Below are 54,568 nucleotides of genomic sequence, written 5' to 3' on the forward strand. Positions count from 1 at the left end.
GGCCGCCGAAGCCAGTACGTGCTCACAATTATCCAGCACCACCAGGGTCCGCGGCGTCTGCCCCGCCTCATCGGCGCAGGTCAATTTATCGACCAGTTCATCCCACGTCGGCCGCACGGCGGGATCGGCATCCAGAACCGACCGAGCGACCTCCATTTCTACCGCCCCTGCATCCGCGCCTACGGGCAGTCGCGCCAACCGCACCCAATACACCGAGGTGTGCGCGTCTTCATCGCACCGCCGGGCGATTTCGGCTGCCAATCGCGTCTTTCCGATCCCACCCGGACCGGTCAAGGTGACCAACCGTGCCGAACCCAACAGCAAGGTGGTGATCTTCTTGATTTCCAACTCACGGCCGATGAACATGTCCGAAGCCGCCGGCCGTGTACCGGCCCGTACCCGATACATACCCATGAGCCTAACCTGGCCCTGGCAACCACGCAGCTTCCCGTATCGAGCCGGAGGGGCCGATCTGCCGGGCCGGCTGCGGCGAAGCGAACAGACCCGTGGTCAGGGCACTGTTCTGGTTGTGGTGCCCGGGTAGATTGTTCACCCCATTGTCGGGCGGTTCGAGTCGACTATCCGGAACCGGACTCTTACAGCCCTCGGACCGACCAGCGGGGGTGGGGTCATGCGCATTACCCGCAGCGGTGAGGCGTGCGACCTGGGAGATCTGCTCCGCGCAGCGGCTCGACTCGGTGACTCGTCTGTGGTGGTTGCGCCACCGCAGGATCTCGGGATCTGCACCGCTTGCCCCTGGATCAGGCAGTGCGGCACGGTTGATGATCGACACACGTCAGATATCGTGTCGCTTCCTACCGAGGCCCGCGCTTCACCATGGATCAGTCGTCGGCGTGACAGGCTTCCGGATCGCCTCACCTGGGAAAACAGACTTTAGGTAGGTAGTGCTCGGGGAAAAAGATGTTTTTACCGATTCGGACCCCTATACCAGACGTCAAGAATTGAAGGTGTCGGCGGTTGGAGCCGCCGGTACCGTTCCGAAGAATTACTCGATCGCGCGGCCGAACACGCAGAGGACGAGCACGGAGCCTTCGGCGCACAACGAAGTGAAGCCGAGATCGAGCAGCGTAGCTCGGAGGTTGTACACGTTTCCGGGGCCGGCAGCCGTGCGACCGGTCACTCAGCACACGTTTCCGGCGTCGACTCGATGGCCGCCCGGAAGCACAAGATCCGCGTCCGAGAAAAGGACACCTGAGGATTCGACGGTCGGACTCGACGTCTGCCGAGCCGCGGCGAACAGGTGCACCATGTTGCCCTGCGATGACCTTTCCATCCGGCTGCCAGGGGTTTCGCCTCCGTGTGGCCACACCATCGAGAACTGGCTCAACCGATGACTACACTACCGATGACTACACTGTTGCCTCTCGCCTATGGCTATCTCCGCGATGACCTACTTCATGACAGCGATGCCGATACGAGTGAAAGCAGGCTCCGAGCCGCTGCCAGCTCCCTCGGATACGAGCTGGGTGCCGTATTCCACGAGCCCGCACCACAGAGCGGAATGCTTCCCCCGGCGTTCGTGGATCTCGTCCAGGAATGCCGTCGAGCCGCAGCTTGCGCGGTGATTACCCTGCCTGGGCACATGTCGAATATGTCTGTGTCCCGAATGGTCCTGCTCGCCGTTCTCGACGTGCGGGCCGATGCCGCGGTGCACGAAGTCGCAGCTTGACCGTTCCGTGGCACTGCCCGGCGTCAACGAAAAGGTGGGTGGGATGCCGGCGTGGCGGGATGCCGTGTGCGGGTCCACGGTGCGGATCCGAGGAGTTCGCCGTCGATGACAGGGAACAGGGCGGTTCTGGTGATCCCAGTGTGCCGGGTCGCCGGATAGTGCCGCCACCGGGGTCATCCAGCCCATAACGGTGAGTGCCGTGGCGGGATCGCTGTCGGCGCTGCGGGCGGGTTCCCGGAAGAACATGCCGAACGGTGGTCTGCTAATTCCGCCGGTGCCCAGGACACCGCGGTCAGCCAGTCGGCGTAGGAGTGCCGTGGGGCCGGCGAATACCGCGCCGGGTACGGCCACCTCGAGCATGCCGCGCCCGACGAATCCGGCGTGTAGGGGTTCGTGGCCGGATCCGCCGCCGGAGACGAGGCCGACCTTGTCCCGCGCCGGGGTGGCCCGGGGGACGATGCCACGCGCGCGGTCGTAGCGGACAAGTGTCGGATTGGTGAGCGCGAGCCCCTCGAATGCCTCCTCGGGTGCGGTCCCGGGCTGGTGAGAATCTGTCGGCGCAGTGGCACGGGGCAGGTGACATCGCGCCGCGCGTCTGCACCGGAGTGGCTCAGCGAGTCGGCGGGAACAGCGGTGGGGGAGTGCCGAGGGGGATGATCCGGGTGCCGGACCAGGGGCACCGGGTGCGGTTGTCACGCGAATGATCGACTATTCGTTCGTCGTCGACCGGTACCAGGGTCCCCGGGCACAGGCCCGGGCAGCCGACGGCGGTGACGGGCCCGACGAGGTTCTCGCGCAGGGCGATTCGTAGTAGCCGGAGGTTGATCCACGGTCCGCGCCCGCACTCGCAGGTCGGTGTGTCGACGACGGTGAGTCCCACCCAGGGACATTCGCCCGGAACGTTGCGCCAGTGGCTCGCTATCCGGCCGTTCGCGACCCGGGTGCCATGAAGGCAGTGCGACTTCTCCGGGCAGTAGTAGAGCCCGGCCGCGGATTTCGGTACGAGCATTCCGGTGTGGATCCAGGGCGCGATGCGGCATCCGCACACCGGTTCGCCGTGCTGTGGCATGTCTTTCTTTCTGCGCTGGTGGTGGTCAGGCGTCGATATCGTCCGGGTACCGCCGGATCGGGTGCCGCGCGATCGCGCCGGGGTGTGGTTCGGTCGGAAGGGCGTCCGGGGCGTGCCCGTCTCGGGGGCACGTGTCATCGAGTCCACGTAGCCCGGTGACGACTCGTTCGAGAACGGCCGGGTCGGCGCATCGAGTGGTCTGCCAGAGCCTCAGCGTCGCGGCCATGGCGCGGTTGGTGGTCCGGATGGGCAGCGGCGGGCGCTGTTCGGGCATCGTCTGACCTCGCAGGTTCGCTGGATTGAACAGGGACGTCTATCTCGGGCCGGAAAGCGGGATATGGTGCACGACCATGGGTTTATCCCCCATAAACCAGACCGGCGTGCGAGCCCGGAATGGTTGAGGGGGTGTAAACATGACCATACGGCCGCTGCGGGTCCGCCGTCAAGACTCTCTAAACTCGGAAGTGTGGATGGCGCCAACGAGTTCGACGAGGTCCGTAGCGATCCGGACCCGGTGCGCCGTGGTCAGCGGGCCACCGAACTGATCACCCTCTATCAGCAGCGAGCCACCGAGCTGGCGAGACTTCGCCGGGAAGCGATCGAAGAAGCTCATCGGTCCGGCCTGAGTTTCACCGAGATCGCGGAACTCCTCGGCGTGACGAAGGGCCGGATCAGTCAGATCCGGACGAACGCTCCGCCGGCCGAACGCGCGTTCTTCGGCGTCGGCCCGGTGGCGGTCGGGATTCCCCGGCCGGCCGAAACCGACGGCGAGCGCGAACATGCGCACTTCGACGTGAGTTTCCAGGCGACCCGGCAGCGAGTGGAAGTCGACCTGGCTCGCCTGTCGATGGCATCCACGCGCTTCGAGGTCGAGCCCGGCGCCGAGGACGTCCCGCCCGGTGACGCCGTGGTGATCTGCGCGCCCGAGGCGGCCCCGGTGGCGCGGCGTCTTCTCGACGCCGACGAAGTGCTGAGTTTCGAGCACATCGACGGCACCTGGTATCTCGTCGACAACTCCTCCGGGCGCCGGTACAGCTCGCCGTTCCGTGCCGACACCGCGAACCGAATCGATATCGGCTACCTCGCCCGGCAGGTGGCCGACGGGCGTGTCATCGTCCATATCGTCGGTGTGACGGGTGTCGGGTCGCTGGGCATCGCGCACTGGCTGGCCGATCACGTTTCCGAGATCTACGAGCGGTCGGCCCGGTTCACCAGCGCGGTGATCGAATGCGACTTCGATGCCGAACTGTCGATCACCGGGAGCCGGATCGTGGCGGGGCCCTTCACCTCCCGGGAATGAGCCGAGGAGCCCCGCCGAGTGGGCCGGACCTCCGCGGGTGGTCAGGACTCGTCCGGCGCGGCGGGTAGGCGGAATACTCGTCGTGCGGTGCCCGCGAGGAAGTCGGCGCGCAACTCCGCGTCCCAGTCCAGGCCCTCCAGGCCGTGCAGGGCCCGGACCGGATCGATCATCGGCCAGTTCGTGCCGAACATGACGCGGCGGCGGCCCAGGGTCCGGGCGTAGTCGAGGAACGCCGCGGGTAGCCGGTCGATCGCGTAGGCGGAGGTGTCGACGTAGAAGTTCGGGAATTTGACCGTGAGCGTCACGACTTCGTCGAGCCACGGGAATCCGACATGGCCACCCACCACCACCAGATCCGGAAAATCGAGCAGGACCCGCTCCAGGTAGGGGATGAGCCGGCCGGTCTCGGAGCTCTTCAACGGTCCGGTGTGCCCGATCTGGGTGCACAGCGGTATGCCCGCTTCGACGCAGGCGGTGTAGACGGGGTAATAGAGCCGATGGTCCGGCGGCAGCTCCCACAGCCAGGGCACGACCCGCACGCCCACGAAGACGTCGCCGGCCAGTTCGCGGATGGTTCGAGCGGCGCCCACCGGATCGCGGAGATCGACGCCGAGCAGGCCGCGGAATCTCGCGGGTGCGTGCTCGACGGCGGCCCGCACCTCGTCATTGGTGATCAGCGGTCCACCGGGCCCGTACCAGGCCGACAGCAGCGCGAGATCCACTCCCGCCGCGTCCATTCGCCCGAGCGTCCGGTCGATACCGGGGGCCATGTCCGCGGCGTCCTTCCCGGTCCAGCGCAACAGGCTGGCCAGCCAGGGCTCGCGGGCCATCCGCGGACCCACCTGCTGGGCCCAGACATCGATCGCACCCATGGGCGGCTCCTTCCGGCGCATATACTTCACTATCAAAGTATTGGGAGGTGGGCAGGATGGGGCTCGGCGAACCCGCCGTGGTCGCCGCGACAGCGCGCCTGCGCGGCGCCGGTCTCGTCGAGCGGCGAGTGAGCGATCAGGATCCCCGAGCCGTCGCCCTGTTCCTCACTGCCCGCGGGACCGAGACGGTCGGCCGGGCGCAGGAGACCTACCGTGTGCTCAACGGTCTCGTGCTCGACGCGCTCGGTATCGACGGCCGGGCGCGGTTCGCCGAACTGCTCGACGCCCTCGATTCGGCTGTCGCGTCGCTGCCGGACCGCCCGGATGCGGAATCACCCGGCCGGGGGTGAGGTCGCCGGTCGCGTCGGCCGGTCCGAAGCCGGTTCGGCGCGCCCGGAACGGGCGAACAGGAAGGTGGCGAGAGCGGCCGGAATGTTCATGAGGAATCCGTACACCGCACCGGGAACCGCCATGGTCTCGTCGCCCAGGACGGTCACCGCGATGGTGATGGCCAGGGCCGCGTTGTGCACGCCGATCTCCATTCCGGCGGCGATGGCATCCGCCCGCTCCACCCCGAACGCGCGCGGGACCGCGTAACCGATGAGCAGGCTGCACACGCACAGCAGCAGGGCGATCGCGCCCAGCTGTCCGACATGCTCGGTGAAGGCGTCGAACTCCGAGACCAGAGCCGTGACGACCACCAGCGCCAGCACCACCGCCGCGGCGATCTTCACTGTGGCGTGCATCCGCAGCGCCCAGTCGGCGAACAGGCGGCGCACCGTAATCCCGAGCACCACCGGCACCAGGACCAGGGCGAAAACCTGGAGAAACTTGTCGGGCCGGAGGCCGATGCCGGTGCCGTCGTCCAGGAACACCGAGTAGGACAGGCCCACCACGATCGGCAGCGTGAAGACGGCGAGCACGGAATTCACCGCGGTCAGTGTGATGTTCAGCGCGACATTGCCGCCGGCGATATGGCTGAACAGATTCGCCGACGTCCCGCCGGGCGAGGCGGCCAGCAGCATCATGCCCACCGCCAGCGCGCCGTCGAGACCGAACAGTCGCACCAGACCGAAGCAGAGGGCGGGCAGCACGATCAGCTGACAGATCAGCGCGATCAGCGCCGCCTTGGGAAAGCGTGCCACCCGGGCGAAGTCGTCGACCGTGAGGGTCAGCCCCAGGCCGAACATGACGATTCCCAGTGCCAGCGGCAAGGCGACCGCGAACACCATCGACCCCATACGTCATCCTTCCGACGGCCGAGTGTCGCCCGGCCTCTGCTGGCCCGTCAAGCGGACCGGAGCCGGCCGGCGCGCGTCCTCAGTGGTGTACCGGGGTCGGCTGTTCCAGTTCGCTCGGGAATACGAAACGCCGGAAGGCCCAGAACCGGAACGCCATCGCGAGCAGCACACCGAGAATCTGGCCGCTGAGGAAATTCGCGGCCGCCTGCACCGCAGGACTCACCTCCGGAACGCGGATGCCCAGGACATACAGCGAGATCGCCTGCGGCACCCGAGTCACGCCGATACCCAGTGCACTGATCCCGAAGAAGAGAGCGGCTTCGTGCCGGCGCTGGCGCCCGCCGCGGGTGCGGAAGGACCACTCGCGGCTGAGGATATAGGACACGATCGTGGCGAAGAGCACTCCGATCGCGCGCGCGGTCAGCGGTTTGTCGCTCAGCACGGTGAACTTCAGCGCGTATACGATTCCGGTGTCGATGAACCAGGTGATCGCGCCGACCACGGCGAACTTCAGCAGTTCACGGTTGCGGACGAGGTGGGAGCGATACGGTTCGGGGACCCGGTCGAGCGTCGTTCGGACTAGGGACACTTCGCCCAATATAGGCGGGGCCGACCGGGATCGGTACGACCGAGGTGATGTGAGCGGGCACGATCACCGCCCGTCACGCCGCGAGGGTGTCTCGTCGTGCGCGGGGTCGCCGGTGGCCTCCGCGACCGCGGCCTCGTAGGCCAGCAGGGTGTCGACGACCACGCGGCGCTGCGCGGAAGTCAAGGGACCCAGGGCCGTGCGCCACGCGTGTGCGCCGGGGGAGAGCCACTGGGAGATGGCGGGTCTGCTCGCGGTGGCGATATCGATGATGCGCCGCCGGCGATCGGCGTCGTCCTCATGGCGGACCAGTACCCCTTTGCGGCTCAGGTCGCTCACGATGAGGCTCACCGTCGTGGCGGCGACGCCGAGCCGGTCGGCCAGTTGCGAGACGGTCTGCGGGCCGTCGAGCAGTAGCAGCGACAGCAGCGAGAGGTGCCTCGGAGCGAGGTCGAAGGACTGTAGTTCCGGCGGCGGGCGCATCCGTTTCGCGCGGCCGACCAGGCGCGGCATCAGCAGCAGCAGTTCCCGGACGGTGTCGTCCGGGGAGTCGGGTGTTGACACCTGACAACCTCCGATTTACCTTTGTTTACAAATATTTTTTGTCTTCTGATTCATCCTAAGGGGCTCCGATGCCGCATCTGACCGTGCATGTCCTGGAACGTGACCTCGCCGGCCGGGAGGCCGGGCTGATCGAAGGGTTGACCGACGCGGTCGTCGAGGTCTACGGCGACTGGGCCCGCGATATCGTGGACGTCCGGTTGATCGGTCTGCCCGTGGGCCGCTGGGCGATCGGCGGTGTGCCGGTGACGAAGTCGTCGCCGAGCGTGACCTTCGGTATCAGGGAAGCCGCGTTCGAGCGGGCGGACGGGCCGGAGATCGTGTCCCGCCTCGTATCCGGAGTGACCGACGCGATCGTGTCGGTGTTCGGTGCCGAGGTCCGGTCCGGGGTGATTGTCGAATTCGTGGGCACGCCGGCCGGTCGTACCGGGGTCGGCGGTGTCCTCGCGGCGCATTAGCCGCGGCCGCGTCGCGGTTCGGTGGATCCCGGCGGCACGGGAATTCGACCGGCCGTCGACGCCGCGCTCCCGTCTTCGCGAAGGTCGGCGGATCAGCTCTGTCCGCCGAGGACCTCGCCGATCGGCATCGGCGGTAGCGCGCGGACCAGGGTTATCACCGTGTTGCAGTAGGCGGTGCGCAGCGGCTCCCACTGGTTGGTGTTGCAGACGTAGCCGCCCGTCTTGTCGTAGTGCGAGGAGTGCCCCTTGTACGACCAGGTGAGGCCGTCCTCGGAGGGGCTCCACGGGCACTGGTTCGGCTGCAGGCCGGTGCACGGGCCCTCTACTCCCCATGGTCCGACCGGATAGGCCATGGCCTGCGGGGCGCCGGCGAAGGTGAGGGCCGCGACCGCTGCCGCGCCGGTGAACAGGTATCGGACGGTCGATTTCACAGCGCTCTCCTCCGGTATGCGGGCTCGGAAGCCATTGCCTTCCCTATCGCCGTGCGCGCGTTCGCGTTAGCCCGCTACGCGAAAGTGTGTACCCTCGGCCGTCTTTCGGGCCTGTGGTGACGGTTCTCCGTATCGGCGGGCGCCGGCCGGGTGGGCCGGCCGGATCGACCGCTTCCACCGGGTTTCGGCCGTGCGTGTGTAGCGCTGGCGAATTGATAAACATGTGCCTATTGTAGGCGCATGTTTATTTATAACGCGTTCGTGCACCCGGGCACCGTGCGAGCCGGCTCATGACCGCCACGCCGCCGTTCTCCGAGGGCACAGTGCTCATGCCGTGGAAACCGGGCCCCAGCGTGGACCCCGCGGGGACGGTGTTCGTCAGCGTGACCGATTTCCTGGCGACCTCGGAGAAGGATGTCCAGCAGATCTACCGGGAGGGGCTCGAATTGGGCGAGACCTGGCCGGTGCTGCAGGGCGCGGTCGGGGTGTGGCTGTGGGGCCGGCCGGCGCAGCTGCGCGGCGGTTCCATCTCGGTATGGGACAGCGAGCGGGATATGCGGCGTTTCGTGCGGTGGCCGGTCCACGCCCGGATCATGCGGGCCTGGCGTGGCCGGGTCCGGGTCGTCACCGACTCGTGGCAGGCCGGCCGTTTCGATATCGAGGGCGTCTGGGCGCGCGCCGGGCGGACCATCGACGGCCCGCACCGCCGCGCCCGGCGCGGGGACGCGTCCGCGTCACCCGGCGAAGATCGGCGGTGACGGCGGGAATTTCACCGGTAGCGCGGTGAGTGACCGGTGAAAGGGACCCGGGCGCCAGGCGGGCCCCTCGGGTGCGTCCAGTTCGAGTTCGGGAAGCGCGTCCAGCAGCAGGTCGATGGCGTCCTGGGCCACCAGGTAGGCCGGGGTCTGCGCGGGGCAGGTCCGTTGTCCGAGGCCCCAGGAGAGGTGGGAGCGGTTGCCGCGGTGGTCGTCGGCGCGGATGGAGGGGTCGTGGTTGCAGGCGGCGATGCTGATGACGACGGGTTGGTGGGCGGGCAGCCAGACGTCGTCGATGAGGATCGGCTGGCGTGGGTAGGTGATGAGGAAGTTGGCCATGGGCGGGTTGTCGAACAGTGCTTCGTCGAGCGCGTCGCGGGTGCAGAGGCTGCCGCCCAGCACATTTCCGCCGAAACGTTCCTCGGTGAGGATGAGCAGCAGGGCGTTCGCCACAAGGTTCTGCTGCAGTTCGATCACCGCGCCGTACAGGCCCGCCAGCTGATGGACCATTTCGTCCTCGGTCAGCTCGGCCGGGTGCTGCAGTAGTCGCGTGGTGACATCGTCACCGGGTTCGGTGCGTTTGAGTGCGACCAGTTCGGCCAGTGCCGCATTGATCATCTGGTTGCCGGCCCCGGCGTCGATTCCTTCGAACATGGCGGCCATACCGGCGGCGACCTGCTGTCCGATCTCGGGTGGGCAGCCGAGCAGCGTATTGCAGACCCCGAAGGCCAGCGGGAAGGTGTACTGCATCAGCAGGTCGGCCCGGCCGGTCTGGCAGAAGGAGTTGATCAGGGGGGTCGCGATCTGCTCTACCGACGCACGGAGTCCGTGCAGATCCACCTCGGCCAGCGCGGCCACATTCGCCGAGCGGTAACGCTGCTGATCGATTCCGGTGCTCCGGGCCGGGACCGGCCGCCATTCCATGATCGGCAGTACGGGGCAGTCGGCGGGCATGCTCTGCTGCCAGGTCCGGGGGTCGGCGGGGAAGTGTTCGTGGTCGTTGAGAATGTCTACGGCGGTGCGATGGTCGATGACCAGCGTCGCGGGGACATCGGGCGCGAGATCCACCGGCACCATCGAGCGGTGTTCGCGGCGCATCTGCTGGAACACTCGGTGGGGATTCTCGGCGAATTCGGTCGAGTAGAGGGGAATGCGCGGGCCACCGTCGGCGAAGGGAGAGCCGTGAACGGTGCGGGGTTGGGTATCGGGCTGTGAGGTGCTCAAAGTGACTCCGTAGTTCTCGCAGTGGTAGACGACAGGCCCGGGCGCGATCCTGTCGTTCCGGCCCGCGGGCACGATACGTGACCGGACCACCGAATATGTTGCGGTCGATTCTGTTTGCGCATGTGCGACGTCGCGCCGTGCGGTGCTGCCCGCGGGGTTACCGGGCCGCGCCCGGTCGTACCGATTCCGCGCGGTCGATGCCGGCGGGGGCTCGCCGGTTCGCTCGCTCGGCCGGCGCGGACATCAGCGGAATGTGAACGGCGGCGACGGCGGGAATTTCACCGGAAGTGACGTCAGGGAACGGTGGAACGGGCCGGGCCGCCAGGCGGGACCCTCGGGTGGCAGGTCGATCTCGAGTTCCGGGAGCGCGTCCAGCAGCTGGTCGATGGCGTCCTGGGCCACCAGGTAGGCCAGTGTCTGTGCCGGGCAGGTCCGTTGTCCGAGGCCCCAGGAGAGGTGGGAACGGTTGCCGCGGTGGTCGTCGGCGCGGATGGAGGGGTCGTGGTTGCAGGCGGCGATGCTGATGACGACGGGTTGGTGGGCGGGCAGCCAGACGTCGTCGATGAGGATCGGCTGGCGTGGGTAGGTGATGAGGAAGTTGGCCATGGGCGGGTTGTCGAACAGCACCTCGTCCAGGGCGTCGCGGGTGGAGAGGCTGCCGCCGAGCACGTTGCCGCCGAAGCGTTCGTCGGTGAGGATGAGCAGCAAAGTATTCGCGATGAGGTTCTGCTGTAGTTCGATGCCCCCGCCGTAATGGCTTGTCACCTGGTGGATCACCTCCACCTCGTCCAATTCGGCGGGATGGCCGAGCAGCAGCGAGGTGACATCGTTGCCCGGCTCGGCGCGTTTGAGTGCCACCAGTTCGGCCAGGGCCGCGCCGATGATCCGGTTGCCCTCGTCGGCGTCCACACCCTCGAACATCGCGGCCATACCGGCCGCGACTCGCCGGCCGATCTCGGGCGGGCAGCCGAGCAGCGTGTTGCAGACCTCGAAGGCCAGCGGGAAGGCGTACTGCATCAGCAGATCGGCCCGTCCGGTCTGGCAGAAGGCGCTGATCAGCGGTACCGCGATCTCCTCGACCGCGGCGCGGATGGCGTGCAGATCGATCTCGGCCAACGCCGTGACATTCGCCTCCCGGTAACGCTGCTGATCGATACCGGTGCTGCGCGCCGCGATCGGCCGCCATTCCATGATCGGCAGTACGGGGCAGTCGGCGGGCATGCGCTGCTGCCAGGCGCGCGGGTCGGCGGGGAAGTGCTCGTGGTCGTTGAGGATGCGGACCGCGCTCTGGTGATCGATCACCAGGGTCGCGGGGACATCGGGAGCCAGATCCACCGGCACCATCGCCCGATGTTCCCGGCGCATCTGCCGGAACACCCGGTGGGGGTCCTCGGCGAATTCGGGTGCGTAGAGCGGGACGCGGGGTCCGCCGTCGGCGAAGGGTGAGCCGTGGGCGGCGCGGGGTGGGGTACGGGTATCGGGCGGTGGCGTGCTCAAGGGTGACTCCAGACTGATCGCGATATGCCGAGACCCTCCGAGCGGTCGGCCCGTCCTCTCGGCACGATGTAGCACCCTACTGGAGGCGAACACCAATTACTCTGCGACGCATTGTGTTTGATGACCGCTGCGGCAGGGTGACGCGGGCTGCCGGGGGATGGCCCGGAGCGCGCGTGGCGCTGATTGCGGCCTGGGCGTGTATGCGTCGACCGGTGGTCCCGGAGAACTGTACGGTCGTTGTCCCTTGTCCGCCATGCGAGCACGCGGCCGCGCTGTGGACGGAGTCCTCCGGGCCTTACGGGCGCAGCCCGCCGAGCACTATGGTCAGGAGTCTGCGCCAGTCACCGGCCCCCGTGCGGATGGTCGCCGACAGGGCGCCCACGATCATGTAGACGTCGGCCACGGTGCAGTCGGCGCGCACGACGCCGGCGGCCCGGTCCAGTGCGATGATCTCACCGAGCACGGCTTCCAGACCGGCGCGGGCCTCGCCCCGGGGCTCGCTGCCCGCCGAACGCCGAGTGGATTCGACGGCGGCGGACAGGCCGCGGTCGGCCGCCAGGATCTCCCCGACGTGATGCAGATAACGGGCCAGCGCGCTGCCCGGTGTCGCGTCGGACAGGCAGTCGCGGGCGAAACTCTCGATCTCGGCGAACCGTTGTGCGGCAGCCGCTTCGACCAGAGCGCCGTGGGTGGGGAAGTGGCGGTAGACGGTGCCGATGCCGACGCCGGCCGCACGCGCGATTTCGGGAAGCTGGACGCCGCCTCCGTGTTCGGCGAACAGGGTGCGTGCGGTGGCGAGTATGCGATCCCGGTTGCGTGCGGCATCGGCGCGCGGGGTCCGCCGGGTGGGTCTTGACAACCTGGTTCCTCTCGTGCAGAACTTAAACGGAATCTGAATCCGGTTCCGATTATAGCTCGTCGAGAGGTGGGAGTCCATGTCGGAGGAACGTTTTCGAGTGCTGGGGCCGGGCGAGGTGCGCCCGGGCCGGGTGCCGCTGCCGCCGGCTTTCGCGGTGAAAGCGCTGACCGGTGATACCGAAGGAAGGTTCTCGCTGCTCGAGGTGACCCTCGCGCGCGATATCCCCCGGCACACCCATCACGTCGCCGACGAATGTCTCTACGTGCTGGACGGGGAACTCGGCGTCGACTTCGCCGACCGATCGCTCACCGTGACCGCGGGCATGTTCGTCCTGCTACCGCACGGGGTCCCGCACGCGTTGCGCGCGGCCTCCGTCCCGCCGCCCCGATTGCTGCAGATCTCCTCGCCCGGCGGCTGGGAGTGCTATCTGGAGGATCTCTTCGAAGCGGGACCCGCGGTGCTCACCGACGGTGCGCTGGACCCCGTGAAGATCAATCCGATCGCGGCCCGCTACGACATCCGGTACGAGGAATCCGCCTAGGCCGTGGGTTTCGGCAGTGGGCGTCACGGTTCGGTGCGTGGTGGGCGGGGCACCCGACCGGTCAGGCGCCATTGCCGCCCGGCGCGGTTCACACGCAGCCGCTCGATCGCGTGTGTCGCGATGTCCGGGGCCGGCCGCGTCGGGCGCGGGGCCGCTCGGCCGGTTCCGGGATCGCTGCGCGGTGGATCGGGGAACCGGGGTTTGCGGCGCACGGCCGCCGGGGCAGACAATAGGACGAGCTCGGCATGTGGCCGAGTCGGCGAAATGACTGATGGGCGGCCGCGAAGTTGTCCCGGAGGGCGCGACCTGCCGTGAGCGGTTCCAGGTTCCGATCGACCCCGAGGAGCAGACGATGACGCAGTTCGCGCCCGACCTCAAAGGCAAGCACAGAGCGATGTGGGCCTCCGGCGACTACCCCCGGGTGGCCGCCGATGTGATTCCGGGACTCGGCAGGAGGCTGGTCGCCGCCTGCGGTATCGGGCCCGGGCAGCGGGTACTGGATATCGCCGCCGGCGCCGGGAACGCCGCGATACCGGCGGCCGCGGCGGGCGCCGAGGTCGTCGCCAGCGACCTCACTCCCGAACTCTTCGAGGCCGGCCGCCGCAATGCCGCCGCCGCGGGAGTCGAGCTCACCTGGGAGCAGGCCGATGCCGAAGCCCTGCCCTACGAGTCCGGAGCCTTCGACGCCGTGCTCTCCTGTGTCGGGGTGATGTTCGCGCCGTCCCATCGGACCGCCGCCGACGAACTGGTCCGGGTCACCCGGACGCGCGGGAACATCGGCCTGATCAACTGGACGCCGGAAGGGTTCATCGGCCGGATGTTCGCCGTCATGAAGCCGTACGCCCCCACCCCGCCACCCGGGGCGCAGCCGCCGCCGCTGTGGGGCGACGAAGCGCATGTCACGGAACTGCTCGGGGACCGGGTGACCGATCTCCGGCTGCGCCGGGAAAACGCTGTCGTCGACTGTTTCGCCGACGGCACCGCCTTCCGTGACTTCTTCAAGGTCAACTACGGCCCCCTGGTCACCGTGTACAGATCGCTCGCCGACGAGCCGGACCGGGCCGCGCGACTGGACCGGGAACTGGCCGAACTCGGCGCCGCGCACGATCTGGGCAACGGCCGGATGGAGTGGGAGTATCTGCTGGTGACCGCGCATCGGGCCTGACCACGTGCCGGTCGGCTGAGGAACGGGACTTTCCGGACCCTGCCCCGGGTTGTAACCGGGGCAGGAAAACAGGACTGAGGAGGAAGCGTGACCGAAACGCGCAAGGCGATCCTGGCCGGCGGGTGCTTCTGGGGAATGCAGGAGCTCATCCGCAAGCAGCCGGGGGTCGTATCGACGCGCGTCGGCTACACCGGCGGGCGCAACGATCACCCCACATACCGCAACCATCCGGGTCACGCGGAGGCCGTGGAGATCGTCTACGACCCGGACCGGACCGACTACCGGGCGTTGCTGGAGTTCTTCTTCCAGATCCACGATCCGACCACCAGGGATCGTCAGGGCAACGATATCGGCAGCAGCTATCGCTCCGAGATCTTCTACGTCGACGACGAGCAGAAGCGGGAGGCGCTGGCCACCATCGCCGATGTCGAGGATTCGGGACTGTGGCCGGGCAAGGTCGTCACCGAGGTGTCGCCCGCCCCGGAATTCTGGGAGGCCGAACCCGAGCACCAGGACTATCTGCAGCACTTCCCGAACGGCTACACCTGCCACTTCCCGCGGCCCGGCTGGAAGCTGCCGCGTCGGCAGAGCACCGCGTAGTAGATACCGGCCGCCGGAGCGGCCGGGGTCGATGCCCCGCGCCGCTTCGGTTCGCGGCCCGGCCGCGGTGATGAGTAGTGTCGGGCGGGTGAGTGGTTGGGCGCGCCGTAGGTTCCAGAGGATCGGACGATTCGATCGCGCCGTGGGCGGCGCGGTGGCGGAACTGCCCGCTTCCCGGCTGGACGCGGGATTGCTACGACTGACCGGCAGCGCCGATCACAGTGTTCTGTGGATGGCCGGTGCGGGGCTGCTGGCCGTGCGCCAGGGGGCCACGCGACGGGCGGCATTGCGCGGGGTGGTCTCGGTGGCCGGCGCCAGCTTCGTGGCCAATCTCGTGCTCAAGCCGCTGTTCGCCCGGCGGCGCCCGGCCGCGGAACTGATGCCGGAGTGCCGGCGGCTCTCCCCGGCCCCGTCCTCCTCGTCGTTTCCCTCCGGGCACAGCGCCAGCGCCGCGGCCTTCGCGACGGCGGTCGCGATGGAGAGCCCGCGCACCGCGCTGGCCGTGGCGCCGTTGGCCGCGGCGGTCGCCTACTCCCGGGTCCACACGGGAGTGCACTGGGGTTCGGATGTTCTCGTCGGCGCCGCCGTGGGTTCGGGGATCGCGCTGGCCACCCGGCGCTGGTGGCCGGTGCGCGAATCCGACGAGGCGCGGGCCCGGCTGGTCCGCGAGGCGCCGGTGCTCGCCGAGGGCAAAGGGCTCGTCGTCATGGTGAACCCCGTCTCCGGTGACGCCGACTACGACCCCACCGACGATATCGCCGCGGCCCTGCCCGCGGCGGCCGTCTTGCGCACCCGTCCCGAGGTCGACTGCGCCGAACTCCTCGAGCAGGCCATCGCGGCGCAGCCGGAGCCGGTCGCGGCCGTCGGGGTGGCCGGTGGTGACGGGACCGTCGCCGCGGTGGCCGCCGTCGCTCTGCGCCGCGGCCTGCCGCTGGTGGTGATCCCGACCGGCACGCTCAATCATTTCGCCCGTGACCTCGGTGTCTACGATCTGCTCGAGGTCGTCGACGCGACCGGTGTCGGGGAGGCCGTCGCGGTCGATATCGCCGGCGTCCAGTACGGTGACGCGACCGAGATGCGGACCCGGCATCTGATCAACACCTTCAGTCTCGGCTCCTACCCGGATCTGGTCCGGTTGCGCGAGAAATGGCAGTCGCGGTGGGGCAAGTGGCCCGCGTTCGCGGCGGCACTCGTGGTCACGCTGCGCCGGGCCGAACCGATCGAGATCTACCTCGACGACCACTGGCAGCGGGTGTGGTTCCTCTTCGTCGGCAACGGGCCCTACCATCCGCACGGCGCCGTACCGGCGTTCCGGGACCGGCTCGATTCCGGACTGCTCGATGTGCGCTGGTTGCGCGCCGATCTGCGCTGGTCGCGCACCCGTGCGGTGGTGGCGCTGCTGCTGGCCGCCATCGGGCACAGCCGGGTCTACGGGGAGCGGCAACTGTCGGAGCTGTTCGTCTACCTGCCCCGGCCCGAATCGCTCGCGGCCGACGGTGAGGTGTTCGGCAGTGCCACCCATCTGCGCTTCTCGGTGGCGGGTCAGCTCACGGTGTACCGGCGCGACGAGTCGAATCCGCTGTGGGTCAACCGCAGCCGTCCGCACCATCGCCGGGCTCCGTGGCTGCCCGACGTGTTCCGTTTCCGCTGAGAGGGATCGACACCGCGGCTTTCGCTCGGAACCGCGGTCCGGCACGACCTACGACGGTCGCCTGGATTCTCCGGCCACCTCGCTGCCGGAAACCGGTGGGGAGCGCGGCACAGGCGCCGGGGTCAGCCGGAATCGGGTGAGCCGTCGCCGTCCGCCCGTGTCAGCGACCGTTCCGGAAGCCGCCGGGTGCCGAGCAGCGCGGCGACGGCCAGCAGCTCGGTCGCCGCGAATGCCGTGTGCAGCGCGTCCAGGCGGGCCGCGGTATTCACCGCGACGATCGAGTCGGTTGTGGGTTCGTCCACCCCCGCGGCGGTGAGCGCGTCGCGCAACTGGGTATCGGACAGGAACGGCACACCGGCGGCCAGCTCGGTGGTGGCCTGCTGCTGGACGGAGGCGGGCACGGCGGGATCGTTCTCGACCCCATCGATGACCGACGAGGTCAGGGTGGCGATGAGGATGGAGCCGATCAGCGCGGTGCCCAGCGACGCGCCGAGGTAGGTGGCGGTGTTCTGCAACCCGCCGACCTCGGCACTGCGCGACTCGGGTACCGCGGAGACGGTCACCGCGCCCAATTGTGACGCCAGCGCACCCAGACCCGCGCCCATCAACAGCATCGGGATCGCGACCACGCGCGCGTCGGCCCCGGGGTCCATCCCGCCCGCCAGCAGCAGGATCCCTACGGTCATGGACAGCAGGCCCAGACGGACCACGCGCCGCGCGCCCGCGCGCGGCAGGAATTTCGGGATGCCGACGGCCGTCACGATCAAGGCGACCGACAGCGGCAGTAAGCGGGCGCCGGTCCCCAGCGCGCTGAGCTGGAGGACCACCGAGAGGAACAGCGGGACGGTGAAGAACACCCCGGCCTGCACCGCGAACTGGGCGAAGAACATCCCCAGTCCGCCGGTGAGCTGCCGGTTGCCCAGCAGTTCGGGGTCGAAGAGCGGTTCCCGCCCCGTGCGTACACAGAAGGCGAGCCGCTCACGGAGCAGATAGAGGACGAGTAGTCCGCCGAGTAGCAGCCAGATCACCGGGGACAGGCCGAACACGGCCGGGGCCCCCGGCCGCTCCTGTATCCAGCCCCATTCGCTCGAGCGGAGGACGCCGTACACGATCATGGCCAGGCCGCATACCGACAGCGCCGAGCCGAGGTAGTCGAGGCGGGCCTGTTCGCCGGAGGTGTCGTTCATCTTGCGCAACAGCAGCAGGATCAGCACGACCACGACCACCTCGCCGAAGAAGACGAGCCGCCAGGAGGCGTAGGTCGTCACCGCGCCGCCCAGCAGCGGCCCCACCGCGATCGCCGCGGCGGCCGCGGCCGCGACCAGGCCGTAGGCCGCCGTCCGGCGTTCGGCCGGGATGTTCGCGGCCACCAGGGCCACGATCGCCGGCATGATCAGGGCCGCGCCGATTCCCTCGAGCAGCGACCAGCCCACGAGCAGAATGCCCAGATTCGGCGCGAGCCCGGTGACGAACGAACCCAGGCCGTAGACGACCAGGCCGATGCCGAACACGCGCCGTCGGCCGACGATCGCGCCGACCTTCCCGCCGGTGATCATCAGCGACGCCATCACCAGGGTGTAGAGGGTGATGGCGGTCTGGATACCGGTGATGCTCGTATCGAGGTCCTGCGCCACGGTCGCCATGGATACGTTCATCACCGAACTGTCGAGAGCCATGAGGAACTGGCCCGCGCACAGCACCGCCAGCACCACCCCGGAACCGGATCGTGCCGCCGGTGCCTCGGGTCGCCCGGTACTCATAGGAGGGCGCCGGCTGCTACTGCGACGAGTTGAAGTCGATCATCCACGGAATCGAGAACTTGTCGGTGAGCATGCCGAACAGTTCGGTCCACTCCGTCTCGGCGAGATGCATATCCACCGACCCGCCCTCGCTCAGCGCACCGAACACCCGCTCCGCCTCGTCGCGGTCGCCCACCTCGAGGCATACCGTGAAGTTCGGCCGTTGCGGAACCTCGACGGTCTGCCCGGGCGGGCAGTCCGAGCCCATCAGCACCTGGCCGGTCCCGGCCAGCGGCAGCGCCGTATGCGCCACCAGGCTCTTCGCTTCGTCCGGCAGGTTCGCGCCCTCGCCCATATCGCCGAACCGGATGAGCTGGAGTTCGCCACCGAACACCGACTGGTAGAAGGTGAACGCCTCTTCGGCGTTGCCGTTGAACATGAGATACGCGTTGACGGATTTCACGGGTCTCCTCCTCTGGTGATGCGGATGTGCGAATGGGTGACCAGGGGGAACGTGTCACGATCCGGGGATGCCGGGAAGGCGGCCGGCGCGCGGACCGATCCGCCGAGCGTAGCCCGCGCGGTCCGGCGCCGGGGCAGATCCCGCCCAGACACGGGGGTGGTTCCGGCACCGGCGATCGCCCGCGGGAATACCCCGCAATCCGGCGGGAGTGGGCACCCGACCCGCCGGGGCGGCCCGCCGTGCGCCGCGACAGTCGTTCGCCGGGCGATACTCGGGGTCGCTGCCCGTCCGGGCGGCGCCACGTCCGGTCCGAATGCTGGTGGAGGTCTCCATGGCATTGACCCATCCGTCTCATCCCGGCGGCCCCGGCCGGGACGATATCTCGGTGAATCCGGTGTTCACCCGGGAACCGCTCGAGGTGCCCCGGAACCGGTTGCCGGCCCGCGAGTTGGACGCCGAAACCGCGTACCAGATCGTGCACGACGAACTGCTGCTCGACGGCAACGCCCGGCTCAACCTGGCGACCTTCGTCACCACGTGGATGGAGCCCGCGGCACAGGTGCTGATGAGTGAATGCTTCGACAAGAACATGATCGACAAGGACGAGTACCCGCGCACCGCCGAACTGGAGCAGCGGTGTGTGCGGATCCTGGCCGATCTGTGGCACACCGCCGACCCCGACCATGCCGTCGGGTGTTCGACCACCGGCTCCAGCGAGGCGTGCATGCTGGCCGGACTCGCCATGAAGCGCCGGTGGCAGCTGCGGCGCCGGGCCGCCGGGCAGTCGACCGAGCGGCCCAACCTGGTGATGGGGATCAATGTGCAGGTGTGCTGGGAGAAGTTCGCCGAGTACTGGGACGTCGAGCCGCGGGTGGTGCCGATGTCGGGGGAGCGGTTCCACCTGACCGCGGAGGAAGCGGCGGCACGCTGCGACGAGAACACGATCGGTGTGGTGGCGATCCTCGGGTCCACTTTCGACGGCAGCTACGAACCGGTCGCCGAGATCTGCGCGGCGCTGGACCGGGTGCAGGCCGAGCACGGCTGGGATATCCCGGTACATGTGGACGGCGCGTCGGGCGCCATGATCGCGCCGTTCTGCGATCCCGAACTGGAATGGGATTTCCGGCAGCCCCGGGTCGCCTCGATCAACACCTCGGGCCACAAATACGGGCTGATCTATCCGGGGGTGGGCTGGGTGCTGTGGCGCGACGCCGACGCGCTACCGGACGCGCTGGTCTTCCGGGTGAACTACCTCGGTGGGGAGATGCCGACCTTCGCGCTCAACTTCTCCCGGCCCGGCGCGCAGGTGGTGGCCCAGTACTACACCTTCCTGCGGCTCGGGCACCGGGGCTACGCGCGGGTGCAGGGCTACTGCCGGGAGGTCGCGTCCGCGCTGGCCGACCGGATCGCGCGGCTGGGCCCGTTCCGGTTGATCACCGACGGCCGGCAGTTGCCCGTCTTCGCCTTCACCCTGGCCGAGGGGGAGACGGGGTATTCGGTCTTCGATGTCTCCGCGGCGCTGCGTGAACAGGGCTGGCTGGTGCCCGCCTACACCTTTCCGGCCGATCGGGAGGATCTGGCGGTACTGCGCGTGGTGGTCCGCAACGGTTTCAGCCACGACCTGGCGGACCTGCTGATCGAGGCGCTGGAGCGGGCGCTGCCGCGGTTGCGGGCCCAGCGGGCGCCGCAGCGTGGGGCCGAGGCCGCGTCGTTCACGCACGGGGCCGATATCCGGCCGCATCACGCGGGAGTGCGGCCGACGGGGTCGTGACCGAGTGGAACCGGCCGGCACAGTCGCCGTGGCCGGCCGGTTCCGCGGTCTCGGGCCGGGCCTGCCCGAGGTCTATCGACACTTGTTCGATGTGCCGTTGTTCAGGTTTTCAGAAGGCGCTGCCGGTGCCGGGCAGGAAGATCCGCGGGAAGGGCAGGCCGAAGCCGGGGCGGTGGTGGCCGTGATCCCAGCCCCGGTCCCGGTCCCAGCCCCGGTCCCGGTCGCGGTCCCGGTCGTGGCGGTTGCGACCGCGGTTCCAATCGACCGGGTTGTCGTGCCGGCCGTTCCAGCTGTGGTCGTTCCGGCCGTGCCAGCCGCGATCGCCGTAGCCGTGACCATGACGGCCGGGACGGCTCACGTCCTGGACCTGGGAGTCTGCGTTATCGGTGACCACGGGCGCGCCGTTGTCGGCGAGCGCGGGTGCTGCGGTGAGGGCCAGTGGAGCCAGCGCGATCGCGGCGGTGGCCGCGATCCGGACGGCGAGTCGGCGGGTGCGTGCGTTTCGGTGCATGATTCGTCCTCGGTCGTAGCGCCGCCCGGGGGCGGTGGCGGAAGCGGTTGCACTGGGTGAGTGCGGCTTTGCTCTGATGCCTAGACCGTACCGTTAAACAACGGCGCATTCAATATGTGTTCGTTAATTGGTGCTGACGAATCTCGTGAACAGTGGCTTCCGTGACTCGCGCCCTGTCTATGCCCCGGCGATCGGCTTCTCCGGAGCCGTGGACGCGAGCTGATCGAGCCGGAGCACACACCGGGTACGGCTGTAGATGGTCGGCATGCACTCGTTGCAGTGCACACAGGCCGATTCCGTGCTCGCGTCGGAGCCGATGCGGCGCAACAGATCCGGCTCGCGCAACAGGGCCCGGCCCATGGCGACGAAATCGAACCCCTCCGCCATCGCCAGATCCATCGATTCCCGGTCGGTGATACCGCCCAGCAGCACCAGCGGCATGGTCAGTTCCCGGCGGAACTGCCGCGCGCGGTCGAGCAGATACGCCTTCTCGTACGGGTATTCACGCAAGAACGCCTTCCCGACCAGCCGGAAACCCCAGCGGGCCGGCCCCGGCAGCGTTTTCGCGAACTCGCGGCGCGGCGCGGCGCCGTGGAACAGCAACATCGGGTTCAGCAGGGAACTACCCGCCGTCAACTCCAGCGCGTCGAGCGCGCCGTCGGCCTCCAGCCACGCGGCCACCTGCAACGATTCCGGCAGGGTGAGGCCGCCGCGGACCCCATCCTCCATATTCAGTTTCGCGGTGACCGCGATCCGGTCGCCGACCGCCTCGCGCACCCGGCGGGCGATATCGCGGGCCAGCCGGGCTCGGTTCTCCAGCGGGCCGCCGTAGCGGTCCTTGCGCCGGTTCAGCAGCGGGCTCAGGAACGAACTCACCAGGTAGTTGTGCCCGAAATGGATTTCCACGGCATCGAATCCGGATTCGATCGCCAGCAGGGCCGCGTCGGCGTGGGCGGTGACGAGGTCGTGGATCTCGGCCGCGTCGGGCACCTTCATCGGGCTCATCCCGAGGGGGCTGAACATCCGGCTCGGCGCCAGCGCGGGCAGGCGATTGGAGGCCGAATTGGCTACCGGCCCCGCATGGCCGATCTGCGCACTGGCCGCCGCGCCCTCGGCGTGCACGGCGTCGGTGAGCCGACGCAGGCCGGGCACCGCCTCGGGGCGCATGTAGATCTGGTGGCGGTCGGTGCGGCCACCGGGCGCGACCGCGCAGTAGGCGACGGTTGTCATGCCGACGCCGCCCGCCGCGACCTCCCGATGGAATGCGACCAGGTCGTCGGTGACCAGCGCGTCGGGGGTGCGTCCTTCGAAGGTCGCGGCCTTGATCACCCGGTTGCGCAGGGTGAGCGGCCCCAGCGGGGCGGGGGCGAATACATCGGTCACGATATGTCTCCTGTCGGTGCGGTCAGCCCGGCCACGACGAAAGAACGCAGGGTGGCCACGGCCTGTGGGCTCAGCGCCCGGTCCTCGGCGGCGGCGCGGCCGAATCGCATGATGATGAGGTCGAAGGCGAGCATCCAGCGGCGTAGGCTCTCCTGTTCGCCCACCTCGGGCAGCAGGCCGGCCCACGAGTCGATCCGGAACCACTGCTGCTGCCACGGGCCCACCTGCCGGTCGATCACGCATTGCGCGAGCAACCGCAGGTGCAGCCGGCCCAGCGGGTCGGCTGCCAGGTCGGTGAACGGGGTGAGGACCGCGTCGACGAGATCGGCCGCGGGTCCGGCGGCGGCGGCGACCGCGGTGAGGCGGTCGGCCCACAGTGCCCCGAGGCGTTCTTCGAGCAGGGTCGCCACCAGGGCTTCCTTGGATCCGAAGTGATAGTGGACGGCGGCGGGGTTGGCCCCGGCCTCGGTGCAGATGCGGCGTACCGAGACGTCGTCGTAGCGCTCGGTGAGCAGCAGCCGTTCGGCGGCCGTGAGCAGGCGTTCGCGGGTCGCGGCCGAAACTCGCTGGGGCATGCGGCCAGTGAACCACTGCGCCGGACCGTTTTCAATCGTTGATTGAAATACTGTTTGAAAACGCTGGTCGGCGTGCCGGTCGGCAGTCGTTATTCGATCGCAAACGGCTGCGCGGGCCACGCGACCACCGCGGCGGGCCGACCCTGTTCTACTGGTTCCGGTAGCCGGCTCCAGTTGCCCGATATGCCCTCGATCGATCGACAAGGAGAAGACGATGGCCCTCGAGATCCGCGCGGTGACAGTGCTGGGCACCGGGGTGCTCGGTTCCCAGATCGCTTTCCAGACCGCCTACCACGGGTACCGCGTCCAGGCCTACGACATCGACGACAAGGCACTCGACGCGGCGCGCGAGCGCTTCACCGGGCTCGCCGCCACCTATCGCGACGAGGTGATGGGCGCGACCGATGAGCTCACCGAGAAAACCCGCGCGGGTATCGGCCTGACCACCGATCTCGGCGCCGCCGTCGCCGAGGCGGATCTGGTGATCGAAGCGATTCCCGAGGTGCTCGACATCAAACGGCAGACCTACCGGAAGCTGGGCGAGCTGGCTCCCGAGCGGACCATCTTCGCGACCAACTCGTCGACCCTGCTGCCCAGCGATATGGCCGATTTCACCGGCCGCCCGGACAGATTCCTGGCACTGCACTTCGCCAACCAGGTGTGGAAGTTCAACACCGCCGAGGTCATGGGCACCGATCGGACCGACCCCGCGGTGTTCGGCGCGGTGGTCGAGTTCGCCGCCGCCATCGGCATGGTGCCGATCGAGGTGCACAAGGAGAAGTCCGGTTACGTCCTGAACTCGCTGCTGGTGCCGTTGCTGAACTCCGCCATCGAACTCGCCGCCGGTGACTACGCCGAACCCGAGGCGGTGGACAAGACCTGGCGGATCGCGACCGGAGCGCCCATGGGCCCGTTCCAGATCCTCGACGTCATCGGCCTCACCACGCCCTACAACATTCTGAGCAGCCGTGCCGAAACCGAAGGCCTCGCCCGCTGGTTGAAGGAGAACTACATCGACAAGGGCAGGCTCGGTGTGGCCACCGGGGAGGGGTTCTACAAATACTCCTGACCGCCCACCGCCCACCGCCCACCGCCCACCGCCCACCGCGCGGCCGCCGGTGCCCCGGTGGGATCGGTGAGCGCCGCGGACGATCGTCGCGGCGGTCCCGGCTCACCGGAATCCGTCGCTCCGAGACCGGGCTTTCCCGAGCCGACCGGGGAACTGCTCGCCGAATCGGCCGGCTGAACTGTCCGTGGCCCGCCGACACGAGATGCCGGCAGGTCACGGATAACCGGGAGCCCGCCCGAACACGTACGAAGGGGGCTGCTCCGGATGCTCCTATGGATGTCAAGGAGCAGGTTTGGGGTTGTCGGTGGTGATGAGCTGGTAGAGCTCGCGGGCGGCATAGCGTTTGAGGCAGCGGATGATTTCTTTTTTGGACATGCCCTCCTTGGTGCGTCGCTCGACGTAGGCGCGGGGGCGGGGGTCCCAGCGCAGGCGGCAGAGCACGACGCGGTAGAGCGCGGCGTTTGCGTGGCGGTCACCGCCGCGGTTAAGTCGGTGCCGGTTGGTCTTGCCGGAGGACGCGGGGATCGGGGCGACCCCGCAGAGCATCGCGAACGCGGCCTCCGAGCGGATTCGGTGGTGATTCTCTCCGGCGGTGACCGGCAACTGACCGGCGGTATCGGTGCCGACGCCGTTGGCCGCGACCAGGTCAGGGCTGATGGCTGCCACCAGCGGAGCAAGCAGTTCGTCGAGTTCGGTGATCTCGGCCGACAGCTGCTGATGACGTCGCGCCAGGCAGCGCAACGCGATCATGGTGGCGGTGAGCGGGGAGGCGGCGTCGGTATGGTCGGGGTCGAATCCCGCGCAGGTGGCGATCAGCTTGCTCACCGGCAGCCCGCGCAGCTGTCGGCGCAACTCCTCGGATGCGGTGACGATCAGGGTCTTGATACGGCGTTGGGCATCGGCGCGTTGGTCGACCGCCGACCGGCGAGCGATGCGCAGGTTGCGCAGTGCTTCGATGCGGCCGTCACGTTGTTTCGGTGTGCCGGTGCGGTTTTCGGACAGGGCCGTGCGTGCGGCTTGGATGGCGTCGATCGGATCGGACTTGCCTTGGAAGCGGCGGGTCTTGCGGTCGGGGCGATCGACTTCGACCACCGGAATGTGGTGCTCGTGTAGCACGCGGGTCAATCCCGCACCGTAGGCGCCGGTGCCTTCCACTCCGACCCGGATCAGGTGGCCGAATCCGCGCATCCAATCCAGCAGCGCGCCGTAGCCTGCGGCGTCGGTGCTGAACACGGCTGTCCCCAATACCCGGCCGACGGTGTCGAGCACCGCCGCGGTGTGGGTGTCCCGGTGGGTATCGACGCCGCCGGCGACCTCGCTGGACATGGCATGTTCGTGTGTAATGGAGGGCATCGTCGTCCTGTTGCTCGCGACCGTGGGCAGGGCGGCACGCACCAGCCGGGCACGCGGACAAGACAGAGATGGGGCCTCTGGCCAGGCTCCTATGAAGTCACAACGCCGCACCTGGTGGAGTGCATGTGAGCGCCTCCGGCCCGGGCCGACAAATCCGGTTGAGGACCCTGAGTCAGTCAGTCGGTGGGTCAAACCCGGGCCGGAAGCGCTCACCTACATCCTCTCTGTCAGTCGGGGACGCCCGCCGCGGTCGTGCGTTCGGACCGACTCGCGGCGACCAGTCTGCCGCGACGCAGGACGAACCGGTCCGCGGGCGCGGCGGCGAGCGCATCCTCCAGGCTGCTCGCCCGGATCGCCAGCAGATCGGCCGCCGCGCCCCTCACCGGCCCGGCCGGTGGTAGCGACATCACCGCGCGAGCGCTGTCGCTGACCGCCCGATACGCCTCGGCCGGGGTCAGATGCGCGGCGGTGACGAGCAGGACGGCCGTTTCGAGGGCGTCACTGCGGCCCATCGGGTTGTAGGGGTCGCGGACATTGTCGGCGCCCGCCGCCACCCGGACCCCGGCGTCCAGGAGCGCCCGGACGGCGGTGAGACCGCGCGGGGTCGCCACCGGATGATCGCGTCCCTGCAGGTACAGGTTGGTGATCGGCAGGGTGACCACGCCGACACCCGCTTCCGCCACCGCGGCCGTCACCCGGGCGACGACCTCCGGCGGCGCGACACCCAGGCTCACACAGTGGCTCGCGGTCACCGGTGCGGTCTCCGGCCGGTCGCGCACCGCGTGCGCCAATTGTTCGAGGGTGAGCATCGCCGGGTCGAGTCGCTCGTCGGTGTGCATATCCACCCCGACCCCGCGGGCGCGCGCGATGCCCAGCAGTCGCCGCAGGTTCGCGGCCGGCTCCGGGGTCTGGTGTGGATGACCGCCGACCAGATCGACTCCCAGATCGAGTGCCGCGTGCACGGTGTCGTCGTCGGCCGTGTACGGGGCCAATGCGACGAGCTGGATATCCATGACGTCGGCCAGTTCCGCGCGCACCCGCACCAGAGCGCGTACCCCGCGCAAGGGGTCCTCACCACGCAGCAGATTGACGTGGGAGCGCAGGGCGGTCGTGCCATTCGCCAGGGCACGCAGCGCGGCCCGGCGGGCGCGCTCGGCGATTCCGTCGACCGTCAATCGTGGGGTGTGGGCTTCCCAGGCCGCGATGGCCGAGCCGAGATCGCCCATCGGGGGTCGTATCTCGTCGTAGGAGAGCGCCTTGTCCAGATGCGCGTGCGGTTCGGCGGGGGCGGTGAGCAGGACGAACCCGGTGAGATCCAGGTCGTTTTCCCCGACGGGGGCGCCCGCGGCCGGGACCACGTCCGCTACTCGTCCGGCCGCGATGCGCACATCCACCACCCGGCCGTCGGCGAGTGTCGCGTGGTGCAGGACCGGGACCGGACCCCCGTCGGCGCGGCGGAAGTCAGGCCGCGAAGTCGCGTTTGCGGATCGCACAGTGCACCCCTTTCACGAGGTCGACCACCTGGGTCACCGAGAAGTCACCGGCCGCGCTGAGATACAGATACGCCTCGCTCGGGGTCATCCCGGTGCGGTGGGCGAGGAAGTCCACCGCGAGCCGAGCGCACTGCCGCATGGCCTCGTCGAGGCTCTCGTCCAGGCCCAGCAGAATCCAGTGCTCGTCGGTCTCGGCGAACGGCATGGCCTCGTACGGTCCGGACACGGACCGGACCACCGACAGCCGAGCGGTGACCCGCAGCGAACCCTCCAGCGCGGTCAGCGCGATCTCGCCGTTGCCCTGCGCGAAATGCGGGTCACCGAGATAGAAACCGGCCCCGCTGACCTGTACGGGCAGATACAGCGACGATCCGGCCACGATCTCCCGGAGGTCCATATTCCCGCCGAAGGGGCCGGGTGGGATGGTGCTCAGTGGATCGTCGTGCCGGGGCGTCACCCCGCACAGCCCCATGAAGGGGCGGACGCCGATCGTGGCGCGGCCGGCGCCGTACCGGAACCCGGCCCGGCCCGGGCCGTCGAGCGCGCAGAATCTACTGAACACCGGTGCGACGCTGCCGTCGGCTTCGCGCGGCAGGCTCTCCGGGAGCGCGCCCCGCCCGTGCCGGCTGGAAATGATGCCGTAGGGGACCCGCGGCGCCAGCGCCAGGAAATCCACGCGCAGCCAATCGCCGGCTTCGGCGCCGCGGACGTGTACCGGGCCCAGCACGATATGCGGGCCCTTCGGTGCCCGGGCGCGGCGCAGCCCGGATTCGGCCAGGGCGACGGCGTCGGGCAGGATCTGGCGCCGGGGTACCCCGAATTGCCCGAAATATCCGATCGGATCGCGCCCCTGATCCTCCATCAGTCCCTCCTGCGACACCGTGTCGAAGGTGACCGTGTGTCCACTCTCGACGACCAGCGCCGGCGGGGTCGCGGGAGTCGGTAGCGTGCCCCAGCTGACGGTTTCGGGGGTGCACCACAGATAGTGGTCGGCTGTGCCCGGATCCCTTCCGGCGGTGAGGATGTCCATCACGCGTGGTCGGTGAGGATCGCCCGGTGCTCACGCCAGCCGCCCGGCGCGATGATCTCGTGCGCCGGATCGTCCGGTCCGGGGAGTCGCCGGCACACCATGCTCAGCGACCCCCGGCCGTCCTCCAGTTCGATCACCGACAGTTCCAGTTCGGCGGGTTCCCGGGGCAGCAGGTTGTCCCGGAGGTCGGTGTAGGACACGGCGTAGATCTCACCCGGTACCGCCCAACCGCCCTCGGCGACCGGTGCCAGCCCGGGGAACACATCGTCGAAGGAGAAGAAACGGTACCGGGGCGCGGTCCGGACCGGACCCAGGTATCGCGCGCCGGCGAGTGCGTCGTTGAGGGATCCGCCGCGCATGGCCTGGCCGTTGACGAACATGCGGACGATATCGTCGGACATGGTGGAACTCCTTGTGCGGCAGCGTATACGGCTGGTGCGAGGTCAGGTGAGAGTGGTGTTGCCGGGTCCGCGTAGCGCGTGGATCCGCGCGGCCGTGGTGGCGCGCTCGAGATCGCCGCTGGAGAGATCGTCGAGCAGCGTCCGGTGCTGGGAGACCGGTTCGTGGCCGGGTTGCTGGACGTAGTCGTCGGTCGGGTAGAGGAAGGCCTGCCGTTGCAGGAACGACGAGGTGATCGGGGTGAACGCCGCTCGGTTCACGGCCATGTGGAATTCGAGATGAGCCATCGAATACTGAGCACTCCCGACTCCGTACTCGCGCAAGGCGGCGCCCAGCGGATCGAGCAGGGCGTACAGCGCCGGCCAGTCCACACTGTCCACCTTGGCGGTGAGCATCTTGGCCGCCACCTGGTCGAAAGCGACCCGCAGTTCGTGCAGTTCCGCCCGCGCGGCCGCGTCGAACTCCACCACGACCAGTTGCCCGCGCCGCACCCGCTCGACCAGCCCTTCGCTGGTGAGCCGCTGGAGCGCCTCCCGGATCGGTGTGCGGCTCACCCCGAGTTCCTCGGCGATCTGTTCCTCGGTCAGCCGGATACCGCCGGCGTACTCGCCCGTGGTGATCTGCTGGCGCAGGAATCGGTACACCCGTTCCCGGACGCTCAATTGTTCGTCGGCGGGCACGAGTCCCGCACTGCCGGCCGCGATCACCGTGCGCTCGCGTCCAGCAGCGCCGCGCGGCACGCATTGGTGACCCGCTGCATGAACGTGCCCGACATGACGTTCATCCCGGCCCGCAGCGCGGTGGTCTGCAGGGTGGAGACGCGGTTGTTCAGGTCGAAGTAGCAGTTGCCCGGCCGGGTGAGTTCGGCGAAATCGAAAGCGAAAGGCCTGCTCTCGGATTCCTCGGTCTCGCCCCAGGTCGTCGTGTTCACGATCAGCGCCGGCGCCCGTTCGGCACACAGTGCCTTCAGATCGGACGGTGCCACGGCCTCGGCGCCGAACCGGGCGGCCCACCGGTCGAGTGCTGCCGCGTCGCGGGCGCTGCCGAGCAGCCGGACTCCGGGCCAGGCCCGCCGGCATCCGAGTGCGACCGAATTCGAGGAGCCACCGGCGCCGAGGATCAGGATATCGGCGGGGGTCCGCCCGCCCAGCACGGTTTCCATCGCGGCCTGCGCGGCCCAGCTGTTGGTGTTGACGCCGATCGGACCGTCGGCGCCGCGGACCACCGTGTCCACCACCGTCGTGCGGGTCGCGGACGCGGTGAGTATCCCGAGCTGGTCCGCCACCTGCTGTTTCCACGGACTGAGTACCAGCGCCAGTTGCCAGGACCGGTCGGCGAGCAGCGCGGCCGGGTCGGGATGGTGCACGGTATCGGCCGGCTCCACATCCCGGGCGGTCAGCGCGTCGAGCAGCAGCGCGCCCCGCAGCGCGCCGGCGGCGGTGGTACCGATACCCGCGATCACCGCCAGCGAACCACCGCAGGTCTCGGTGGCGGTATCCGGTCCGGCGCCGCCGCGCCGCACCTCGTCGAGGCACTGCCGCACCGCGTTGCGCAGTGTGGCCGTGCCGTCACCGCCGGAGTCCAGCAGAGATATCTGTGCTTCGGTCACGACTTCTCCCTTGTGATGATGGTGTCCCGCGGCCCGATCACGCCGCCGCAGTGCGGGGTTCGCGCACCGGGCGTACCTGGCGACCGGCCGGCTCGCCGATGATTTCACCCTTCTCGTACACGAGCTGCCCGCGCAGATACGTCGCGAGGACCGATCCGGTGAGCGGCCACCCGTGGTAAGGCGTCACCGGGTGTTTCGAATGCAGCGCGGCGGCGTCGAGGGTTGTCTCCGCGGTGGGGTCGACGAGGACGAAATCCGCGTCGAAACCCGGCGCGATCTGCCCTTTACCCGGTATCGACCAGCGTTGCGCCGGCCGGTAGGAACACAGCCGCACGATGTCCTCCACCGTGAGTTCGCCCCGGGCGGCGGCGGTGAGCAGCAGCGGCAGCATGGTCTCCACGCCGATGAAGCCGCCGTAGGCCTGCCACACATCCTCCTCGGCCTGTTCGGCGGCGGTGTGCGGGGCATGATCGGTGGCGATGATGTCCACATCGCCCCGGGCGATCCCGGCCCACAGTGCGGAGACATCCGTGGCGGGCCGGATCGGTGGGTTGAGTTTCACCAGGTTGCCGTGGGTGTCGTAGGCGGTCTCGTCCAGGAACAGATGCGCCACCAGGGTTTCCACGGTGACCCGGTGGCCCTGGGCGCGCAGATCCATCACCCGCCGTAACCCGACCTCGGTCGACAGGTGATGGATATGCAGTTTCGTACCCGCCTCGGTGGCCATGGTGATGATCCGGGTGACCGCCTCCACCTCGACGAAGGCGGGCCTGCCCTCCAGATGCGCGCGCGGATCCTTGCGCCCGGACGCGCGTAGCCGGTCGCCGAACATCCGCAGCAGATGGTCGTTCTCGGCGTGCACGCCGACCACCAGGTCGGCCGCCGCGGCCGCTTCCAGGCCGCGGAAGATGGCCGCGTCGTTCGGGCACCGATTGTCGCCGGTGGTCTGGCCCATGAAGAGTTTGAGGCCCATGGCGCCGAGTTCGGCCAGCTCGGCGATTTCGCCGTCGTTGTCGTGGTCGATCATGCCGTAGAGGCCGAAATCGACATACGCCTTGTTCCGGACCAGTTCGAGCTTCTGCCGGTAGCGTTCGGCGGTGGCGACCGGAGGTTTCGTATTCGGCATATCGACGACGGTCGTCACTCCGCCCGCCGCGGCGGCCCGCGTTCCGCTGGCGAAATCCTCTTTCTCGGTCATACCGGGTTCGCGCAGGTGGACGTGCATATCCACCAGGCCGGGCAGGACCAGCAGACCGGTGGCGTCGACCGTGGGAACGCCGTCGGCGGCGAGTCCGTCGCCGACGGCGAGGATACGGCCGTCCCGGACCGCGATATCGTGCCGTCGGCGGCCGTCGTGGGCGACCACCGTGGCGCCGGTGACCACGAAATCCGGGGTGGTGGCAGTGGGCATGATGCGGACCTTTCGGAGTCGAGGGGAGATCAGGCGAGGGCGAGGTCGGGATTCTCGGCGAATACTTCGCGGATGGGACCCAGATCGAAGAGCTGATCGACGCTCAGCTGCAGCCCGCCCGCCGAGATCGCCGCGATATTCGCTTCGGCCGACTCGTCGGAGACGGCGACGATCTGCTGGCGGGGGTCACCGTCGCGGATGAGTTCGTTGCCGGCGAGACAGCAGTCGAGGGTGCTCGCCCGGTCCAGTTCGAGGGTGCGCCCGTAGTCGTCGACCGTGAGGTCGGTGGCCAGCCGGGGGTCGGCGAGCACATCCTTCCAGCCCCGGATCTCGGCCTTCAGGAACGCCTTGACCTTGTCTCGATTGTTGTCGAGATTGTCCTGGGTGGTGATGTAGGTCTGGCCCACCAGCGGGAACCCCATATCGGCGAGCAGGGTCGCGCGGATATCGAAGCCCTTGTGCCGCAGATCCACCACCTGGCTGTTGATGAATCCCAGGTACCCGTCGATCTCACCGGCCGTCATACCGATGGGGTCGCCCTGCACGGGCACGGTGGTGATCCGGGATTCGTCGAGTCGCAGGGCGGCGAGGAAGTTGCGCCACACCGGTTCACTCGACGACGCGCAGCCGATCGTCTTGCCGTACAGATCCTGCGGGCCGTTGATCGGCTTGGAGCCCATCGACATGATGCAGCCCGCGTATCGCTGGTACACCGCGCCGATGATCTTCAGCGGCGCGCCCTTGGCGACGGCCGAACCGACGATGGGCACCTGCGATACCCCGGCGAAAGTCCGGGTGAGCACATCGGATTCGATGGGCGGCGCGGTGGGCCCGCCGGATACCAGGTCCGATCCGGTGAAACCGGCCTCGGTGTAGTAGCCGTTGCGGTCGGCGAGATAGCTACCGGCGAACTGTGTGTTCTTGATCCACGCGAGCCGCTGGGAGGCGATACCGAATCCGTCTCCCGATCCGCTGGTCGCCCCGCCCGAGACACAGGCGGTCAGCGCGGCGGACCCGGCCAGGGCGACACCGCCGACCGCCAGGCTGCGGGTCAGGAATCTGCGGCGGTCGAATTGTGCGGACATGGGGATACTCCGATCGATGGGTACAGCGAGGTGAGGGGAGATCAGCGGGGTGCGCTCATCCGGGCGGCGACGAGCTCTTCGGCGAACGCGACCACCTGGTAGACGGCGACGCAGACGACGGTGAGTACGACGACCGAGGCCCAGAGGCGGTCGAACTGGAATTCGTTGGCGGCGCGCAACATCTGGCCGCCCAGTCCTTCGCCGGTGGCCAGCCATTCGGCCAGCAGGGCACCGACGACCGAGGTGGTCACCGCGACCCGGGCGGCGGCGAACCAGGTCGGTACGGCGTGCGGCAGGGCGACCTTGCCGAACACATCCAGCCGCGAGCCGCCGAAGGCGGTGATCATGTCCAGGTCCGTGCGCGGGGTGGACCGGATACCGTTCAGCATGGTCAGCAGTGCCGGGACGACCACCACGGCGGCGCCGATGACCGCGGTCGCCAGGGCACCGCGACCGAAGACCAGCACCAGGATCGGCGCGACGGTCACCATCGGGATGGCATGCACCGCGGTGACGGTCGGGCCGAACATGGTCTCGACGGTCCGGGAGAAGTAGAAGATCAACGAGACCGCCGCGGCCAGTGCGAGGCCGAGCAGGTATCCGTAGGCAGCATCGGTGAGGGTGCGCATCAGGTCGGCGAGGATCGCGGCGCAGTGGGCCGCGGCTTCCGGGGCGGTGAACAGGTAGTCCAGCACATCACCCGGTGATTTGGCGACGAACGGGCTCACCTGTACGACCCGCAGGAACAGCGTCCAGACGAGCACGATGGCGATCACCGCGCCCAGTACGGTGGCGAGGGTCCGGGTGGCACTGCGGAGCAGGGGCCGGCCGAGGCGGGTCGCGGTACTCATGCTCGTGCCTCCGCGGTGGTGCTCGCGGCCCACGGGGTCGCGAATCGTTCGACGGCGGCGACGACCAGGAAGCACACGGCCGCCAGGACACAGCAGACCAGCGTGATGCCCCAGGTGCGCACGACATCGCTGGACTGTTGCGCGACCACCAGCGCCGCCCCCAGTCCGCGCTCCTGCCCCATGAACTCACCGATGATCGTGCCGAGCAGTGCCGCCGGAACGGCGATCTTCAAGGCGGTGACGATACTGGGCAGCGCGTAGAGCAATTGGACCTTGCGCAGCACCAGGTAGCGGCCGCCGCCGTAGGCGCGGACCAGGTCCTCACCGACCGGGTCGGCATGCCGCAGGCCGTTGAGCGTGCCGACCAGCGTGGTGAAGAAGACGGAGACCGCGGCCATGATGGCGGAGGTCACCGGCCCGTTGAAACAGGCCGCCAGAATGGGCGCGATGGCGATCAGCGGTACACAGGCCGAGGCGATTCCCACCTGGAGAACCAGTTTCTCGACCGCCGGTACCGTCAGCACCAGGGCCGCGCAACCGATCGCGGCGAGATTGCCCCAGCAGAATCCGGCGGCCGCCGACGCCAGGGTGACGGGCAGGTGCAGGGCGTAGAAATCCGCACCGTCGGACGCCAGGCCCGCGACGATCTGCACCGGCCCGGCGATGGCGGGACCGAGGACGCCGGTCCCGCCGACGAGTTGCCAGAGCACCAGCACGATCAGCGACCCACCGGCCGCCAGGTATCCGCGGTTGTTCACGCGCCGACCCCCGAGGCCAGGGGCGCGGCGCCGAACAGCACCGCGGACAGCAGATCGACATAGTCGTGGAACGCGGTGGTCCGCATCATCTCCGGGGTACGCGGCCGGGGCAGATCGATCTCGACCACTTTCTGTACGCGTCCGGGCCGCGGGCTCATCACCACCACGGTGTCGGAGAGGAACACTGCCTCGGAGATACCGTGCGTCACCATCAAAGTGGTCGCCGGGCGTTCGGTCCAGATACGGAGCAGTTCGATATTGAGGTTCTGGCGGGTCATATCGTCGAGCGCGCCGAACGGCTCGTCGAGCAGCAGGACCTTCGGCAACACCACCAGCGCCCGGGCGATCGCGACCCGCTGCCGCATACCGCCGGACAGTTGCGCGGGCCGGGCGTTCTCGAAACCGGTCAGTCCGACGAGATCGATCAATTCCTGGATGGTGTCGTCGTCGACCTTCTTCTTGGCCACCTCGAGCGGTAGCCGGATATTGGTGCGCACCGACCGCCACGGCAGCAGCGCGGCCTCCTGGAAAGCGATACCGAGGTGATCGTGGCGGCGCATCTCGCGCGGCGTCTCGCCGTGGACCAATGCCTCGCCGGCGGTTTGCGGTTCCAGTCCGGCCAGGATGCGCAGCACCGTGCTCTTCCCGCATCCGGACGGCCCGAGCAGCGTGACGAACTCGCCTTCACCGGACCGGATATCGACTCCGTCGAGCGCGGTGACCTCCCGCCGGCCGGCCTTGAATTTCTTGACGAGACCGGCGATATGGATACCGGGTGCGGTAGGCGGGACCATACGTACTCCTCGTGTGAAGCCCTCCGGCTTGTATCCGAGTTCGGATCCAAGTTCGTATCCAAAAGCTACGAGCTGCACGTTTCGTACGGATGACGCGTCGACACGACTGGATTACGTTCTGCTCACCGGTTTCCGGGACCCGGCCCGGACACCCGTGTGCCCGGTGGATTGCCGGGCATACGGCGGTGAGGATCACCCCGTGGATCAGGGTGTGGCCGGCGATGAGGTCCACGGCCCGGCCCGCCCTCGTCGACGGTGGCCGCGTGCACCCACACCACCCGGTCACCGGAGTAGTAGGCGTGTTCGTCGTAGTCGGGGTGCTCGTGCTCGGTCGACAGCAACGCGGTCGCGATGTACAGCGCGCGGTGCCAGCGATCGCCGGCCAGTGTTTCGGCCTCGGTGTCGGGACGGCCGATCGCGCTGCCGGTAGGCGGTCGCGGCGTCGGCCAGCTCGGCGGCGATCAGTTGGCGGGTCTCAATGGTGGTCACGAGTGTGCTCCTCGGGTGCGGGCGGGACGGAATCCGGTAACGGTCGGGCCGACATCGCGGCGGCCGCGGTGCTGCGGGCTCAGATCGGCGTTCTCGGCCACGATGGCCAGCGCGAGAGACAGCGGATCGGTTCACGGGCGCCGGTCGCGTAGGTGCCCGGGAAAGGCGCGAAAAGGCGCACCGGCGCGGTGATGTCGATGCGGTTCGTCGACCGCCAGTCGACGGCATCGGCGGGGGTGCGGGGCACCGTGATCCCGTGGGCGTCGAATGCTTCCGCGATCCGGCGATATCCGGTCGCGGTCACCTCGCGGGTGGTTAGTACACCGTGCACCGCCCAGATGACCGGGCCTCGGTCGTCGTGGCCGTGGCTCATCGCCTGGAACTGACCGGTGAGTGTGCGCACCGCCTCGGCGGGTGGGCCGTCATGCCATCGCACCGTGACCCAGTTGCGGCCTCGGTGGAGTACCGGCTGGCGCCCGAACACCCCTATCCCGCTCCGCTCGAGGACTGTTATGCCGGTCTGCGCTGGCTGGCCGGGCAACCCGATGTCGACCCCGGACGTATCGCGGTCGCGGGGGAGAGCGCCGGCGGCGGGCTGGCGGCGGCGCTGAGTCTGCTGGCCCGGGAGCGCGGTGAGATCCGGCTCACGTTCCAGCTGCTGTCCTATCCGATGCTCGACGACCGGACCTCCACGCGGGCGGGGCTGGATCCGCGCCGGATGCGTATGTGGAGCCGGCGCAACAACCGGTTCGGATGGTCGTCCTATCTCGGTGCGGTCGCCGGCGGTGAGATCCCGGCCCTGGCGGCGCCGGGCCGCTGCGCGGATCTGGCGGGGTTGCCGCCGGCCTGGATCGGTGTGGGCACCAATGATCTGTTCTACGAGGAGGATGTCGCCTACGCCGCGCGGCTGCGGGAGGCCGGGGTGGCCTGCACCCTGTACGAGGTGCCCGGCGCCTATCACGGGTTCGATCTGGTCGAGCCGGGCGCGGGCGTCTCGCGGGTATACCGGAACGCCCAATTGACCGCGTTGTCCGGCCCGCTCGGCGACAGCGATCGCGTTTCGTCCTGAGCGGTCAGTTCCGGGCGGAGCCGTAATTCCGGACCGCCACCGGAACGGTCGCCAGCAGCATCACCGCGATCCAGACCCACGAGGCCGCGACCGGTTCCCGCAGCGGCCACGCGGCACCCTCCGCCGCTACCCCCGGCGCCCCGAACAGTTCGCGCAGCGCGGCGACCACGGCGCTCACCGGATTCCATTCCGCGATCGCCCGCAGCGCCGACGGCATGGATTCGGTGGGCACGAAGATATTCGAGAACATGATCGTCCCGAAGATCAGCGGCGCCACCTGCTGGAGCATCTGTTCGTCGCGGATGGTGGCACCCAGGCAGATTCCCGCCCAGCCGAGCGCGAACCGGAAAACCAGCAGCAGCGCGACGGCCTCGGCGATATCCGCCGGCCCGGCATCGATCCGCCAGCCCGAGAGCAGTCCGATGCCCGACATGAGCAGCAGGGCGAGGCCGCCGGTGACGGTTTCGGCGAGCGCGAGCCCCGCGGGCACCGAGATCGCGGGCAGCGGCAGGGCCCGGAACCGGTCGGTGAGTCCGCTGCTGAGGTCGGCATTCGCGGTGGCCGCTGTTGCGGCCAGACCCATGGCCGCGACCAGCACCAGGACCCCGGGCGTGAGGTACGAGCGATACGCGGCGGCTTCGGCGGTTCCGGCGAGCGCGCCGCCGAAAACGAACCCGAACAGCAGCATCATGCCCGCGGGCGCGGCGAGGGTTACCGCGAGCAGACCGGGGGAGTGCTTGTAGGACAGCAGGATACGGACGAAGGTGGTCCGGATGGCGGCCGCCGGGGCGGGTGGGCGCGGGGTGAGTGTGGTCATCGGGTGGTCCTCGGGGTCGGGCCGGTGAGGGCGAGGAAGGCGTCGTCGAGGGTGCCGCGGCGGCGGCCGATATCGTGCACATCGATACCGGCGGTGTCGAGGGCGCGCAGGATCGGCAGCAGCGGGATATCCGCCTGCGGAAACGAATACGACAGGGTCGCGGTATCCGGGGTATCGGAGTCGGCGGCGTGGGCGGCGTGGGCGGCGGGGGTTCCGCCGAAATCCGCCAGCACCGTGGTGATGTCGTCGCCGCGGCGCGGGTCGGCGACGATATCCAGACCGCCGCCGATCTCGGCGGTGAGGTCGCGGGGGGTTCCGGCCGCCACCACCCGGCCCGCGTCCAGGATGGTGACCGTAGCGGCGAGGCGGGCGGCCTCCTCCAGGTACTGGGTGGTGAGCAGTACCGCCGTGCCCTCGGCCACGAATTCGGCGATACAGCCGTAGATCTGGTTGCGGCTGCGCGGATCGAGCGCGGTGGTGGGTTCGTCCAGGAACAGGACGGCGGGCCGCACCACCATCGCGGCGACGATATCGAGGCGCCGGCGCATCCCGCCGGAATACTCGCGCGCCGGGCGGTCGGCGGCGGCCGTGAGATCGAAGCGTTCGAGGAGTTCGCGGGCATGGTCGCGGGCGCGGCGGGCGGCCAACCCGTTCAACCGGCCGAACATGGTGAGGTTCTCGGCGCCGGTGAGCCGCGGGTCGACCGCGTGGAACTGCCCGGCCAGGCCGATGCGGCGTTTCACCTCGCGGGCCGCGCGGACGGTGTCGTACCCGGCGACGCGGGCGGATCCGGCACTCGGGCGCAGGAGGGTGGCCAGCATCCGCACGGTGGTGGTCTTACCCGAGCCGTTGGGGCCCAGCAGGGCGTGGACCCGGCCCGCGTCCACTTCGAGGTCGACGGAATCGACCACGGCGCGGTCACCGTAGGTCCTGGTCAGGCCGCTGGTTTCGATCACCGGCATGGGCGCTCCTTAATTGGGAACAATGTTCGCTGATAGATAATGTACGCGAATGCGAACGCTGTTCGCAAATCTCTCGAGGCATGCTTGTCCGATGCCCTCCGCCGAACCGACGAACGCGCTGTGGCTACGGACCGGCGATTCCCGGCCCGGCCCCCGGCCCGGCTTCACCCTCGACGACATCGCGGCCACCTGTGTCCGGCTCGCCGATGCCGAAGGGTTGCGCGCGCTGTCGATGCGCCGGGTGGCCGAGGAGATCGGCACCGGCGCGGCCTCGCTGTACCGCTATGTCTCCGGTAAGGACGATCTCCTGTCGCTGATGTACGACCGGGTCGCCGGGGAATGCCAATTCGCCCCCGCCACCGGAGATCTGCGCGCGGACGTCCTCGACGCCGCCGAACGGACCCGCGACCTGTACCGCCGGCACGGCTGGCTCGCCGAGGTGCGTCCCGGCACCCTGGGGCCCAACGGCCTGCGCTACCTGGACCATATGGTCGAGATCCTCGCCCCGGCTGGACTCGACCCGGCCGCGACCATGCACGGGATCGCCATGATCTCCGGCTGGGTCACCGTTTTCGCCGGCCAGGAGGCCTCGGGCCGGGCGGTGGACACCACCGGCGGTGGCGCCGAGCACATTGCCGCGATGCTGGCCCTCGGCGACTACCCCCACCTCACCGCGCTGTTCGGCCGCTCCGATGCCCCGGCCGGAGTGCCGGTGGACAACGATGCCGCGTTCCGGGCGGGTATCGACGCCCTGCTCTTCGGTATCAGCGGGTCCGCGCGGCAATAACCGCCCCTGCCGCGGGGGAGGCCGTGGGGGCCCGCCGATATCGGGTGTGGCCGGCTGCAATGTCGAAGGGCGTGCTCGCCCGCGATGTCAGAGGGGCGTGGCCGTGTGCGATATCAGAGGGCGTGACCACCCGCGACCTGTAACACCTGCCCGGTGATCCAGCGGGCCTGCCGCGACGCCAGGAACACCACCGCGTCGGCAATATCCTCCGGTTCGCCGACAGTGCCCAGTGGGATCGCCGCGCGGACCTGATCCACCACCTCTTCGCTCATCCAGCCGGTCTGCACCGGCCGGGGCGCGACGGCGTTGACCCGGATACCCGCCGCGGCGAGATCCAGGGCGGCGGCGCGGGTGAGTGCTTCCAGCGCGGCTTGGAGGTTCTGTAACCGATCTGCCCGGGGAAGGCGCGGGCGGCGTCGGTGGAGATATTGACCACGCTGCGCGGGCTGGTGCCGCCGCGCCGGCTCAGCTCGCTGATCAGGAGTGCCGGAGCGATCGCGTCGACCCGGTAGTTGCGTTCGAGCGCGGCGAAGGTCGCGGTATCGATACGGTCCGGGCTCTCGCAGTGGGCGGCGTTGTTCACCAGGATGTCGACCGGCCCGAGCCGGCGTTCCACCTCGTCGAACAGCCGTCCGGCCGCGTCCGGGTCGGTGAGATCGGCCGCGACGGTGACGGCTTCACCCAGGCCGGCGGCCAGTTCCTCGACCCGGTCCGGAGCCGTCGCGGTGTGCTCCCAGCTCACCCCTTCGGGCGGCGGCTCCTGGGTGGGCAGATGGTGCAGCGCGGTACGCGCGCCCCGCGCCGCGAACGCCCGCGCGTCCTGCGCCGCGAACCCCGCGCGATCGCGGCGCCGATTCCCGCGCTCGCCCCGGTCACACCAGAACTACTCGGCCGTCGAGTCCGGTATCGATCATCCGGCCAGCATCGCCAGTGAGGGCGCCGGGAGGCAAACGAAATACCGGATACTGCCCGATATCGTTGCCTGCCCACCAGCCGGAACTCCGCCGGTCCTCGACGTCGTCCGGGCGCCCGGCCCGGCTACCGGAGTGGATCGGCATCCCGGGTGAATTGCCCGTCCTCGTCTCGGTGTTCGGCGAGACCGTGGCCTCGTTCTTCGGCAAGCCGATCGGGGCCCGGTAGCGTCGCGGATCCGGCCGGTGGGTGTGCCGGGGTGGCAGACTGCGGAGTATGAGTACACCTGATTGGGCGGATGTGGGCCGGTACGTCGTGGACCATCTGGTGCGCGATACCGAGGCGGGCGCGACACTGCGGGCCAACGCGGACGCGGGACTGCCGGCCATCGACGTCTCCGAGGCGCAGGGCAAATGCGGGGGCGGTGATCAGCGCGCGCAGTGCGGTACGGGCGCGCGCGATACCGGGCCGTGGCCGGGCTCCTGGCGGGTGCGGCGTATCCGGGATATGTAGCCGTCCGCGGTGCCTGCCCGGAATTCCGGGCCCAGGGGGCCGTAGGCGTTGATCGCGGTGATGCGCAACCATTCCCGGCCGCCGGTGAGGTGGGCGTAGTGCACGACGCTGCCGACGCGCACGAACATCCCGTGCAGGTGGGTGCGGGCGTGGCGGGTGGCCTCGCCGGTGGCGGCGGTGGTCATCTCGTGCAGCTCGGCGGCCGGGGCGGCGGCCGGGCGGTGATGGTCGGCGCCGCACCATCCGCAGGTGCATCGGGCCCATGCGGCGGTGCGGTGTTCGGTGGTGCCTCCATGGTGGTCGACGTAGGCAACGGGCATGGTGTCTCTCCTTCGAACAGGGCCGGGGCGGGCAGGTAGGCACTGCCCGCCCCGGGTGGTGTGGTCAGTTCCCTGCGTTGCCGGTGACCAGCCTGATGGTTCATGTCTACTGTTCGGCCATGCTTCCCGGAGCATCGGAAGGGGCGCCGGCTCGCTGCAGAGGGAGCTGCCGCAGTCCGTTCGTGGGGCGCGGGTCGGAGGGTGGCCGGCACCGTCGTGCGTCTGCCCCGGACCGCGTCCGTTGGGCCGGCGCGCTAGATGAGTTATTCCAAGGGTCCGGGTGCGCGGTGTGTCGCGTACCCGGTCAATGGTCGTAAGCGGTCAGCGACCGATGGACCGGGGCGCCGATCTTGTCGTTGTGCCATATCGCGGCAGTCAATGCGAGCAGACGTTGCACAACCCGGACAGTGACTCCGGCAACGGCCCGTCCACCGTGTCGTTCCAGATCGAGCTGCGCTTTCAAAGTCTGGTTGATCGATTCGATGATCTGCCGTAGCGGCTTGAACAAGCCACTACCAGGCCGCTGCGCCTCGCCCTTGCGGGCCGGGCGCAGCAGGTTCAACCCCGCGTCGCAGAGGTCGGCCTCGAACCGCGCTCCGAAGTAGTTCTTGTCCCGATTACGGTTTGACCGGGCCTTTCGGCGACCAGAGCCGGATCGGCGCGCAGGATCCCCATCAAGGTTTCACGTTCGTCGGCCTTCGCGCCGGTCAAAGCGAACCCCACGGGCAGCCCGCCGAGCGTGGCGACCAGGTGCAGCCGCAGGCCCCAGAAGAATCGTGAATGCGAAGCGCAGTACCCGTACTCGGCCCACCCGGCCAGCGCTGACCGCTTCACTGTTTCCCTGGACCGGCCGCATTCGACCGGGGTCGAGTCGACCACCCACACGTCGTCGGTCCACAACGTGGTGTCGGTGGCCAACGCTCTGATCACCGCCACGATCATGGTCGAGGCGTTGCGGAGCCGCTTGTTGTAGCCGGGTTGTTTCGGCAGATACCGGAACAGGTGTCCGAGGTGGGTGCCGGCGTAGCGCAGCCACCTCGATTCGGAGGTGTAACCGAGCAGCGCCTGCATCACTGCCAGAGTCACCAGCTCTCGGCATCGGACAGTCGTGGGGCGATCCCGACACGCGGCCGGGCCGGCGCGAGATCCGGGCGGGCGGTCAACAGATCGTCGGTCGTGACGTACAGTGCGGTGGCGAGGGTGTCCAACTCATTGCTCACAACCTTGAATTACGACACCCTCGCCCTACTTTGCAGCCGAATCATCGCCCCCGCCAGCACATCCCGCACCGTTGCTCATCGCCCGACTCTTGAGCTGGTGCGCGGCACAGCAGCGCACCAGCTCACCCCTTGGAATAACTCATCTAGTGCGCGACCATGAGCGCGGTGGTCGCGAGGGCGAAGGCGAAGTAGGCGCCCGGGAAGGCGAGGTTGTAGTAGACGCGCGCCCGCAGGTGGATGATGAGCGCGCCCGCGAAGAACAGCACCAGGCCGACCGCCGCGGCGAACCCCAGCGCTTCCATGCCGAGGAGTCCGAGCAGGACGCCGACCGCACCGGTGGGCTTGAGCGTGGCCAGCCACGGCAGCCGGCCGGGCGGCACGCCGACCTCGGCGGAGTTCGCCAGGACGAATGGCGCCCGGGCGAAATCGGCCAGGGCCATGCCCGCGTTGGCCACGACGGTGACGAGGGCGACGACGAGGTAGGTGGTGTGCACGGCGTGACTTCCTGTTCGATGAAGTGTGGTCGGCGCCCGGTACCAGGGGACAGGCCCGGCGTCCGTGGCGAAGGTGATGACCGGCTGTGGAATCCAGCCTCCCGGGCCCTGACGGAACCCGCCAATACCTGCATCCATAACCTGTCGGCATGGATGTGGACACCCGGTTGCTCCGCTACTTCGCCGCGGTGGCGGCGGAGGGGACTCTGACCCGCGCCGCCGCGCGGCTCTACGTATCGCAACCGGCGCTGACCAAGCAGATCAGGCAACTGGAGAACCTGCTCGGCGTCGAACTCTTCGTGCGCTCACGGGCGGGGATGGCGCTCACCGTGGCAGGAGAGGAACTGGCCGCCCGGGTACCGGCGCTGCTCACCGAATGGGATCTGGCATTCCGGGAAACCCGGCAGGCGGCGGGCCGCGCGGCGCGGATGTTGCGGGTCGGCTTCCTCGCCAGCGCGGCCAACGAGGCCACCCCGCGGATCATCGCCGAGTTCGCTCGCCGGCAACCCGGCTGGCGGGTGGATATGCGGCAGGCCTCCTGGGGCGACCCCACCGGAGGTCTCGCCGACGGCGAGGTGGATATCGCCCTGCTCCGGCTCCCGTTTCCCGGGCAGGACCGGCTCCGGGTGCGGGAACTGTTCAGCGAACCACGCTGGGTGGCCCTGGCCTCCGCGCATCCACTGGCCGAACGCGAGTCGATCGACTTCGCCGAGCTGCTGGACGAACCGTTCGTCGCGGCCCCGGCCGAAACCGGCGCCTGGCGTGACTTCTGGCTCGTGGTGGCCGAACGCGCGGGCCGGGCGCCACGGATCGGCGCGGTGACCGAGCAACCCGACGCGTGGCTCAGCGCGATCGCCAACGGCTACGGGATCGCGCTGGCTCCGGAGTCGAGCGCCCGGTTCTATGCCCGGCCCGGTATCACCTACCGTCCGGTGACCGGGGGGGCGCCGAGCCGGGTGGGTGTCGCGTGGCAGGCCGAGTCGGATACGGATCCGGTGGCCCGGGCGTTCGTCGCGTGCTGTGTGGAGCTGTGCTCCGGGATCGGCTGACTCTTCGGCGGTCGACCGACGCGGCACCGGCGACGCGACCCATCCGGTGCCGATTGCCAGACCCCCGGCGCCTTGTGGATGCCCCCTAGCGCTTCTAGTCTTACGGAAGAGGGATCGACCCCCGCGGAGTAGAGATGATCTACGACAAGCTGGTCGCGCAGACAGCGCAGGCGCCGGTCACCAGCGGATTGCGGCAGGGCGAGGTATTCACGCCCTACGCCGCCCTGGTCGAGCGGATCGGCCGGGTCGCCGCCGGCTTCCTCGACCGTGGGATCGAGATCGGTGATCCCGTGGCCCTGCTCGTTCCGAACTCACCCGATCTCTTCGTCACGGCACACGCGCTGTTCGCCATCGGGGCTGTCGCGATGCCGGTGAGCGAGACGGCCACCCGAGCCGAACTCGCCACACTCGCGCGGAAGACCGGGCCCGAGGCCGTCGTCTCGGCTCCCGGCCTGGCCGCAGCCGCCGAGACGCTGATCGCCGACGCGGCCCCCGGCATTCCCCTGTTCCTGACGAGCGCACTGCCCGAGAGAAGTGGCACGGCACGGCTCCCCGAGCTGCCCGGCGGCACCCCGGCGCTCTACCTGTTCTCGTCCGGCTCCACCGGGTCACCCAAGGTGGTACCGCACACCCATGCCGAACTCGTGGCCGATAGCGAACGAGCCAGTACGGCCTGGGAAATCCAACCCGACGATATCGTCCTCGACATGCTGCCCGGCAACTTCGCGATGGGCTTCCTACTGGGCGCCACGCAAGCCGTCGCCGGTGGTGCGACAACGCTCTACTGGAGCGATCCCATGCCGCTGGCGCTGTCGCGGGAGAAGCTGCTCGACACCATGGTCCGCGAGCGTGTCACCTTCATGGGCGCCGTTCCGGCGATGTACGAAATCGTCGCCGGCCGGACCGGCGCCCGCGCTCTCGGATTGCGTCTGGCGTTCTCGGGCGGCGCCGCGCTGAAACGGTCGACCTTCGAGGCGGTGCGTGAGCGCCTCGGTGTCACACTCCGTCAGGATTACGGCTCCACCGAGGCGATCATGTTCTCGCACAACGATTCCGCCGATCCCGATTCGAGTTGGGCCTCGGTGGGCAGGCCGGCGGGCGATGCCGCGGTCCGCATCATGCCTTTCGACACCGAATTCGGCCCGGCCGTCGGCGAAATGGAAATACAATCGTCCTCGCTCATGCGGGGTTATCTCGGCGATGCCCCGGCCAATGTCCGGGCGTTCGACGAGGGCTGGTTCAGGACCGGCGATCTCGCCTCGCTCGACGAGGAGGGCCGCATCGTCCTCCGCGGTCGCAGCAAACTGCTGATCGAGGTATCCGGCTACAAGGTCGACCCCGTCGAGGTGGAGGAGACGCTCATGGGTTCGCCCGCCGTCGCCGAAGCCGCCGTCGCCGGTCTGCCGGACCCGCGCCTCGGCCACAGGCTGATCGCGTTCGTGGTCAGAGAGGCGGAGGTGTCGGCCGACGAGCTGATCCGCTGGGCCGGGGAAAGGTTGTCGGTCCAGAAGGCGCCGGCCGAGATCGTCTTCGTCGACGCACTGCCGCGCAGTCCGACCGGCAAGGTGCTCCGCGCGCGGTTGTGCGAGTTTCAGGCCGGCTGAGCCGCTCGCCGCGAAACATACGCGGCCAGATCCGCGGGCGATTCGAACAGTTCCGCCCGTATCTCCGTATCCGGGATACTGATCTGGAACCGTTCCTCGAGGAAATGCAGCAATCTCACCAATTTGATCGAGTCCAGCAGCCCGGCCTCGAGCAAAGGGGTGTCGCGCTCGACCGGCGATACGCCGGATCCGGCGACCAAGGCGGAGATATAATCGATTATCGGTTGTTCGATATCGTTCATCATATGAATCCCCTCGTGTAGTCGACATGATAGCCAATTTCATTGCGACGTGAAATACGCGAAAAGACGGGAGGGCGGCTTGGACGAAACGCGCCCGCTGGGTGAAAAGGAACAACTGCTCAACCATTTGCATGCCCGTGGCGGACTGATCGCCATGCAGGTGTTGCATGTGCGCGGCCGGCTCGATCCGGCACTGGTGGAGGACGCGCTGAGCCGGCTACAGGCCCGGCATCCCATGCTGCGCGCTCATATCCGCTACGGCAAGATCATCTGGCGACGCCTGCCGCCCTTCGTCCATCGCCTGCCCTGGTTCGACACCGCGGGGACGACGGAGATCCCGTTGCGGGTGCTCGACGACCCGGACCCGGACGCCTGGCGCGAGGTTTTCGCCACGGAGATCCGCACACCGATACCGAAGGGCAACAATCCGCGCCTGCGGATAACGCTGGTGCGGCAGTCGCCGGACGCCGATACCGGCCACCTCGTCATCTGTGCCGATCACGCGACGCTCGACGCCCGGTCCGCCCATATGCTCGCTCGCCAACTGCTCGAATTCCTCGCCGATCCGGCCGGCTCGCCACAGCAGCCGCCGCTCCACACTGCCCTGCCCCCGCCGCTCGAGGCCTGTTCGCACCACCGGCCCCGCGGTGGCGAGACGGCCACCTACACGCCGGCCATCCGGCTCCCCGAACAGCCGGTGCCCGACCCGCGAAAAGAAACGCGAGTAGTGGCGCGTTACCTCGGGCCCGACGCGACGGCACGGCTCGGAGCCGCCGTCAAAGCGCACCGGACGACGCTGCACGGCGCGGTGACGGCAGCCTTCCTGCTCGCGGTGCGTGAGCGGTATCGGCTCGACGCCATGACCGTGTTGAACACGGTCGACTTCCGTCGCCTCGGTGAACTCCCGTTGCCGCCCGAGACCTTCGGTTGCTACGTCGACATCCTGCGTACCGAGCACGCGATCACCGGCGACTTCTGGGCGACCGCGCGTGACGCCTCGTTCAAGCTGATCGCCGCGATGGCCAGGGACCCGGAGTCCTTCTCGATCATGCGCTTTCCCGATTGGAGAGTGTATCGGCGCGAAGCTCGCCCGACGATCCGCCACAACGGGCGTATCGACGGACTCGCCGTGACCACGGCCGGTGAGTCCGGCCTGCGGGCCGGCTACGGCGCCTACACGCTCGAGGGGGTCACCAGAGCGGTCTCGCTCCACCTGTTCGGCCCGTCGCTGTTCGTGATCGCCAACGAATGGCTCGGTGGTCTCGACCTCAGCGTCGGGTACGCGGCGACGGCGATGAGCGAGGACGAGGTGCGGTGGCTCACCGACAACGCGGTGGACCGGCTCGGAAACGGCGGATGAGGACGCTGCCTCGTTCGCGGCGTACCGGCTGCCGCTAGCCGGGTGTGAGTTCGGCGGGCATCGAACTGTAGGCGTGCAGATTGATCAGGCGACGCGGGACCGGCGGGCCGGTCAAACGCAGATCCGGATACCGCTCGAACAGGGTCCGCAGCGCGATGACGCCTTCCATCCGGGCCAGCCGGTATCCCATGCAGCCGTGTATCCCGCTGCTGAACGCGAGATGATCCGCGGCGTTCACCCTGGTCACATCGAATTGCCCGGGTTCGGGGAAGACGTCCGGGTCGTAGTTCGCCCCCGCCAAGGACAGCAGGACCAGGGCGCCGCGCCTGAGGTGCCGATCGGCGATGTCGACGTCATGATTGGCGACCCGGCCGGTGATCCGTACCGGGCAGTCGTAGCGCAGGATCTCCTCGATCGCGCCCGGCCACAGGTCCGGCTGCTCCTTCAGCAGCGCCAGCTGATCCGGATGGTCTGTCAGGAGTGCGATTCCGTTGCCGAGCATGTTCACCGTCGTCAAGAAGCCGGCGTCCAGTAGCAGGGCCGCGTTGGCCACCTGTTCGCGGCGGGTGAGCTCACCACTGGTCACCAGCGCGGTGAGCAGTCCGTCGGCCGGGGCGGTGGTGAGTTCGTCGATGCGCTGCTCGAAGTACTGCTTGACCTCGGCCAGTTCGTCGGTGGCGTGCCGGTAGGTGCGCCAGGTCAGGGCCCGGTCGACCAGCGGCGCACTGTTGAAACCCCACTTCAGCATGGTCGTATGCATCTCGGGGGGGAATCCGAGAATCTGGGCGATGATCGCCACGGGTACTTGCTCGGCGAAGTCCGTGATCAGGTCCGGTCGTGGCTTCGAGGCCAGGCGGTCGAGGAGGTCATCGGTCACCTCGACGGCCCGTTCCTCCAATCTGGCGATCGCTCCCGGGCCGAAGGCATGCCCGACCAGGCGCCGGTACCGGGTGTGGTCCGGCGGATCGGTCGCCAGCATGGAGGGCGGTTGGGTGAGGTCGGGAAGTTCTCGGTCGGTCTTGGCCAGCACCCAGCGGATCGGTGTGGGAATGGCGGGATTGTCGGGCCTGAGCACGCCGAAGCGGTTGTCTCGGAGGATGCGGCGGCACAGGGCGTAGTCCGCGGTGACGTACGTGCCCGACAGCTTGGGTAGCCGGCCCCGCCGACGGATCTCCTCGATGTACGGCGACGCGCCGAGCAAACGGTCCTGGCCGAAGAGGATCTGCGCGAGGGGGTCGCCTCGGCGCGCCGACCACCGCAGATAGGACCGTGCCAGGCCGTGGAGGAGCAGCCAACGGATCCATGCGCGAGTCGACATGGCCACCTCCGCTCCCGGGGCCCCTCCTCGATAATAGTCACTCGTTGATAGTCACTCGCTGCTTTCGGGACCCGGGTGCACGAGGCGTTCGTGGACGTGGGGAGCCGCGGTTCGAGATGCGATGTTCCGCTGATCGCGGTCGATCCCCGCGGTCGCGGCGATCTCGGCCCGGAAGCGCGGACACTCGGTGAAATCCTCGTACCGGCAGGTGAGTACGTGATGGATCAGGTTCTTCGAGGTCTGGATTCTGGCCAGCTGTGCGTCGAGTTCGTCCAGATGTGACCGGAGGATGTCGCGGCGGCCGGGGCCGTCGCAGGCGTCGAGGAGGTCACGGGTGCGGGCCAGGCCCAGACCGACCTGCTTGCTGTGCAGGATCAGCGCGACCCGGGCGATATGTGACTCCGTGTAGCGGCGACGGCCGCTGATCCGGGTCGCGGGGGTGAGCAGGCCGACGCTCTCCCAGTGCCGGAGGACATGGGTGGCGAGGTCGAACCGCGCGGCCAGTTCACCGATGGAATACGTCGGCTCGGGACTCGACTGCCCGGTGCCGGGGCTTGACTTCATGTTCACATTAACTTGCAGTCTGGGTCGCGACGTCAACCCGAGACCCAGGAGCCGATATGACGATGCCCGGCGCGGCCGAGATGTGGAACGAGCGGTATGCGCGGCCGTTCACCTCCTACGGCACCGAACCCAACGACTACCTGCGCGAAGTGGCCGATCGGATACCCGAGGGGCCGGTGCTGTGTCTGGCGGAGGGGGAGGGGCGCAACGCGGTGTATCTGGCCGGTCGCGGGCACCCCGTGACCGCCGTGGACCTGTCGGAGGTAGGGCTGGCGAATGCTGGTGACCTGGCCGCGCGCCACGGGGTGGAGATCGAGACCGTGGTCGCCGACATCACGGAGTTCGATATGGGGCAGGAGCGCTGGGCGGGAATCGTCTCCATCTGGGGGCATCTGCCGTCGGCGCTCCGGCCGGACGTGCACGCGGCGTGTGTGCGCGGGCTGCGCCCCGGCGGTGTGTTCGTGCTCGAGGCCTATACGCCCCGCCACTTGGACCGGCCCGGGGTCGGGGGGCCGCCGGTCGCGGACGGGATGCCGGTGCCGGAGGAGTTCCGCCGTGATCTGGCCGGCCTCCGGCTGGAACATTGCCGGGAGGTCGACCGCGATATCGCCGAAGGAGCGTTCCATCACGGCCCCGGTACGACAGTGCAGGTTCTGGGAGTGAAGCCGGGGTAGTGCCGCCGGTGACGCGTCGCCGCGGCCGGTCGCGTTCACACCTGGTTCTGTGCCCGCCGGGCCAGGATCGACGCCACTCCCGCGGCGGCGGCCTGCACCGAGGCAGCGTGGGCTTCGGGGTGGAACCTGGTGATCGGACCGGTCACCGAGATCGCCGCCAGGGGCCGGTCGTCGGAGCTGAGCACGGGGGCCGCCACACAGACGATGCCGGGTGCGGATTCCTCGTGCTCGAAGGCCACGCCGCGTTCCACGACCTGCGCGAGCTGAACCCGCAGGAGGCCGGGCGCGACCACGGTGCGCGGGGTGCGCCGGACCAGCGGTCCGGCGAGTATCCGGTCGATCGTCTCGGGACCGGAGTGAGCGAGCAGGACCTTGCCGATCGCGGTGCAGTACAGCGGCATCCGGCCGCCGATCCGGGACGGAGAACGGGCCTGCCGGTGGCCGCCGATCTTGCTGATGTAGACGACCTCGTCGCCGTCGCGGACGCCGAAATGCACGGTTTCGCGGGTACGGGCGAACAGGTCCTGGAGAAAGGGGACGGCGACCTCGAGCAGGGTGCGCTCGGTGGCCGCCCGCATACCCAGTTCGAACAGTCCACGGCCGAGCCGATAGCCCTCCGGGGACGAACCGAGCAGGCGCGCGGTCACCAGGTCGCGGCACATCCGGTGCACGGTGGCCTTCGGCAGCCCGGTGCGGCGAGCCAGTTCGGAGAGTCCGACGGCCTGGTCCTCCACGCCGAACGCCTCCAGGATGAGCAGCGCCCGCCCCAGCACGGAGCGCTCGTCGAGGTGGTGATCCGGCATGGCGGCCCTTCTGGTGAGACTGGTCCAGTCAGTGGACCACTTTACTGTTCAGGGCCGCGCCGAGGGTGTGCACTGGTCACACCCCGACGAAGAGGAGAACGGAGGTCGTGGTGGCCACCACTGTCGACAGCATCAGCGACAGCGGGCCCGGCGTCGACGAGTCGATCGTCGCCCGTGCCGCGCAACGCCTGATCACCGCCGCGCAGACGCGCCGGACCTGTGCCCCGCTGCGGGAGGGGTTGATCAGTCCGGACGATGTCGCCACCGCCTACCGGATCCAGGAGCGGTTCAACGCCGCCCGGATCTCCCCGGAGGTCACGGTGGTCGGCCGCAAGATCGGCGCGACCTCGCAGGCCGTCCAGCAGCAGCTGGGCGTGGACCAGCCCGATTTCGGGGTCCTGTTCTCCGATATGGCGTTTTCGGATGGCGACGTGATCCCGATCGACCGGCTGTTGCAGCCGCGGGCCGAGGCCGAGGTCGCGTTCATCCTGGGCGAGGACCTCGCCGAGGGGCCGCTCGATATCGACCAATGCCGCGCGGCGGTGGCCGAAGCTGTGGCCGCGCTGGAGATCGTGGACAGCCGGATCACCGACTGGAACATCTCCTTCGCCGACACCGTGGCCGACAACGCCTCGAGCGGCCTCTACGTGCTCGGCACCGAGCGCCGGACCCTCGACGACTTCGAGCCCGTCGACGTCACCATGAGCATGCGTATCGATGGGGAGGAAGTGTCGACCGGTCACGGCGCCGCCTGCCTCGGTGACCCGCTCAACGCCCTGTCCTGGCTCGCCCGGCAGGCCCGCACCTTCGGTGAGCCGCTGCGGGCCGGGCAGGTGATCCTCTCCGGTGCGCTCGGCCCGATGCGGCCGCTGCACCCCGGTGCCACCGTCACCGCCGCCATCTCCGGCCTCGGGACGGTCACGGCTTCGTTCACCACCGCTTCGGAGGTCTCCCAGTGAGTGACAACAACACGCGCACCAAGGTCGCGATCATCGGTTCGGGCAATATCGGCACCGACCTGATGATCAAAGTGCTGCGCCATTCCCGGTTCCTCGAGATGGGCGCGATGGTCGGTATCGACCCGGAATCCGACGGACTCGCCCGGGCCGCCCGGTTGAAGGTGCCCACCACCCACGAAGGGGTGGAGGGCCTGATCGCGCTGCCGAACTTCGACGAGATCGATATCGTCTTCGACGCCACCTCGGCCAAGGCGCACAAGCAGAACCACGAGCGGCTGGCCCCGCTGGGTAAACGCCTGATCGACCTCACCCCCGCGGCCATCGGCCCGTTCGTCGTGCCGCCGGTGAACCTCGAGGAGCACCTCGCCGCGCCGAACGTGAACATGGTGACCTGCGGTGGCCAGGCCACCATCCCGATCGTGGCCGCGGTCTCCCGGGTGGTGCCGGTGCCCTACGCCGAGATCGTGGCCTCCATCGCCTCGAAATCCGCCGGGCCCGGCACCCGCGCCAATATCGACGAATTCACCGAGACCACCGCGCACGCCATCGAAACCGTGGGCGGCGCGGAACGCGGCAAAGCGGTGATCATCCTGAATCCGGCCGAACCGCCGCTGATCATGCGCGATACGGTTTTCTGCCTGGTCACCGCCCCCGACGCGGATTCGCACGAGCAGATCAAGGCCTCAGTGGCGAAGATGGTCGACGATGTGGCGGCCTACGTGCCCGGCTACCGGCTCAAGCAGGAGGTGCAGATCGACGCGATCGCCTCGGACCAGCCGGTGCACACGCTGCTCGCCAAGGACAACGACTCCTTCCCGACCCATCGGGTGTCGGTGTTCCTGGAGGTCGAGGGCGCGGCGCACTACCTGCCCGCCTATGCCGGCAACCTCGACATCATGACCTCGGCCGGACTGCAGGTCGCCGAGCGGATCGCGCAGAACATCCAGCAGAAAGAAGGTGCCCGATGAGCGAGCCCGACGCCGTGCCGACCGTTTTCGTCCAGGATGTGACCCTGCGCGACGGTATGCACGCCATCCGGCACCGGATCACCCCGGAGAACGTCGGCCGGATCGTGGCCGCGCTCGACGCCGCCGGTGTCGACGCCATCGAGGTCGCGCACGGGGACGGTCTGGCCGGCGGTTCGGTGAACTACGGTCCCGGCTCGCACAGCGACTGGACCTGGCTCGAGGCCGCCGCCGCGAACCTGAAGAACGCCCGGCTGACCAGCCTGCTGCTGCCCGGTGTGGGTACCGCCGAGGATCTGCGGCGGGCCTGGGGTCTGGGCGTGCGCTCGGTGCGGGTGGCCACCCACTGCACGGAGGCCGATGTCGCCGCCCAGCACATCGCCACCGCGCGGGAGATCGGGATGGACGTCTCCGGCTTCCTGATGATGAGCCATATGGCCGAACCGGCCCAGTTGGCCGCGCAGGCCAAGCTCATGGAGAGCTATGGCGCGCACTGCGTCTACGTCACCGATTCCGGCGGCCGCCTCGCCATGAACGGCGTGCGTGACCGCATCCTGGCCTACCGCGAGGTGCTCGACCCGGCGACCGAACTCGGTATCCACGCTCACGAGAATCTGTCGCTGTCGGTGGCGAATTCGGTGGTGGCCGTGGAGAACGGCGTCACCCGGGTCGATGCCTCGCTGGCCGGTCACGGTGCCGGCGCGGGCAACACCCCGATCGAAGCGTTCGTGGCCGTCGCGGATGTGCTGGGCTGGAAGCACGGCTGCGATGTCTTCGCGCTGCAGGACGCCGCCGACGACCTGGTCCGGCCGCTACAGGACCGGCCGGTGCGGGTGGACCGCGAAACCCTCACGCTCGGCTACGCCGGGGTGTACTCCAGCTTCCTGCGGCACGCCGAGGCGGCCAGTGAGCGGTACGGCATCGATGTCCGGACCCTGCTGATGGAGGCCGGCCGGCGCCGGCTGGTCGGCGGTCAGGAGGACATGATCGTCGATATCGCGCTCACCATGCTGGCCGAGCAGAAGGCCGAACAGCAGCCTGCCTGACCGGTCCGCGGCGGTTCGAGTCTCCGCCGCGACCGAACAGCGGACAGCCCCGGTGCCGGCCGGGGCTGTCCGCTGTCGGGGGCCGGCGAGGGAAGGGTGACCCACATCACCGCTCGATGCTGTCAGGAACGCGGAAGCTGTCTCGTTCAGAGAGCACGCGAACCAGACAGGAGCGAACCATGCCGCATCGCATCGTCGTCCTCGGGGCCGGATACGCCGGAGCCTTCTCCGCCGGGTACCTGGCCCGTCAACTGCACTCCGACGATTTCGAGATCACCGTCGTCAACGCCGAACCCGATTTCGTGGAGCGGCTGCGCCTGCACCAGCTCGCCGCCGGCCGGGATCTCCCGCACCGGCCGCTGTCGCAGGTGTTCGCGGGCACCGGTATCCGGTTGAGAACGGCACGGGTGACCGGCGTCGACGTCGAGCGCCGGAACGTCACGGTCGCCGATGCCGCGGGCACCGACCGGCTCGCCTACGACACGCTCCTGTACGCACTCGGTAGCACCGCCGCCGAGCACGGCGTCGCGGGTGTCGCCGAGCATGCCTTCCCCGTGGCCACGCGGCCGTCGGCGCTGCGCCTGCGTACCCGCTTGGACGAGCTGGCCGAGGGCGCGACGGTGCTGGTGGTCGGCGGCAACCTGACCGCGATCGAGGCCGCCACCGAGATCGCCGAATCCCGGCCCGGACTGCGGGTCGAACTCGTCACCGGCGGCGAGCTGGGCGGGTGGCTCGGGCCGAAGGCCCGCCGTCACCTGCTCCGCGCTTTCGACCGGTTCGGAATCACGATCCACGAGCACACCACCATCGACCGCGTCGAGGCGTCGGCGGCGGTCGCCGCCGACGGCACCGTCTTCGCCTCCGACGCGACCGTGTGGACCGCCGGTTTCGCCGTCCCTCCGATCGCCGCCGCCAGTGGCCTCGAAGTGGTGGCGAATGGGCAGATCAGAGTCGACCGTCGGATGCGTTCGGTCTCGCACCCCGATGTGTACGTGGCCGGTGACAGCGCTTTCGTCATCGGTGACAACGGCCGCCCGTTGCCGATGTCGTGCGCTTCGGCGGGCTTCACCGGTGCGCAGGCGACATCCGCGATCATCGGGGACCGGACGGGGCGCAAGGTCGAGACGACCGCGCTGACCTATGTCGGCAACCACATCGGCCTCGGCCGCAAGGACGGGATCTTCCAGCTGGTCGACGGTGACGCCCGCGCGAAGTCCGGGGCGTTGTGCGGCCGGGCGGCGGCGGGGGTCAAGGCGGGGATCGTGGCGACCAGCGGCTGGGCCATCAGCCATCCCACATTCGGGAAGCGGAGTCACCGGTATCGCGCGGCGACCACGGCAGTGCCTTCGGCCGCCCTGGTCGCCGGATAGAGTCCTGCCCGTGGACACTGCCACTGTGGCGCGATTCGAGGCCAGCCGGAACCGGCTGGCCTCGCTCGCCTATCGGCTGCTCGGTTCGGCCGCCGACGCCGAGGACACGGTGCAGGACGCCTTCCTGCGGTGGCAGGCCGCGGACCAGGAGCGCATCGAGGTGCCCGAGGCATGGCTGACCAAGATCGTCACCAACCTCGCGCTCGACCGGCTGCGTTCGGCGCGGGTACGGCGCGA

Annotated in this window: 61 protein-coding genes and 2 pseudogenes (1 of these 63 cut by a window edge); 22 read left to right on the forward strand and 41 right to left on the reverse strand. The window is 69.0% G+C overall.

Translation table 11 applies throughout. The annotated features are described in order from the left end of the window. The 4 genes from ABZV91_RS06210 to ABZV91_RS06225 form a co-directional block, all read right to left on the reverse strand. Positions 1 to 408 (reverse strand): ATP-binding protein (locus ABZV91_RS06210; protein ID WP_355236225.1); only part of this gene is annotated, 408 nt, incomplete at its 3' end. A 1,003-nt stretch (positions 409 to 1,411) separates the two neighbouring features. Further along, positions 1,412 to 2,386, reverse strand: a complete 975-nt coding sequence (locus ABZV91_RS06215; RefSeq protein WP_355236228.1) for a dihydroxyacetone kinase subunit DhaK — start codon at positions 2,384 to 2,386, stop codon at positions 1,412 to 1,414. Continuing rightward, complete coding sequence (locus tag ABZV91_RS06220) at positions 2,301 to 2,759, reverse strand: hypothetical protein (RefSeq protein WP_355236231.1); 459 nt, start codon at positions 2,757 to 2,759, stop codon at positions 2,301 to 2,303. Before ABZV91_RS06220 ends, ABZV91_RS06215 begins: the two co-directional genes overlap by 86 nt. Before the next feature lie 25 nt (positions 2,760 to 2,784). Next, a complete protein-coding gene (locus tag ABZV91_RS06225; RefSeq protein ID WP_355236233.1) occupies positions 2,785 to 3,033 on the reverse strand; it encodes a hypothetical protein in 249 nt (82 codons plus the stop codon). A gap of 192 nt (positions 3,034 to 3,225) precedes the next feature. Here ABZV91_RS06225 and ABZV91_RS06230 point away from each other — a divergent pair, with 192 nt between their 5' ends. Further along, positions 3,226 to 4,059 carry a sigma-70 family RNA polymerase sigma factor gene (locus tag ABZV91_RS06230; protein ID WP_355236236.1) on the forward strand — a complete coding sequence of 278 codons (834 nt, stop codon included), beginning with the start codon at positions 3,226 to 3,228 and terminating at the stop codon, positions 4,057 to 4,059. Positions 4,060 to 4,100: 41 nt separating this feature from the next. Here ABZV91_RS06230 and ABZV91_RS06235 read toward each other — a convergent pair whose 3' ends face one another. Beyond that, positions 4,101 to 4,931, reverse strand: coding sequence for an amidohydrolase family protein (locus ABZV91_RS06235; protein WP_355236239.1), 831 nt, complete (start codon positions 4,929 to 4,931; stop codon positions 4,101 to 4,103). Between the two features lie 47 nt (positions 4,932 to 4,978). Here ABZV91_RS06235 and ABZV91_RS06240 point away from each other — a divergent pair, with 47 nt between their 5' ends. Beyond that, positions 4,979 to 5,281, forward strand: coding sequence for a hypothetical protein (locus ABZV91_RS06240; RefSeq protein ID WP_355236242.1), 303 nt, complete (start codon positions 4,979 to 4,981; stop codon positions 5,279 to 5,281). Here the strand turns inward: ABZV91_RS06240 and ABZV91_RS06245 are convergent. From ABZV91_RS06245 to ABZV91_RS06255, 3 genes are all read right to left on the reverse strand, one after another. Continuing rightward, entirely contained in the window at positions 5,264 to 6,172 is a 909-nt protein-coding gene (locus tag ABZV91_RS06245) for a bile acid:sodium symporter family protein (RefSeq protein WP_355236245.1), read from the reverse strand. The two genes, ABZV91_RS06240 and ABZV91_RS06245, sit on opposite strands and share 18 nt — an antisense overlap. Before the next feature lie 79 nt (positions 6,173 to 6,251). Then, positions 6,252 to 6,761, reverse strand: coding sequence for a GtrA family protein (locus ABZV91_RS06250; protein WP_355236248.1), 510 nt, complete (start codon positions 6,759 to 6,761; stop codon positions 6,252 to 6,254). 63 nt (positions 6,762 to 6,824) lie between these two features. Beyond that, positions 6,825 to 7,322 carry a MarR family winged helix-turn-helix transcriptional regulator gene (locus ABZV91_RS06255; protein ID WP_355236251.1) on the reverse strand — a complete coding sequence of 166 codons (498 nt, stop codon included), beginning with the start codon at positions 7,320 to 7,322 and terminating at the stop codon, positions 6,825 to 6,827. 68 nt (positions 7,323 to 7,390) lie between these two features. On the opposite strand from ABZV91_RS06255, the gene ABZV91_RS06260 reads away from it, so the two are divergent. Next, positions 7,391 to 7,777, forward strand: coding sequence for a hypothetical protein (locus tag ABZV91_RS06260; protein ID WP_355236254.1), 387 nt, complete (start codon positions 7,391 to 7,393; stop codon positions 7,775 to 7,777). 92 nt (positions 7,778 to 7,869) lie between these two features. Here ABZV91_RS06260 and ABZV91_RS06265 read toward each other — a convergent pair whose 3' ends face one another. Then, positions 7,870 to 8,208 carry a hypothetical protein gene (locus tag ABZV91_RS06265; protein WP_355236257.1) on the reverse strand — a complete coding sequence of 113 codons (339 nt, stop codon included), beginning with the start codon at positions 8,206 to 8,208 and terminating at the stop codon, positions 7,870 to 7,872. A 290-nt stretch (positions 8,209 to 8,498) separates the two neighbouring features. Between ABZV91_RS06265 and ABZV91_RS06270 the strand changes: the two genes are divergently transcribed. Then, complete coding sequence (locus tag ABZV91_RS06270; protein ID WP_355236260.1) at positions 8,499 to 8,966, forward strand: hypothetical protein; 468 nt, start codon at positions 8,499 to 8,501, stop codon at positions 8,964 to 8,966. Here the strand turns inward: ABZV91_RS06270 and ABZV91_RS06275 are convergent. The 3 genes from ABZV91_RS06275 to ABZV91_RS06285 form a co-directional block, all read right to left on the reverse strand. After that, positions 8,943 to 10,187: a cytochrome P450 gene (locus ABZV91_RS06275; protein ID WP_355236263.1), complete on the reverse strand. Its 1,245-nt coding sequence runs from the start codon at positions 10,185 to 10,187 to the stop codon at positions 8,943 to 8,945. The two genes, ABZV91_RS06270 and ABZV91_RS06275, sit on opposite strands and share 24 nt — an antisense overlap. A 243-nt stretch (positions 10,188 to 10,430) precedes the next feature. Next, positions 10,431 to 11,684: a cytochrome P450 gene (locus ABZV91_RS06280; protein ID WP_355236266.1), complete on the reverse strand. Its 1,254-nt coding sequence runs from the start codon at positions 11,682 to 11,684 to the stop codon at positions 10,431 to 10,433. Positions 11,685 to 11,979: 295 nt separating this feature from the next. Continuing rightward, entirely contained in the window at positions 11,980 to 12,543 is a 564-nt protein-coding gene (locus ABZV91_RS06285) for a helix-turn-helix domain-containing protein (RefSeq protein ID WP_355236268.1), read from the reverse strand. A gap of 76 nt (positions 12,544 to 12,619) precedes the next feature. Here ABZV91_RS06285 and ABZV91_RS06290 point away from each other — a divergent pair, with 76 nt between their 5' ends. The 4 genes from ABZV91_RS06290 (at position 12,620) to ABZV91_RS06305 (ending at position 16,500) form a co-directional block, all read left to right on the forward strand. Beyond that, complete coding sequence (locus tag ABZV91_RS06290; protein ID WP_355236271.1) at positions 12,620 to 13,084, forward strand: cupin domain-containing protein; 465 nt, start codon at positions 12,620 to 12,622, stop codon at positions 13,082 to 13,084. Between the two features lie 352 nt (positions 13,085 to 13,436). Then, positions 13,437 to 14,249 carry a methyltransferase domain-containing protein gene (locus ABZV91_RS06295; RefSeq protein WP_355236274.1) on the forward strand — a complete coding sequence of 271 codons (813 nt, stop codon included), beginning with the start codon at positions 13,437 to 13,439 and terminating at the stop codon, positions 14,247 to 14,249. A gap of 87 nt (positions 14,250 to 14,336) precedes the next feature. Continuing rightward, positions 14,337 to 14,849: a peptide-methionine (S)-S-oxide reductase MsrA gene (msrA, locus tag ABZV91_RS06300; protein WP_355236277.1), complete on the forward strand. Its 513-nt coding sequence runs from the start codon at positions 14,337 to 14,339 to the stop codon at positions 14,847 to 14,849. A 142-nt stretch (positions 14,850 to 14,991) separates the two neighbouring features. Further along, on the forward strand, positions 14,992 to 16,500 hold the full coding sequence (locus ABZV91_RS06305) for a phosphatase PAP2 family protein (protein WP_355236280.1): 1,509 nt from the start codon (positions 14,992 to 14,994) through the stop codon (positions 16,498 to 16,500). A gap of 122 nt (positions 16,501 to 16,622) precedes the next feature. Here ABZV91_RS06305 and ABZV91_RS06310 read toward each other — a convergent pair whose 3' ends face one another. Both ABZV91_RS06310 and ABZV91_RS06315 read right to left on the reverse strand, forming a co-directional pair. Beyond that, positions 16,623 to 18,260, reverse strand: coding sequence for an MFS transporter (locus ABZV91_RS06310; RefSeq protein ID WP_355236283.1), 1,638 nt, complete (start codon positions 18,258 to 18,260; stop codon positions 16,623 to 16,625). 16 nt (positions 18,261 to 18,276) lie between these two features. Beyond that, positions 18,277 to 18,702 (reverse strand): VOC family protein, encoded by a 426-nt coding sequence (locus ABZV91_RS06315; protein ID WP_355236286.1) that lies wholly within the window; start codon positions 18,700 to 18,702, stop codon positions 18,277 to 18,279. Positions 18,703 to 19,033: 331 nt separating this feature from the next. Here ABZV91_RS06315 and ABZV91_RS06320 point away from each other — a divergent pair, with 331 nt between their 5' ends. Then, positions 19,034 to 20,473 (forward strand): glutamate decarboxylase, encoded by a 1,440-nt coding sequence (locus ABZV91_RS06320; protein WP_355236289.1) that lies wholly within the window; start codon positions 19,034 to 19,036, stop codon positions 20,471 to 20,473. Positions 20,474 to 20,582: 109 nt separating this feature from the next. Here ABZV91_RS06320 and ABZV91_RS06325 read toward each other — a convergent pair whose 3' ends face one another. From ABZV91_RS06325 to ABZV91_RS06335, 3 genes are all read right to left on the reverse strand, one after another. Next, the gene (locus ABZV91_RS06325; RefSeq protein WP_355236292.1) at positions 20,583 to 20,984 is read right to left on the reverse strand and encodes a hypothetical protein; all 402 of its coding nucleotides are present in this window, start codon (positions 20,982 to 20,984) and stop codon (positions 20,583 to 20,585) included. 177 nt (positions 20,985 to 21,161) lie between these two features. Beyond that, positions 21,162 to 22,367, reverse strand: coding sequence for an NADH:flavin oxidoreductase (locus ABZV91_RS06330; RefSeq protein WP_355236295.1), 1,206 nt, complete (start codon positions 22,365 to 22,367; stop codon positions 21,162 to 21,164). Further along, complete coding sequence (locus ABZV91_RS06335) at positions 22,364 to 22,942, reverse strand: TetR/AcrR family transcriptional regulator (RefSeq protein ID WP_355236298.1); 579 nt, start codon at positions 22,940 to 22,942, stop codon at positions 22,364 to 22,366. Before ABZV91_RS06335 ends, ABZV91_RS06330 begins: the two co-directional genes overlap by 4 nt. Before the next feature lie 214 nt (positions 22,943 to 23,156). Between ABZV91_RS06335 and ABZV91_RS06340 the strand changes: the two genes are divergently transcribed. After that, positions 23,157 to 24,011 carry a 3-hydroxyacyl-CoA dehydrogenase gene (locus tag ABZV91_RS06340; protein ID WP_355236301.1) on the forward strand — a complete coding sequence of 285 codons (855 nt, stop codon included), beginning with the start codon at positions 23,157 to 23,159 and terminating at the stop codon, positions 24,009 to 24,011. A gap of 279 nt (positions 24,012 to 24,290) precedes the next feature. Here ABZV91_RS06340 and ABZV91_RS06345 read toward each other — a convergent pair whose 3' ends face one another. The 12 genes from ABZV91_RS06345 to ABZV91_RS06400 all read right to left on the reverse strand — a co-directional run bounded on the left by ABZV91_RS06345 (position 24,291) and on the right by ABZV91_RS06400 (position 35,686). After that, a complete protein-coding gene (locus ABZV91_RS06345) occupies positions 24,291 to 25,337 on the reverse strand; it encodes an IS110 family transposase (protein WP_355236569.1) in 1,047 nt (348 codons plus the stop codon). Between the two features lie 254 nt (positions 25,338 to 25,591). Further along, positions 25,592 to 26,857, reverse strand: coding sequence for an amidohydrolase family protein (locus ABZV91_RS06350; RefSeq protein ID WP_355236304.1), 1,266 nt, complete (start codon positions 26,855 to 26,857; stop codon positions 25,592 to 25,594). Continuing rightward, on the reverse strand, positions 26,826 to 27,887 hold the full coding sequence (locus ABZV91_RS06355; protein ID WP_355236572.1) for an acetamidase/formamidase family protein: 1,062 nt from the start codon (positions 27,885 to 27,887) through the stop codon (positions 26,826 to 26,828). The genes ABZV91_RS06350 and ABZV91_RS06355 overlap by 32 nt, the downstream gene beginning before the upstream one ends. Beyond that, on the reverse strand, positions 27,887 to 28,288 hold the full coding sequence (locus ABZV91_RS06360) for a gamma-glutamylcyclotransferase (protein WP_355236307.1): 402 nt from the start codon (positions 28,286 to 28,288) through the stop codon (positions 27,887 to 27,889). Before ABZV91_RS06360 ends, ABZV91_RS06355 begins: the two co-directional genes overlap by 1 nt. A gap of 42 nt (positions 28,289 to 28,330) precedes the next feature. Next, positions 28,331 to 28,993 carry a GntR family transcriptional regulator gene (locus ABZV91_RS06365; RefSeq protein ID WP_355236310.1) on the reverse strand — a complete coding sequence of 221 codons (663 nt, stop codon included), beginning with the start codon at positions 28,991 to 28,993 and terminating at the stop codon, positions 28,331 to 28,333. Further along, a complete protein-coding gene (locus ABZV91_RS06370; RefSeq protein ID WP_355236313.1) occupies positions 28,990 to 29,895 on the reverse strand; it encodes a hypothetical protein in 906 nt (301 codons plus the stop codon). The genes ABZV91_RS06365 and ABZV91_RS06370 overlap by 4 nt, the downstream gene beginning before the upstream one ends. Before the next feature lie 37 nt (positions 29,896 to 29,932). After that, positions 29,933 to 31,306 carry an allantoinase AllB gene (gene allB / locus ABZV91_RS06375; protein ID WP_355236315.1) on the reverse strand — a complete coding sequence of 458 codons (1,374 nt, stop codon included), beginning with the start codon at positions 31,304 to 31,306 and terminating at the stop codon, positions 29,933 to 29,935. A 29-nt stretch (positions 31,307 to 31,335) separates the two neighbouring features. Continuing rightward, complete coding sequence (locus ABZV91_RS06380; RefSeq protein WP_355236318.1) at positions 31,336 to 32,391, reverse strand: ABC transporter substrate-binding protein; 1,056 nt, start codon at positions 32,389 to 32,391, stop codon at positions 31,336 to 31,338. Between the two features lie 41 nt (positions 32,392 to 32,432). Then, positions 32,433 to 33,242, reverse strand: a complete 810-nt coding sequence (locus ABZV91_RS06385) for an ABC transporter permease subunit (protein ID WP_355236321.1) — start codon at positions 33,240 to 33,242, stop codon at positions 32,433 to 32,435. Next, the gene (locus ABZV91_RS06390) at positions 33,239 to 34,000 is read right to left on the reverse strand and encodes an ABC transporter permease subunit (RefSeq protein ID WP_355236324.1); all 762 of its coding nucleotides are present in this window, start codon (positions 33,998 to 34,000) and stop codon (positions 33,239 to 33,241) included. Before ABZV91_RS06390 ends, ABZV91_RS06385 begins: the two co-directional genes overlap by 4 nt. Continuing rightward, positions 33,997 to 34,794, reverse strand: a complete 798-nt coding sequence (locus ABZV91_RS06395; RefSeq protein WP_355236327.1) for an ABC transporter ATP-binding protein — start codon at positions 34,792 to 34,794, stop codon at positions 33,997 to 33,999. The genes ABZV91_RS06390 and ABZV91_RS06395 overlap by 4 nt, the downstream gene beginning before the upstream one ends. A 568-nt stretch (positions 34,795 to 35,362) precedes the next feature. Further along, complete coding sequence (locus ABZV91_RS06400; protein WP_355236329.1) at positions 35,363 to 35,686, reverse strand: hypothetical protein; 324 nt, start codon at positions 35,684 to 35,686, stop codon at positions 35,363 to 35,365. 39 nt (positions 35,687 to 35,725) lie between these two features. On the opposite strand from ABZV91_RS06400, the pseudogene ABZV91_RS06405 reads away from it, so the two are divergent. Then, positions 35,726 to 36,352: pseudogene (locus ABZV91_RS06405) on the forward strand (alpha/beta hydrolase fold domain-containing protein); the annotation flags it as partial. A 4-nt stretch (positions 36,353 to 36,356) separates the two neighbouring features. On the opposite strand, the gene ABZV91_RS06410 reads toward ABZV91_RS06405, so the two are convergent. Continuing rightward, a complete protein-coding gene (locus ABZV91_RS06410; RefSeq protein WP_355236332.1) occupies positions 36,357 to 37,169 on the reverse strand; it encodes an ABC transporter permease in 813 nt (270 codons plus the stop codon). After that, positions 37,166 to 38,131, reverse strand: coding sequence for an ATP-binding cassette domain-containing protein (locus tag ABZV91_RS06415; protein ID WP_355236335.1), 966 nt, complete (start codon positions 38,129 to 38,131; stop codon positions 37,166 to 37,168). Before ABZV91_RS06415 ends, ABZV91_RS06410 begins: the two co-directional genes overlap by 4 nt. A gap of 91 nt (positions 38,132 to 38,222) precedes the next feature. Between ABZV91_RS06415 and ABZV91_RS06420 the strand changes: the two genes are divergently transcribed. Continuing rightward, the gene (locus ABZV91_RS06420) at positions 38,223 to 38,918 is read left to right on the forward strand and encodes a TetR/AcrR family transcriptional regulator (protein ID WP_355236338.1); all 696 of its coding nucleotides are present in this window, start codon (positions 38,223 to 38,225) and stop codon (positions 38,916 to 38,918) included. A gap of 113 nt (positions 38,919 to 39,031) precedes the next feature. On the opposite strand, the pseudogene ABZV91_RS06425 reads toward ABZV91_RS06420, so the two are convergent. Beyond that, a pseudogene (locus tag ABZV91_RS06425) lies at positions 39,032 to 39,660 on the reverse strand (SDR family oxidoreductase). Positions 39,661 to 40,106: 446 nt separating this feature from the next. Here ABZV91_RS06425 and ABZV91_RS06430 point away from each other — a divergent pair. Continuing rightward, entirely contained in the window at positions 40,107 to 40,343 is a 237-nt protein-coding gene (locus ABZV91_RS06430; protein ID WP_355236341.1) for a hypothetical protein, read from the forward strand. Here ABZV91_RS06430 and ABZV91_RS06435 read toward each other — a convergent pair. The 5 genes from ABZV91_RS06435 to ABZV91_RS06455 form a co-directional block, all read right to left on the reverse strand. Then, entirely contained in the window at positions 40,259 to 40,663 is a 405-nt protein-coding gene (locus ABZV91_RS06435) for a hypothetical protein (protein WP_355236344.1), read from the reverse strand. The genes ABZV91_RS06430 and ABZV91_RS06435 overlap by 85 nt on opposite strands. Before the next feature lie 304 nt (positions 40,664 to 40,967). Continuing rightward, positions 40,968 to 41,225: a hypothetical protein gene (locus ABZV91_RS06440; RefSeq protein WP_355236347.1), complete on the reverse strand. Its 258-nt coding sequence runs from the start codon at positions 41,223 to 41,225 to the stop codon at positions 40,968 to 40,970. Next, complete coding sequence (locus tag ABZV91_RS06445) at positions 41,222 to 41,749, reverse strand: hypothetical protein (protein ID WP_355236351.1); 528 nt, start codon at positions 41,747 to 41,749, stop codon at positions 41,222 to 41,224. Before ABZV91_RS06445 ends, ABZV91_RS06440 begins: the two co-directional genes overlap by 4 nt. Next, positions 41,746 to 41,883 (reverse strand): hypothetical protein, encoded by a 138-nt coding sequence (locus ABZV91_RS06450; RefSeq protein WP_355236354.1) that lies wholly within the window; start codon positions 41,881 to 41,883, stop codon positions 41,746 to 41,748. The genes ABZV91_RS06445 and ABZV91_RS06450 overlap by 4 nt, the downstream gene beginning before the upstream one ends. Positions 41,884 to 42,026: 143 nt before the next feature. Next, the gene (locus ABZV91_RS06455) at positions 42,027 to 42,377 is read right to left on the reverse strand and encodes a DoxX family protein (RefSeq protein WP_355236357.1); all 351 of its coding nucleotides are present in this window, start codon (positions 42,375 to 42,377) and stop codon (positions 42,027 to 42,029) included. Between the two features lie 149 nt (positions 42,378 to 42,526). On the opposite strand from ABZV91_RS06455, the gene ABZV91_RS06460 reads away from it, so the two are divergent. Together ABZV91_RS06460 and ABZV91_RS06465 are read left to right on the forward strand one after the other, a co-directional pair. After that, positions 42,527 to 43,426: a LysR family transcriptional regulator gene (locus tag ABZV91_RS06460; RefSeq protein ID WP_355236359.1), complete on the forward strand. Its 900-nt coding sequence runs from the start codon at positions 42,527 to 42,529 to the stop codon at positions 43,424 to 43,426. A gap of 134 nt (positions 43,427 to 43,560) precedes the next feature. Then, the gene (locus ABZV91_RS06465; protein ID WP_355236362.1) at positions 43,561 to 45,030 is read left to right on the forward strand and encodes a class I adenylate-forming enzyme family protein; all 1,470 of its coding nucleotides are present in this window, start codon (positions 43,561 to 43,563) and stop codon (positions 45,028 to 45,030) included. Here ABZV91_RS06465 and ABZV91_RS06470 read toward each other — a convergent pair. Then, positions 45,018 to 45,275, reverse strand: a complete 258-nt coding sequence (locus ABZV91_RS06470; RefSeq protein WP_355236365.1) for an acyl carrier protein — start codon at positions 45,273 to 45,275, stop codon at positions 45,018 to 45,020. The genes ABZV91_RS06465 and ABZV91_RS06470 overlap by 13 nt on opposite strands. 76 nt (positions 45,276 to 45,351) lie before the next feature. Here ABZV91_RS06470 and ABZV91_RS06475 point away from each other — a divergent pair, with 76 nt between their 5' ends. Next, positions 45,352 to 46,632, forward strand: a complete 1,281-nt coding sequence (locus ABZV91_RS06475) for a hypothetical protein (protein ID WP_355236367.1) — start codon at positions 45,352 to 45,354, stop codon at positions 46,630 to 46,632. A 34-nt stretch (positions 46,633 to 46,666) separates the two neighbouring features. On the opposite strand, the gene ABZV91_RS06480 is transcribed toward ABZV91_RS06475, so the two are convergent. Together ABZV91_RS06480 and ABZV91_RS06485 are read right to left on the reverse strand one after the other, a co-directional pair. Beyond that, the gene (locus tag ABZV91_RS06480) at positions 46,667 to 47,950 is read right to left on the reverse strand and encodes a cytochrome P450 (RefSeq protein ID WP_355236369.1); all 1,284 of its coding nucleotides are present in this window, start codon (positions 47,948 to 47,950) and stop codon (positions 46,667 to 46,669) included. 51 nt (positions 47,951 to 48,001) lie between these two features. Beyond that, positions 48,002 to 48,514, reverse strand: a complete 513-nt coding sequence (locus tag ABZV91_RS06485) for a MerR family transcriptional regulator (RefSeq protein WP_355236372.1) — start codon at positions 48,512 to 48,514, stop codon at positions 48,002 to 48,004. 56 nt (positions 48,515 to 48,570) lie between these two features. Between ABZV91_RS06485 and ABZV91_RS06490 the strand changes: the two genes are divergently transcribed. Beyond that, positions 48,571 to 49,188, forward strand: coding sequence for a class I SAM-dependent methyltransferase (locus tag ABZV91_RS06490; protein ID WP_355236375.1), 618 nt, complete (start codon positions 48,571 to 48,573; stop codon positions 49,186 to 49,188). Between the two features lie 35 nt (positions 49,189 to 49,223). On the opposite strand, the gene ABZV91_RS06495 is transcribed toward ABZV91_RS06490, so the two are convergent. Continuing rightward, positions 49,224 to 49,991 (reverse strand): IclR family transcriptional regulator, encoded by a 768-nt coding sequence (locus ABZV91_RS06495; protein ID WP_355236378.1) that lies wholly within the window; start codon positions 49,989 to 49,991, stop codon positions 49,224 to 49,226. A 164-nt stretch (positions 49,992 to 50,155) separates the two neighbouring features. On the opposite strand from ABZV91_RS06495, the gene ABZV91_RS06500 reads away from it, so the two are divergent. The 5 genes from ABZV91_RS06500 to ABZV91_RS06520 form a co-directional block, all read left to right on the forward strand. Continuing rightward, on the forward strand, positions 50,156 to 50,950 hold the full coding sequence (locus ABZV91_RS06500; protein ID WP_355236575.1) for a fumarylacetoacetate hydrolase family protein: 795 nt from the start codon (positions 50,156 to 50,158) through the stop codon (positions 50,948 to 50,950). Beyond that, the gene (locus ABZV91_RS06505; protein WP_355236381.1) at positions 50,947 to 51,918 is read left to right on the forward strand and encodes an acetaldehyde dehydrogenase (acetylating); all 972 of its coding nucleotides are present in this window, start codon (positions 50,947 to 50,949) and stop codon (positions 51,916 to 51,918) included. The genes ABZV91_RS06500 and ABZV91_RS06505 overlap by 4 nt, the downstream gene beginning before the upstream one ends. Then, positions 51,915 to 52,961 (forward strand): 4-hydroxy-2-oxovalerate aldolase, encoded by a 1,047-nt coding sequence (dmpG, locus tag ABZV91_RS06510; protein WP_355236384.1) that lies wholly within the window; start codon positions 51,915 to 51,917, stop codon positions 52,959 to 52,961. Before ABZV91_RS06505 ends, dmpG begins: the two co-directional genes overlap by 4 nt. 179 nt (positions 52,962 to 53,140) lie before the next feature. Next, on the forward strand, positions 53,141 to 54,331 hold the full coding sequence (locus ABZV91_RS06515) for an FAD-dependent oxidoreductase (RefSeq protein ID WP_355236386.1): 1,191 nt from the start codon (positions 53,141 to 53,143) through the stop codon (positions 54,329 to 54,331). 10 nt (positions 54,332 to 54,341) lie between these two features. After that, on the forward strand, positions 54,342 to 54,568 hold the 5' end (the start) of the coding sequence (locus tag ABZV91_RS06520; RefSeq protein ID WP_355236389.1) for a sigma-70 family RNA polymerase sigma factor. 715 nt of this gene lie beyond the right edge of the window; only the first 227 of its 942 coding nucleotides appear in the window; it begins with the start codon at positions 54,342 to 54,344; its stop codon lies beyond the right edge, outside the window.

It is taken from the genome of Nocardia sp. NPDC004568 (assembly GCF_040609955.1).
In the GTDB taxonomy this organism is placed as follows: domain Bacteria; phylum Actinomycetota; class Actinomycetes; order Mycobacteriales; family Mycobacteriaceae; genus Nocardia.

Excerpts from the sequence above, each read along its gene's own strand:
- ABZV91_RS06220 (WP_355236231.1), bottom strand. The coding sequence starts at position 2,759 with ATGCCACAGCACGGCGAACCGGTGTGCGGATGCCGCATCGCGCCCTGG.
- ABZV91_RS06225 (WP_355236233.1), bottom strand. The coding sequence starts at position 3,033 with ATGCCCGAACAGCGCCCGCCGCTGCCCATCCGGACCACCAACCGCGCC.
- ABZV91_RS06235 (WP_355236239.1), bottom strand. The coding sequence starts at position 4,931 with ATGGGTGCGATCGATGTCTGGGCCCAGCAGGTGGGTCCGCGGATGGCC.
- ABZV91_RS06245 (WP_355236245.1), bottom strand. The coding sequence starts at position 6,172 with ATGGGGTCGATGGTGTTCGCGGTCGCCTTGCCGCTGGCACTGGGAATC.
- ABZV91_RS06260 (WP_355236254.1), top strand. The coding sequence starts at position 7,391 with ATGCCGCATCTGACCGTGCATGTCCTGGAACGTGACCTCGCCGGCCGG.
- ABZV91_RS06270 (WP_355236260.1), top strand. The coding sequence starts at position 8,499 with ATGACCGCCACGCCGCCGTTCTCCGAGGGCACAGTGCTCATGCCGTGG.
- ABZV91_RS06290 (WP_355236271.1), top strand. The coding sequence starts at position 12,620 with ATGTCGGAGGAACGTTTTCGAGTGCTGGGGCCGGGCGAGGTGCGCCCG.
- ABZV91_RS06295 (WP_355236274.1), top strand. The coding sequence starts at position 13,437 with ATGACGCAGTTCGCGCCCGACCTCAAAGGCAAGCACAGAGCGATGTGG.
- ABZV91_RS06310 (WP_355236283.1), bottom strand. The coding sequence starts at position 18,260 with ATGAGTACCGGGCGACCCGAGGCACCGGCGGCACGATCCGGTTCCGGG.
- ABZV91_RS06320 (WP_355236289.1), top strand. The coding sequence starts at position 19,034 with ATGGCATTGACCCATCCGTCTCATCCCGGCGGCCCCGGCCGGGACGAT.
- ABZV91_RS06325 (WP_355236292.1), bottom strand. The coding sequence starts at position 20,984 with ATGCACCGAAACGCACGCACCCGCCGACTCGCCGTCCGGATCGCGGCC.
- ABZV91_RS06335 (WP_355236298.1), bottom strand. The coding sequence starts at position 22,942 with ATGCCCCAGCGAGTTTCGGCCGCGACCCGCGAACGCCTGCTCACGGCC.
- ABZV91_RS06340 (WP_355236301.1), top strand. The coding sequence starts at position 23,157 with ATGGCCCTCGAGATCCGCGCGGTGACAGTGCTGGGCACCGGGGTGCTC.
- ABZV91_RS06345 (WP_355236569.1), bottom strand. The coding sequence starts at position 25,337 with ATGTCCAGCGAGGTCGCCGGCGGCGTCGATACCCACCGGGACACCCAC.
- ABZV91_RS06355 (WP_355236572.1), bottom strand. The coding sequence starts at position 27,887 with ATGGACATCCTCACCGCCGGAAGGGATCCGGGCACAGCCGACCACTAT.
- ABZV91_RS06360 (WP_355236307.1), bottom strand. The coding sequence starts at position 28,288 with ATGTCCGACGATATCGTCCGCATGTTCGTCAACGGCCAGGCCATGCGC.
- allB (WP_355236315.1), bottom strand. The coding sequence starts at position 31,306 with ATGCCCACTGCCACCACCCCGGATTTCGTGGTCACCGGCGCCACGGTG.
- ABZV91_RS06380 (WP_355236318.1), bottom strand. The coding sequence starts at position 32,391 with ATGTCCGCACAATTCGACCGCCGCAGATTCCTGACCCGCAGCCTGGCG.
- ABZV91_RS06385 (WP_355236321.1), bottom strand. The coding sequence starts at position 33,242 with ATGAGTACCGCGACCCGCCTCGGCCGGCCCCTGCTCCGCAGTGCCACC.
- ABZV91_RS06395 (WP_355236327.1), bottom strand. The coding sequence starts at position 34,794 with ATGGTCCCGCCTACCGCACCCGGTATCCATATCGCCGGTCTCGTCAAG.
- ABZV91_RS06410 (WP_355236332.1), bottom strand. The coding sequence starts at position 37,169 with ATGACCACACTCACCCCGCGCCCACCCGCCCCGGCGGCCGCCATCCGG.
- ABZV91_RS06415 (WP_355236335.1), bottom strand. The coding sequence starts at position 38,131 with ATGCCGGTGATCGAAACCAGCGGCCTGACCAGGACCTACGGTGACCGC.
- ABZV91_RS06420 (WP_355236338.1), top strand. The coding sequence starts at position 38,223 with ATGCCCTCCGCCGAACCGACGAACGCGCTGTGGCTACGGACCGGCGAT.
- ABZV91_RS06430 (WP_355236341.1), top strand. The coding sequence starts at position 40,107 with ATGAGTACACCTGATTGGGCGGATGTGGGCCGGTACGTCGTGGACCAT.
- ABZV91_RS06435 (WP_355236344.1), bottom strand. The coding sequence starts at position 40,663 with ATGCCCGTTGCCTACGTCGACCACCATGGAGGCACCACCGAACACCGC.
- ABZV91_RS06460 (WP_355236359.1), top strand. The coding sequence starts at position 42,527 with ATGGATGTGGACACCCGGTTGCTCCGCTACTTCGCCGCGGTGGCGGCG.
- ABZV91_RS06465 (WP_355236362.1), top strand. The coding sequence starts at position 43,561 with ATGATCTACGACAAGCTGGTCGCGCAGACAGCGCAGGCGCCGGTCACC.
- ABZV91_RS06470 (WP_355236365.1), bottom strand. The coding sequence starts at position 45,275 with ATGATGAACGATATCGAACAACCGATAATCGATTATATCTCCGCCTTG.
- ABZV91_RS06480 (WP_355236369.1), bottom strand. The coding sequence starts at position 47,950 with ATGTCGACTCGCGCATGGATCCGTTGGCTGCTCCTCCACGGCCTGGCA.
- ABZV91_RS06485 (WP_355236372.1), bottom strand. The coding sequence starts at position 48,514 with ATGAAGTCAAGCCCCGGCACCGGGCAGTCGAGTCCCGAGCCGACGTAT.
- ABZV91_RS06490 (WP_355236375.1), top strand. The coding sequence starts at position 48,571 with ATGACGATGCCCGGCGCGGCCGAGATGTGGAACGAGCGGTATGCGCGG.
- ABZV91_RS06495 (WP_355236378.1), bottom strand. The coding sequence starts at position 49,991 with ATGCCGGATCACCACCTCGACGAGCGCTCCGTGCTGGGGCGGGCGCTG.
- dmpG (WP_355236384.1), top strand. The coding sequence starts at position 51,915 with ATGAGCGAGCCCGACGCCGTGCCGACCGTTTTCGTCCAGGATGTGACC.
- ABZV91_RS06515 (WP_355236386.1), top strand. The coding sequence starts at position 53,141 with ATGCCGCATCGCATCGTCGTCCTCGGGGCCGGATACGCCGGAGCCTTC.